This window comes from Mesorhizobium sp. B283B1A (assembly GCF_020165735.1).
Lineage (GTDB): Bacteria > Pseudomonadota > Alphaproteobacteria > Rhizobiales > Rhizobiaceae > Mesorhizobium > Mesorhizobium opportunistum.
Map to the genome: position 1 here is coordinate 1 of NZ_JAIUIQ010000009.1, position 56,581 is coordinate 56,581.

The 56,581-nt window shown below is 63.9% G+C and carries 53 protein-coding genes and 1 tRNA gene (1 of these 54 cut by a window edge); 34 read left to right on the forward strand and 20 right to left on the reverse strand.

Annotation, left to right across the window (positions count from 1 at the left end):
- Window positions 1-161 precede the first annotated feature (161 nt).
- Window positions 162-1,322 (reverse strand): patatin-like phospholipase family protein, encoded by a 1,161-nt coding sequence (locus LB577_RS09425; protein ID WP_013892714.1) that lies wholly within the window; start codon window positions 1,320-1,322, stop codon window positions 162-164.
- Window positions 1,315-2,097 (reverse strand): acetoacetate decarboxylase, encoded by a 783-nt coding sequence (locus tag LB577_RS09430; protein ID WP_224686501.1) that lies wholly within the window; start codon window positions 2,095-2,097, stop codon window positions 1,315-1,317. The genes LB577_RS09425 and LB577_RS09430 overlap by 8 nt, the downstream gene beginning before the upstream one ends.
- A gap of 262 nt (window positions 2,098-2,359) precedes the next feature.
- On the opposite strand from LB577_RS09430, the gene LB577_RS09435 reads away from it, so the two are divergent.
- The 7 genes from LB577_RS09435 (at window position 2,360) to LB577_RS09465 (ending at window position 9,526) form a co-directional block, all read left to right on the forward strand.
- Window positions 2,360-3,148, forward strand: coding sequence for a 3-hydroxybutyrate dehydrogenase (locus LB577_RS09435; protein ID WP_224686502.1), 789 nt, complete (start codon window positions 2,360-2,362; stop codon window positions 3,146-3,148).
- A gap of 70 nt (window positions 3,149-3,218) precedes the next feature.
- Window positions 3,219-3,983, forward strand: a complete 765-nt coding sequence (locus LB577_RS09440) for a phosphodiesterase (RefSeq protein WP_224686503.1) — start codon at window positions 3,219-3,221, stop codon at window positions 3,981-3,983.
- Between the two features lie 281 nt (window positions 3,984-4,264).
- Window positions 4,265-5,593 (forward strand): NAD(P)H-dependent oxidoreductase, encoded by a 1,329-nt coding sequence (locus LB577_RS09445; protein WP_224686504.1) that lies wholly within the window; start codon window positions 4,265-4,267, stop codon window positions 5,591-5,593.
- A 2-nt stretch (window positions 5,594-5,595) separates the two neighbouring features.
- The gene (locus LB577_RS09450) at window positions 5,596-6,624 is read left to right on the forward strand and encodes a thiamine pyrophosphate-dependent dehydrogenase E1 component subunit alpha (RefSeq protein ID WP_224686505.1); all 1,029 of its coding nucleotides are present in this window, start codon (window positions 5,596-5,598) and stop codon (window positions 6,622-6,624) included.
- Window positions 6,624-7,622, forward strand: coding sequence for an alpha-ketoacid dehydrogenase subunit beta (locus LB577_RS09455; RefSeq protein WP_224686506.1), 999 nt, complete (start codon window positions 6,624-6,626; stop codon window positions 7,620-7,622). Before LB577_RS09450 ends, LB577_RS09455 begins: the two co-directional genes overlap by 1 nt.
- 3 nt (window positions 7,623-7,625) lie before the next feature.
- Window positions 7,626-9,044 carry a pyruvate dehydrogenase complex dihydrolipoamide acetyltransferase gene (locus LB577_RS09460; RefSeq protein ID WP_224686507.1) on the forward strand — a complete coding sequence of 473 codons (1,419 nt, stop codon included), beginning with the start codon at window positions 7,626-7,628 and terminating at the stop codon, window positions 9,042-9,044.
- Window positions 9,045-9,157: 113 nt separating this feature from the next.
- On the forward strand, window positions 9,158-9,526 hold the full coding sequence (locus LB577_RS09465) for a hypothetical protein (protein ID WP_013892722.1): 369 nt from the start codon (window positions 9,158-9,160) through the stop codon (window positions 9,524-9,526).
- A 23-nt stretch (window positions 9,527-9,549) separates the two neighbouring features.
- Here LB577_RS09465 and LB577_RS09470 read toward each other — a convergent pair whose 3' ends face one another.
- Window positions 9,550-10,521: a sugar-binding transcriptional regulator gene (locus LB577_RS09470; protein WP_224686508.1), complete on the reverse strand. Its 972-nt coding sequence runs from the start codon at window positions 10,519-10,521 to the stop codon at window positions 9,550-9,552.
- Window positions 10,522-10,783: 262 nt separating this feature from the next.
- On the opposite strand from LB577_RS09470, the gene LB577_RS09475 reads away from it, so the two are divergent.
- From LB577_RS09475 to LB577_RS09500, 6 genes are all read left to right on the forward strand, one after another.
- Entirely contained in the window at window positions 10,784-11,770 is a 987-nt protein-coding gene (locus LB577_RS09475) for an ABC transporter substrate-binding protein (protein WP_224686509.1), read from the forward strand.
- Window positions 11,771-11,859: 89 nt separating this feature from the next.
- Complete coding sequence (locus LB577_RS09480) at window positions 11,860-13,563, forward strand: ABC transporter permease (protein WP_224686510.1); 1,704 nt, start codon at window positions 11,860-11,862, stop codon at window positions 13,561-13,563.
- The gene (locus tag LB577_RS09485; protein WP_224686511.1) at window positions 13,551-14,624 is read left to right on the forward strand and encodes an ABC transporter ATP-binding protein; all 1,074 of its coding nucleotides are present in this window, start codon (window positions 13,551-13,553) and stop codon (window positions 14,622-14,624) included. The genes LB577_RS09480 and LB577_RS09485 overlap by 13 nt, the downstream gene beginning before the upstream one ends.
- Window positions 14,624-15,784, forward strand: a complete 1,161-nt coding sequence (locus LB577_RS09490) for an MBL fold metallo-hydrolase (RefSeq protein WP_224686634.1) — start codon at window positions 14,624-14,626, stop codon at window positions 15,782-15,784. Before LB577_RS09485 ends, LB577_RS09490 begins: the two co-directional genes overlap by 1 nt.
- 70 nt (window positions 15,785-15,854) lie before the next feature.
- The gene (locus LB577_RS09495; RefSeq protein ID WP_224686512.1) at window positions 15,855-16,598 is read left to right on the forward strand and encodes a 5'/3'-nucleotidase SurE; all 744 of its coding nucleotides are present in this window, start codon (window positions 15,855-15,857) and stop codon (window positions 16,596-16,598) included.
- Window positions 16,599-16,703: 105 nt separating this feature from the next.
- Complete coding sequence (locus LB577_RS09500; protein ID WP_224686635.1) at window positions 16,704-17,840, forward strand: DUF930 domain-containing protein; 1,137 nt, start codon at window positions 16,704-16,706, stop codon at window positions 17,838-17,840.
- A 19-nt stretch (window positions 17,841-17,859) separates the two neighbouring features.
- Here LB577_RS09500 and LB577_RS09505 read toward each other — a convergent pair whose 3' ends face one another.
- Window positions 17,860-18,534, reverse strand: coding sequence for an HAD family hydrolase (locus LB577_RS09505; protein ID WP_224686513.1), 675 nt, complete (start codon window positions 18,532-18,534; stop codon window positions 17,860-17,862).
- Between the two features lie 80 nt (window positions 18,535-18,614).
- A complete protein-coding gene (locus tag LB577_RS09510) occupies window positions 18,615-19,256 on the reverse strand; it encodes a hypothetical protein (RefSeq protein WP_023763811.1) in 642 nt (213 codons plus the stop codon).
- A gap of 192 nt (window positions 19,257-19,448) precedes the next feature.
- Between LB577_RS09510 and LB577_RS09515 the strand changes: the two genes are divergently transcribed.
- The 5 genes from LB577_RS09515 (at window position 19,449) to ptsP (ending at window position 24,274) form a co-directional block, all read left to right on the forward strand.
- Complete coding sequence (locus tag LB577_RS09515) at window positions 19,449-19,886, forward strand: transcriptional regulator GutM (protein ID WP_013892732.1); 438 nt, start codon at window positions 19,449-19,451, stop codon at window positions 19,884-19,886.
- 52 nt (window positions 19,887-19,938) lie between these two features.
- Window positions 19,939-20,700 carry a PTS glucitol/sorbitol transporter subunit IIC gene (locus tag LB577_RS09520; protein WP_013892733.1) on the forward strand — a complete coding sequence of 254 codons (762 nt, stop codon included), beginning with the start codon at window positions 19,939-19,941 and terminating at the stop codon, window positions 20,698-20,700.
- A gap of 16 nt (window positions 20,701-20,716) precedes the next feature.
- Window positions 20,717-21,721, forward strand: coding sequence for a PTS glucitol/sorbitol transporter subunit IIB (locus tag LB577_RS09525; protein ID WP_023776824.1), 1,005 nt, complete (start codon window positions 20,717-20,719; stop codon window positions 21,719-21,721).
- 136 nt (window positions 21,722-21,857) lie between these two features.
- On the forward strand, window positions 21,858-22,238 hold the full coding sequence (locus LB577_RS09530; protein WP_224686514.1) for a PTS glucitol/sorbitol transporter subunit IIA: 381 nt from the start codon (window positions 21,858-21,860) through the stop codon (window positions 22,236-22,238).
- Between the two features lie 56 nt (window positions 22,239-22,294).
- Window positions 22,295-24,274: a phosphoenolpyruvate--protein phosphotransferase gene (gene ptsP / locus LB577_RS09535; protein WP_224686515.1), complete on the forward strand. Its 1,980-nt coding sequence runs from the start codon at window positions 22,295-22,297 to the stop codon at window positions 24,272-24,274.
- Window positions 24,275-24,283: 9 nt separating this feature from the next.
- On the opposite strand, the gene LB577_RS09540 is transcribed toward ptsP, so the two are convergent.
- Complete coding sequence (locus LB577_RS09540) at window positions 24,284-25,084, reverse strand: hypothetical protein (RefSeq protein ID WP_224686516.1); 801 nt, start codon at window positions 25,082-25,084, stop codon at window positions 24,284-24,286.
- Window positions 25,085-25,240: 156 nt separating this feature from the next.
- On the opposite strand from LB577_RS09540, the gene LB577_RS09545 reads away from it, so the two are divergent.
- On the forward strand, window positions 25,241-26,266 hold the full coding sequence (locus LB577_RS09545; protein WP_224686517.1) for a sugar-binding transcriptional regulator: 1,026 nt from the start codon (window positions 25,241-25,243) through the stop codon (window positions 26,264-26,266).
- Here the strand turns inward: LB577_RS09545 and LB577_RS09550 are convergent.
- The 3 genes from LB577_RS09550 to LB577_RS09560 are packed head-to-tail and all read right to left on the reverse strand — an operon-like array spanning window position 26,253 to window position 29,431.
- On the reverse strand, window positions 26,253-27,104 hold the full coding sequence (locus LB577_RS09550; RefSeq protein ID WP_224686518.1) for a TIGR01459 family HAD-type hydrolase: 852 nt from the start codon (window positions 27,102-27,104) through the stop codon (window positions 26,253-26,255). The genes LB577_RS09545 and LB577_RS09550 overlap by 14 nt on opposite strands.
- Window positions 27,101-28,375, reverse strand: coding sequence for an FGGY-family carbohydrate kinase (locus LB577_RS09555; RefSeq protein ID WP_224686519.1), 1,275 nt, complete (start codon window positions 28,373-28,375; stop codon window positions 27,101-27,103). Before LB577_RS09555 ends, LB577_RS09550 begins: the two co-directional genes overlap by 4 nt.
- 12 nt (window positions 28,376-28,387) lie before the next feature.
- Entirely contained in the window at window positions 28,388-29,431 is a 1,044-nt protein-coding gene (locus tag LB577_RS09560; RefSeq protein WP_224686520.1) for a class II aldolase/adducin family protein, read from the reverse strand.
- A gap of 180 nt (window positions 29,432-29,611) precedes the next feature.
- On the opposite strand from LB577_RS09560, the gene LB577_RS09565 reads away from it, so the two are divergent.
- From LB577_RS09565 to LB577_RS09605, 9 genes are all read left to right on the forward strand, one after another.
- On the forward strand, window positions 29,612-30,394 hold the full coding sequence (locus LB577_RS09565) for a DeoR/GlpR family DNA-binding transcription regulator (protein WP_013892742.1): 783 nt from the start codon (window positions 29,612-29,614) through the stop codon (window positions 30,392-30,394).
- On the forward strand, window positions 30,391-31,770 hold the full coding sequence (locus tag LB577_RS09570; protein WP_224686521.1) for an FGGY-family carbohydrate kinase: 1,380 nt from the start codon (window positions 30,391-30,393) through the stop codon (window positions 31,768-31,770). The genes LB577_RS09565 and LB577_RS09570 overlap by 4 nt, the downstream gene beginning before the upstream one ends.
- The gene (locus LB577_RS09575) at window positions 31,767-33,311 is read left to right on the forward strand and encodes a sugar ABC transporter ATP-binding protein (RefSeq protein WP_224686522.1); all 1,545 of its coding nucleotides are present in this window, start codon (window positions 31,767-31,769) and stop codon (window positions 33,309-33,311) included. Before LB577_RS09570 ends, LB577_RS09575 begins: the two co-directional genes overlap by 4 nt.
- Complete coding sequence (locus LB577_RS09580) at window positions 33,308-34,318, forward strand: ABC transporter permease subunit (protein ID WP_140573246.1); 1,011 nt, start codon at window positions 33,308-33,310, stop codon at window positions 34,316-34,318. Before LB577_RS09575 ends, LB577_RS09580 begins: the two co-directional genes overlap by 4 nt.
- 78 nt (window positions 34,319-34,396) lie before the next feature.
- Complete coding sequence (locus tag LB577_RS09585) at window positions 34,397-35,335, forward strand: ABC transporter substrate-binding protein (protein ID WP_224686523.1); 939 nt, start codon at window positions 34,397-34,399, stop codon at window positions 35,333-35,335.
- A 68-nt stretch (window positions 35,336-35,403) separates the two neighbouring features.
- A complete protein-coding gene (locus tag LB577_RS09590) occupies window positions 35,404-36,297 on the forward strand; it encodes a sugar phosphate isomerase/epimerase family protein (RefSeq protein ID WP_224686524.1) in 894 nt (297 codons plus the stop codon).
- A 127-nt stretch (window positions 36,298-36,424) separates the two neighbouring features.
- Window positions 36,425-36,778, forward strand: coding sequence for a cupin domain-containing protein (locus LB577_RS09595; RefSeq protein ID WP_023763827.1), 354 nt, complete (start codon window positions 36,425-36,427; stop codon window positions 36,776-36,778).
- A 206-nt stretch (window positions 36,779-36,984) separates the two neighbouring features.
- The gene (locus LB577_RS09600) at window positions 36,985-37,449 is read left to right on the forward strand and encodes a DUF2231 domain-containing protein (RefSeq protein ID WP_224686525.1); all 465 of its coding nucleotides are present in this window, start codon (window positions 36,985-36,987) and stop codon (window positions 37,447-37,449) included.
- A gap of 279 nt (window positions 37,450-37,728) precedes the next feature.
- Window positions 37,729-38,352, forward strand: coding sequence for a hypothetical protein (locus tag LB577_RS09605; RefSeq protein ID WP_224686526.1), 624 nt, complete (start codon window positions 37,729-37,731; stop codon window positions 38,350-38,352).
- 107 nt (window positions 38,353-38,459) lie between these two features.
- On the opposite strand, the gene LB577_RS09610 is transcribed toward LB577_RS09605, so the two are convergent.
- From LB577_RS09610 to LB577_RS09620, 3 genes are all read right to left on the reverse strand, one after another.
- The gene (locus LB577_RS09610) at window positions 38,460-40,376 is read right to left on the reverse strand and encodes a hypothetical protein (protein ID WP_224686527.1); all 1,917 of its coding nucleotides are present in this window, start codon (window positions 40,374-40,376) and stop codon (window positions 38,460-38,462) included.
- Window positions 40,377-40,691: 315 nt separating this feature from the next.
- Window positions 40,692-40,768 (reverse strand) — tRNA-Arg (locus LB577_RS09615).
- Between the two features lie 118 nt (window positions 40,769-40,886).
- Entirely contained in the window at window positions 40,887-42,050 is a 1,164-nt protein-coding gene (locus tag LB577_RS09620; RefSeq protein ID WP_224686528.1) for a M20 aminoacylase family protein, read from the reverse strand.
- A gap of 215 nt (window positions 42,051-42,265) precedes the next feature.
- On the opposite strand from LB577_RS09620, the gene LB577_RS09625 reads away from it, so the two are divergent.
- Both LB577_RS09625 and LB577_RS09630 read left to right on the forward strand, forming a co-directional pair.
- Window positions 42,266-43,429, forward strand: coding sequence for a D-alanyl-D-alanine carboxypeptidase family protein (locus LB577_RS09625; RefSeq protein WP_224686529.1), 1,164 nt, complete (start codon window positions 42,266-42,268; stop codon window positions 43,427-43,429).
- 5 nt (window positions 43,430-43,434) lie between these two features.
- On the forward strand, window positions 43,435-44,559 hold the full coding sequence (locus LB577_RS09630; protein WP_224686530.1) for a CobW family GTP-binding protein: 1,125 nt from the start codon (window positions 43,435-43,437) through the stop codon (window positions 44,557-44,559).
- 3 nt (window positions 44,560-44,562) lie between these two features.
- Here LB577_RS09630 and LB577_RS09635 read toward each other — a convergent pair whose 3' ends face one another.
- The 5 genes from LB577_RS09635 to LB577_RS09655 all read right to left on the reverse strand — a co-directional run bounded on the left by LB577_RS09635 (window position 44,563) and on the right by LB577_RS09655 (window position 48,520).
- Window positions 44,563-44,805, reverse strand: coding sequence for a sulfurtransferase TusA family protein (locus tag LB577_RS09635; protein ID WP_224686531.1), 243 nt, complete (start codon window positions 44,803-44,805; stop codon window positions 44,563-44,565).
- Window positions 44,806-44,815: 10 nt separating this feature from the next.
- Window positions 44,816-46,114 (reverse strand): murein L,D-transpeptidase family protein, encoded by a 1,299-nt coding sequence (locus LB577_RS09640; RefSeq protein ID WP_224686532.1) that lies wholly within the window; start codon window positions 46,112-46,114, stop codon window positions 44,816-44,818.
- A 260-nt stretch (window positions 46,115-46,374) separates the two neighbouring features.
- Window positions 46,375-47,325, reverse strand: a complete 951-nt coding sequence (locus LB577_RS09645) for an acetyl-CoA carboxylase carboxyltransferase subunit alpha (RefSeq protein WP_023763836.1) — start codon at window positions 47,323-47,325, stop codon at window positions 46,375-46,377.
- Window positions 47,326-47,423: 98 nt separating this feature from the next.
- The gene (locus LB577_RS09650; RefSeq protein WP_224686533.1) at window positions 47,424-48,341 is read right to left on the reverse strand and encodes a site-specific tyrosine recombinase XerD; all 918 of its coding nucleotides are present in this window, start codon (window positions 48,339-48,341) and stop codon (window positions 47,424-47,426) included.
- Window positions 48,342-48,367: 26 nt separating this feature from the next.
- A complete protein-coding gene (locus LB577_RS09655) occupies window positions 48,368-48,520 on the reverse strand; it encodes a hypothetical protein (RefSeq protein ID WP_013892767.1) in 153 nt (50 codons plus the stop codon).
- A 217-nt stretch (window positions 48,521-48,737) separates the two neighbouring features.
- Here LB577_RS09655 and LB577_RS09660 point away from each other — a divergent pair, with 217 nt between their 5' ends.
- From LB577_RS09660 to LB577_RS09670, 3 genes are read left to right on the forward strand one after another with little or no spacing between them, the layout of a single operon-like run.
- Window positions 48,738-49,349 (forward strand): shikimate kinase, encoded by a 612-nt coding sequence (locus tag LB577_RS09660; protein ID WP_224686534.1) that lies wholly within the window; start codon window positions 48,738-48,740, stop codon window positions 49,347-49,349.
- A complete protein-coding gene (aroB, locus tag LB577_RS09665) occupies window positions 49,346-50,482 on the forward strand; it encodes a 3-dehydroquinate synthase (protein ID WP_224686535.1) in 1,137 nt (378 codons plus the stop codon). The genes LB577_RS09660 and aroB overlap by 4 nt, the downstream gene beginning before the upstream one ends.
- Window position 50,483: 1 nt before the next feature.
- Window positions 50,484-51,380, forward strand: coding sequence for an HlyC/CorC family transporter (locus tag LB577_RS09670; protein WP_224686536.1), 897 nt, complete (start codon window positions 50,484-50,486; stop codon window positions 51,378-51,380).
- Window positions 51,381-51,413: 33 nt separating this feature from the next.
- Here LB577_RS09670 and LB577_RS09675 read toward each other — a convergent pair whose 3' ends face one another.
- The 3 genes from LB577_RS09675 to LB577_RS09685 are packed head-to-tail and all read right to left on the reverse strand — an operon-like array spanning window position 51,414 to window position 56,248.
- Window positions 51,414-52,958, reverse strand: coding sequence for a SpoVR family protein (locus tag LB577_RS09675; RefSeq protein ID WP_224686537.1), 1,545 nt, complete (start codon window positions 52,956-52,958; stop codon window positions 51,414-51,416).
- 10 nt (window positions 52,959-52,968) lie between these two features.
- The gene (locus LB577_RS09680; protein ID WP_224686538.1) at window positions 52,969-54,279 is read right to left on the reverse strand and encodes a YeaH/YhbH family protein; all 1,311 of its coding nucleotides are present in this window, start codon (window positions 54,277-54,279) and stop codon (window positions 52,969-52,971) included.
- A gap of 19 nt (window positions 54,280-54,298) precedes the next feature.
- Complete coding sequence (locus LB577_RS09685) at window positions 54,299-56,248, reverse strand: PrkA family serine protein kinase (RefSeq protein WP_023763843.1); 1,950 nt, start codon at window positions 56,246-56,248, stop codon at window positions 54,299-54,301.
- Window positions 56,249-56,423: 175 nt separating this feature from the next.
- Here LB577_RS09685 and LB577_RS09690 point away from each other — a divergent pair, with 175 nt between their 5' ends.
- A protein-coding gene (locus LB577_RS09690; RefSeq protein ID WP_224686539.1) for an alpha/beta hydrolase crosses the window boundary here: on the forward strand, window positions 56,424-56,581 show its beginning. The gene runs 649 nt beyond the window's last position; 158 of the gene's 807 nt are visible here — the first part of the coding sequence; its start codon is at window positions 56,424-56,426; its stop codon lies beyond the right edge, outside the window.

Consider the following 56,581-nt stretch of genomic DNA (forward strand, 5'->3'; position numbering starts at 1 on the left):
AACCCGAGCCGAAAACCCCTCCGTATTGCCCTTGCCTTCTCCTCTCACGCCCGGAGATCAATAACGCAACGGGCCCCATGCGGGGGAGATGTCCGGCAGGACAGAGGGGGGTGTGAAGGAACTCGACGGCGGATTGTTGCGGGTACCGCCCCTGCCCGACTCTAAGTCGGGTCCTCGCGGTGCAGGTCGTGGATGGCAACGCCATCGACATTGGTCGGCAGGGTCAGCCATTTGCGATGGCGCAAGGTGCGCTGGGTGTCCTCAAGGCCTGTCTCCCAATGCTCGCGCATCGAGGTGCCGGAGAACTCATAGTCCTTGGCGTGACCTTCATAGCCCTTGTGCTGGTAGATCAGGTGCACGATGTTGACGATGCCGGCGTCGGAATAGTCCGCGATCAGCACTTCCTCATCCGGCGTCAGCTGCTCCTTGGGCACCCGCTTCAGTGCGTCGAGCAGGCGCATCTTCAGGCCGTGGATCCGCTTGAAATTGTCGGTGTTCTGGCGCGTGCGGCTGGAATACATGATGTCCTTGTGACGCGACAGCACGTCGGGCATGCTGCGCGGCAGGACACCGCGGGCGCTGAACAGGTCGACCTGGAAGACGAGCGAAGAACGGTCCTCTTCCTGGTCGAGCAGATATTGCAGCGGCGTGTTGGAGACGATGCCGCCGTCCCAGTAATACTCGCCCTCGATGCGGATCGCTGGGAAAGCAGGCGGCAGCGCGCCGCTGGCCATGATGTGCTCCGGTCCGATGCGGACCTTGTCGGTGTCGAAATAGACGAAGTTGCCGGTGCGGACATTGACCGCGCCGACGCTCAGCCGCTTCTTGCCGTCGTTCAGCACGTCGAAGTCGATCAGGCTCTCCAGCGTGTCCTTCAACTCGGCGGTGTCGTAGAAGCTGGTGGCGCCCTCGGCGCCCTGCTGCTCGAACCAGGGATTGGGGCTGCGCGGCTTGAAGAAGCCGGGCTGTCCCATGGTCATCGTCATCCACGAGGAGGTGCGGTTGCGGATATCGCGATAGATGTCGCCTTCGGGCGTATAGGACCAGATCTTGCGGCCCGAGATCGTTTGCCAGAACTGCTCCAGACGCTGGAGGCGGCGGCTTGACTCATTGCCGGCGATGATCGCCGCATTGATGGCGCCGATCGACACGCCGGACAGCCATGTCGGCTCGCAACCGGCGTCGGCCAGCGCCTGGTAGACCCCGGCCTGGTAGGCGCCGAGCGCGCCGCCACCCTGAAACACCAGCGCGATACGGTCGTACTGCGCCGAGATTTCCTCGATGGTGGCGGTGGCCTCCTTCTTGCGGTTGCGTTCAAGCACGGGCTTTCTCCAGCTGGTTGGCGGCGGACAGGCCGTGACCGCCGAGATAGTCGTGAACCACCTCGCCCAGCCCCAGCGTCAGATCGGCTTTGAAGTGAACGGCGGATACGATGTCGAGCACCGGCAGCTTCGCCACGTCGGCCATGACGTGGGGCCGCAGGTCGAGCGCCGCCGGCGCCGTCCAGGCCTCCTTCAGCGTGATATCGGTGAGATAGTAGCGCACCAGCTCGCAGATACGCGGGCTTCCGTCGACATGCGGAATGATCTTGATCAGGAAATTGGGCGCGGCGAGCGCTGCGAGCACGGAATCGTGGTCGGCCTCGCGGTGCTTGTAGCCCATGGTGCCGGTGGCGCACAGAACGCTGCCATAGTGCAGCGTGCCGACGATCACCTCGCCCTCATGGACGATCTTGGGGTTGGCCAGCTTCTTCGGGAAACCCCACAGCTCGCGGCCGCCGGCGATCGGCGCGTCGTCGTCGAGATACATCGAATGGACGTAGCCGCCATGCTGGCCCTTGTAGCGCACGGGGATAACCTGGCCGGTCTCGGTATAGTCGCCGAAGCCGGTCGAGTCGGGCATGCGGATGAATTCGTACTTGACCAACGGCTCGTCGATCTCCAGCGGCGCCGGCACGACCGCCTCGAGCGCTTCGCGTGTCGTGCGGTAGGTGATGATGATGTATTCGCGGTCGAAGAAACGGTAGGGGCCGGGCGGGAAGGACGGGTTGGTCAGCGGCATCGCATAGGCGCGCCTCACGACATTGGCGATTTCCAAGCTGCACCCCCAAGGTTTGTCAGACGAAGTTCTTTTCGGGCAATATTTTCGTCAGGAATGACCGCGCGAATGCGCAAGCGATTATGTTGCACGGCACCATGACAGGGCCGTGTCAGGCTCACGACCATGGTTTCGAACGGGGCGAGGGGCCATGCCGCTGGCGTCGTCTGGCTGTAATCGCATCGACACATGGCTCTGCCATTGTCATGTTGCGACGCACAATTATATCGTCATGTTCCCTCCCACTTCGCGCGAGATCACCATGGGTTCCCTGTCTTCGAAGAATGCCCTCGTCACCGGCTCGACCAGCGGTATCGGCCTGGCCATCGCCCGCGCCTTCGCCGCCGAAGGCGCCAACGTCACCATCAACGGCCTTGGCGATGCCGCCTCGATCGAGCAGGAACGCGCCGGCATCGAGAAGGATTTCGGCGTCAAGTGCCGTTACTCCGACGCCAACATGATGGACGGGGCGGCGGTGAGCGCCATGGTGCACGACGCCGAGGCCGCGTTCGGCAGCCTCGACATCCTGGTCAACAATGCCGGCATCCAGCACGTCGCACCGATCGAGGAATTCCCCGACGACAAGTGGGAGGCGATCATCCGCATCAATCTTCTGGCCGCCTTCTACGCCATCAAGGCGGTGGTGCCCGGCATGAAGGCGCGCAAATGGGGCCGCATCATCAACACGGCGTCGGCGCATGCGCTGGTCGCCTCGCCGTTCAAGTCGGCTTATGTCTCGGCCAAGCACGGCATTGCAGGCCTGACCAAGACGGTGGCGCTGGAAACCGCGCAGGACGGCATCACCGTCAACGCGATCGCGCCGGGCTATGTCTGGACGCCGCTGGTCGAAAAGCAGATCCCCGACACGATGAAGGCGCGCGGCATGACCGAGGAGCAGGTCAAGCACGACGTGCTGCTCGCCGCACAGCCGACGAAGGAATTCGTCACCGTCGAGGAGCTTGCGGCGCTGACGCTGTTCCTGTGCTCGGACGCGGCCAAGCAGATCACCGGCACGACCTTGCCGATGGACGGCGGTTGGACGGCGCAGTAGAGGGTAGCCAGCGCATTCCGTTTGCCGGCTGATGCCCACGGCGTCGGCAGGCAAGCCTTCGGGCAGGACCATGAAAATCATCCAGCTCTCCGATCCGCATCTGATAGCACCTGGCGGTCGCCTGTACGGCAGCGATCCGCTGGCGCGGCTGGACGCTTGCCTTGCCGACATCGGCAAGAACCACGCCGACGCGGAACTCGTTGTGATTTCGGGCGATCTCACCAATGACGGCGAGCGCGCCGCCTATGCGGCGTTGAAGGAAAGACTGGCGGCATTAGTTCCGCCTTGCCGGCTGATGCTCGGCAATCATGACGACCGGGCGCTGTTTTTCGAGATGTTTCCGCAGGCGGCCGCCGAAGGGGGCTTCGTCCATAGCGTTTTCGATGGCAGCCAAGGCCGCCTGATCCTGCTCGACACGCTGGACAGCGGACATGTCGAGGGCAGGCTATGTCAAGCGCGTCTCGACTGGCTGGACCAACGGCTGCAAGAGGCGCGAGACCGGTCGGTCCTCCTGTTCATGCACCACCCGCCGTTCCGGATACACATTCCGGTGCTCGACGAGGCCAGGCTCGCCGGCGCCGATATCTTCCATGACGTCCTGTCGCGCCACGGCAATGTCCGCCACATCTTCGCCGGCCACGTTCACCGGCTGATCGCCGGCAGCTGGCGCGGCATCCCGGTCAGCACGCTGCGCAGCACCAACCACCAGACGGCGCTCGATTTTTCGGAAAGCTGGAGCCTGGGTCACGAACCGCCCGCCTATGCCGTGGTCTTCATCGACGCCGATGGGGTGGTCGTGCATTTCCACGATTTGCCCCTTGCCGGCGGCATCTGATCGAGCTCCGTAGGGCTCTCCACACTGGAGACAGTCCGCTTTCATAGCGGTCGTTAGGGCCATGGACCGGCCTGCTTGTTCCCGGCGTCGGGAAGCCCCGCCGCCGCGCCCGCCTGTCGATATGGGTTCGGCGTGCGGCCGCCATTGCCTGGGGTCGACGTGGCCTCCGCGAAGGCGCGTCAAAAAGCACCGGATTTGGACATTAGTCTTGACAGGAATACAGATGTTCAATACCCGTCAAGCACTTGAACATGGCCTGCACTACGGGAGGAATGAGCGGTATGGCTTCCAATGTTTCATTGACGGGCCTTGCCCGCGATCTCGAGGAACGCGGCAAGTCGGGCAAGCCCATTCGCATCGGCCTGATCGGCTCCGGCGAGATGGGAACCGATATCGTCACCCGCGTCGCGCATATGTCCGGCATCGAGATCGGCGCGATTTCCGAACTGAACCTGCCCGCCGCCAGCAAGGCGGTGGACATTGCTTTCCAGGAAACCGGTCACGCGCGCGAGGTGTCGAACGCGTCGGCGATGACGGCCGCCATGGAGGCCGGCAAGGTGGCGGTCACCAACGACGCCAGCCTGGTCATCGACAATGATCTCATCGACGTCGTCATCGACGCCACCGGCGTTCCCGCCGTCGGCGCCGAGATTGGGCTGCGCGCCATGGAGCACGGCAAGCACCTGGTGATGATGAATGTCGAGGCCGACGTCACCATCGGCGCCTATCTGAAGAGCGAGGCCGACAGGCTCGGCGTCACATATTCGCTTGGCGCCGGGGACGAGCCGTCCTCCTGCATGGAACTGGTCGAATTCGTCTCGGCCATGGGTCATCCGATCGTCGCCGCCGGCAAGGGCAAGAACAACCCGCTCAATATCGACGCCACGCCGCCCGCCTATGAAGAAGAGGCCATGCGCCGGCACATGAATGTGCGTATGCTGGTCGAATTCGTCGACGGCTCCAAGACCATGGTCGAGATGGCGGCGATCGCCAATGCCACCGGGCTGGTGCCCGACAAGGCCGGCATGCATGGCCCGGCCGCGACCCTCGGCGAATTGTCGAAAGTGCTGGTGCCGCAGAAGGATGGCGGCGTGCTGTCCAAGATCGGCGTCGTCGACTATTCGATCGGCAAGGGCGTCGCACCCGGCGTCTTCGTCGTCGCCGACATGTCGCATCCGCGCATTTCGGAGCGCATGGAAGATTTGAAGATGGGCAAAGGCCCGTACTTCACCTTCCATCGCCCCTATCACCTCACCTCGCTCGAAGTGCCGCTGACCTGCGCCCGCGTCGTGCTCTACGGCAAGGCCGATATGGTGCCGCTGGCCAAGCCCGTGGCGGAAGTCGCCGCCGTGGCCAAGAAGGACATGCAGCCGGGCGAAAAACTCGATGCGATCGGCGAATATTGCTACCGCGCCTGGATCATGACGGCGCCGGAAGCGCATGCCGCCAAGGCCATTCCCTGCGGCCTGCTGCAGGGTGGCTCGGTGACGGCGCCGATCAAGAAGGGCGAACTCATCACCTATGCCAATGCGACCCCGGCTCCGGGCTCCAAGATCGCCGAACTGCGCGCCCGCCAGGACAAGCTCGTCTATGGAACCGTTGGAGCCTGACCATGGCTGGATTGAGCAAAGCCGTGGCGGACAGCCGCGCCAACCTGCCCTTCGTCTATCGCCAGTACAGCGCCGAGCAGCTCAAGCAGGTGCTCTACAAGATGTACCTCATCCGCCGCTTCGAAGAGGGCGCGGAGGAGTGCTACACGCGCGGCCTCATCCACGGCACGATGCATTTGTCGATCGGCCAGGAGGCCAGCGCCATGGGCATCTGCATGCCGCTTGGCGAGGATGACCAGATCACCTCGACCCATCGCGGCCACGGCCACTGCATCGCCAAGGGCGCCGAGGTCAAGCGTATGTTCGCCGAGTTCTTCGGCAAGACCACGGGCTACTGCAAGGGCCGCGGCGGCTCGATGCACATTGCCGATGTCGGCAAGGGCAATCTCGGCGCCAACGGCATCGTCGGCGGCGGCATTCCGATCGCGGTGGGGGCAGCGCTCTCCTCCAAGAGGATGAAGACCGGCAAGGTCGTGGTCTCCTTCTTCGGCGACGGCGCCAACAATGAAGGCGCCTTCCACGAGGCGCTCAACATGGCCGCGATCTGGAAGCTGCCTGTCATTTTCGTCTGCGAGAACAACGGTTACGGCATGTCGACGTCGACGGCCCGCTCCACTGCGGTGAAGAACATCGCGGAGCGCGCCGCCGCCTATTCGATGCCGGGCGTCGTCGTCAACGGCAACATCTTCTCCGAGGTTGCCGAGGCGTCCTACAGGGCCGTCGAGCGTGCCCGTGCAGGCGAGGGGCCGACGCTGATCGAATCCAAGACGTACCGTCATCGCGGCCACTCCAAGAGCGACCGCAACCGCTATCGCACCAAGGAGGAGATCGAGGACTGGATGTCGAACCGCGACCCGATCACGCTGTTCGAAAACGAGCTGCGCGAATTCGGCTTCATCGACGACAAGGGCATCGAGGCCATCCGCGATGCGGTGGCGCGGGAAATCGCCGACGGTATCGAATTCGCCAAGGCAAGTCCGTCGCCGGACATCAGCGAGACCGGAAATTATGTCTATACGGAGCAGGCGTGATGGACGCGATGGTGCGTGAACTGAGTTACGCCCAGGCGATCCAGGAGGCCATGGCGATCGCCATGGACATGGACGAACGCGTCTTCCTGATGGGCGAGGATATCGGCGTCTATGGCGGCGCCTTCCAGGTGACCGGCGACTTGGTCGAGCGCTATGGCGCGGACCGCGTGATGGACACGCCGATTTCGGAACTGGGCGGCGCCGGCGTCGCGGTCGGCGCGGCCCTCACCGGCATGCGGCCGATATTCGAATTCCAGTTTTCCGATTTCGCGACGCTCGCCATGGAGCAGATCGTCAACCAGGCGGCCAAGATGCGCTTCATGCTGGGCGGCGAGGTTTCGGTTCCCGTGGTGATGCGCTTTCCCGCCGGCTCCGGCACCGGCGCCGCCGCGCAGCACAGCCAGAGCCTCGAAGCCTGGCTCGGTCATGTGCCCGGTCTCAAGGTCATCCAGCCGGCGACGCCCTACGATGCCAAGGGCATGCTTTTGGCGGCGGTCGCCGATCCCGATCCGGTGATGATCTTCGAGCACAAGCTGCTCTACAAGATGAAGGGCCCGGTGCCCGAAGGTTATTACACGGTGCCGATCGGCAAGGCGGATATTCGCCGCGAGGGCCGCGACCTCACCATCGTCGCCACCTCGATCATGGTGCAGAAGGCGCTCGACGCCGCGGCCGCGCTGGAAGCCGAAGGCATCGATGTCGAGATCGTCGACCTCAGGACCATCCGACCGATGGACAAGCAGACCGTCATCGACAGCGTCAAGAAGACGTCGCGGCTGATGTGCGTCTACGAAGCGGTCAAGACGCTGGGCATCGGCGCCGAGGTCAGCGCCATGATCGCCGAGAGCGAGGCGTTCGACTATCTCGACGCGCCGATCGTGCGGCTGGGCGGCGCCGAGACGCCGATCCCCTACAATCCGGAGCTGGAAAAGGCCACAGTGCCGCAGGTTCCCGACATCATCAGCGCCGCGCGCGACCTCGCGAAAGGGGTTCGCTGAGAGATGCCGACCGAAGTCATTCTTCCCAAGGTCGACATGGACATGGCGACCGGACAGATTTCGCGCTGGTTCGCCGAGGAAGGTGCCCACGTCAAGAAGGGCGATGTCCTGTTCGAGATCGAGACCGACAAGGCCGCGATGGAGATCGACGCACCGGCCAGCGGCGTGCTGCGCGACGTCACCGGCAAGGAAGGTGTCGATATCGCGGTGGGCGCGGCTGTTGCCTGGATCTATGCTGATGGGGAGGCGTATGGGGACAAGGCGCCAATCTCCCCCCTCGAGGGGGAGATGTCGGCGAAGCCGACAGAGGGGATCGTCTCAGGAGGCACCGCTCCTGCGTTGAGCCTGGTCGAACCGACCCCACCCGACCGGCCTGCGGCCGGCCACCCTCCCCTCGAGGGGGAGGGGAAAACCCGCGCGACGCCTTTGGCTCGGCGCTTGGCTCGGGAAGCAGGCATTGCACTTTCCAATATCGCAGGCACGGGCCCATATGGCCGTGTTGTAAAAGCCGACATAGACGCCGCGCTTTCCTCCCCCCTCGAGGGGGAGGTGTCCGCGAAACGGACGGAGGGGGTCGCCTCAGAAGGCACCTCCTTCGCGCCGAGTCCAGTCGGGCCGACCCCAGTCGAGCCGACCCCACCCGACCGGCCTGCGGCCGGCTACCCTCCCCTCAAGGGGGATGGGGACGTGCTGCGGCTGTTCGAGCAAGGCTCCTACGAACTCGTCCCGCACGACAATATGCGCAAGACCATCGCGCGGCGCCTGGTCGAGGCCAAGACCACCATCCCGCATTTCTATTTGACGCTCGATTGTGAACTCGATGCACTCTTGGCATTGCGCACGCAGATCAATGCGGCGGCGCCGATGAAGAAGACCGAGAAGGGCGAGGCTCCCGCCTATAAGCTGTCGGTCAACGACATGGTCATCAAGGCGATGGCGCTGGCGCTGAAGGCGGTGCCGGATGCCAATGCCTCGTGGACCGAAAGCGCCATGGTCAAGCACAAGCATGCCGATGTCGGCGTTGCCGTGTCGATCCCCGGCGGCCTGATCACGCCGATCATCCGCAAAGCGGACGAAAAGACGCTGTCCACCATCTCCAACGAGATGAAGGATCTGGCGAGCCGCGCCCGCAGCCGCAAACTGAAGCCGGAAGAGTATCAGGGCGGCACGACCGCCGTCTCCAACCTCGGCATGTTCGGCATCAAGGATTTTGCCGCCGTCATCAACCCGCCGCATGCGACGATCCTGGCGGTTGGTGCCGGCGAGGAGCGGGCGGTGGTCAAGAACGGCGAGATCAAAATCGCCACCGTGATGTCGGTGACGCTGTCGACCGACCATCGTGCCGTCGACGGAGCGCTTGGTGCCGAACTGCTGGTCGCCTTCAAGCGGCTGATCGAGAACCCGATGGGCATGCTGGTCTAGGCCCTCTGTTGCAAGCCGGTGCCGATTGGTGTGCCGGCTTACGACGGAAATGACTTGTCAGGCGCCGACCCTTGCCCCATCTTTTCTGTGGACCGCGATCCAGGGAGGCCAGCATGCCCGCATTCGACCCATCTGATGTCAAAACCCTGTTTGGCAAGGTCATGGGCGCCTCGCCATCCGACATCAAGCTGGTGGCGCAGCGCCTGCACGACCATGCCTTCGAACCGCGCATGTCGGCGGAAGAGACGAAGCAGCTTGTCGCAAGCCTCGGCTACGACAGCTTGGATGCATTCTGTGCCGATATCGGCCTGCCCATGCATATCGCCGAGCGGTGGAGCCGTTTTGGCGTTTCCGGCGAGATGAAGCAGGTGTTCACGCTGCTGGCCGCCCAGCGCAAGCGGGTGGCCGAGGCGATCGCCGAGTTCGAATCCATGACCCATGTCGGCGTCGAGGATTTCTTGCGCGAACGCGGACTTATCTAGCTCGAACAGGAATCGAAGCTCTCCTAACCGCTTTTGGCCAGCAGCGCGGTCGCCGTGTCGCTGTCGGTGATCAGCACATTGGTGCTGACGGCCTTCAGCGCGGCGAGGATCGCGGCCACCTTGCGTTTTCCGCCGGCGGCCAGCACGACATTCGGCACCTGGCCGACCATTTCGAGATCGATGGCCATGACGCGCCCATTGACCTCGTGGTCGACCAGCCTGCCCGCGGCATCGACGAAGTAGCACAGCATGTTGGCGACCGCGCCTTTCGCCTTCAGCGACGCGATCAGCGACGATGGCACGATGCCGTGCCGGAAGATGGTGGCGTCCGGCGACATGTCGCCGACCGTGAGCAACGCGATGTCGGCGGCGGCCGCACGCCGGCGCACATCCTGCAGGGTTGGCTGCGCCCACAGGAGATCGCGAAGCGAGGGATCGTCGACCGTCACCGGCGCGGTGATCTGATAGCTGTCGACCTCGAAGACATCGGCGACCTTGGCGGCGACGATCGACGGGTTGATCCATTGCGAATGCGGCAGGCTGCCGACCAGCGCCACCACCGAGGCGCGCTTCAACTGCCGGCGGGCGAGAAAGCCCAGGCTGGCATGCAGCGTCGCGCCGCCGCCGATGGCGAGCGTCATGCCGTCCTGCATCTGCTCGCCGAGAAAGGCGGCGACGGCGTGGCCGATCGCCTTTTCCAGACGGTCCTGAGCCGAGGGTGTCGGAATGACGACCGCGGCGTTGAGGCCCCAGCGCTTCTCAAGTGCCCGTTCGAGCGCCACCTGCTCGGCGGTCGGCGCGTTGATCATGGTGACGACGATGCCTTCGGCGGTGCAGGCGGCCAGCGTGCGCATGACCTTCACCCGGGAGACATCGAGCTTTTCGGCGATCTGCTCCTGCGTGAAGCCCTCGACGTAGTAGAGCCAGGCCGTCTTGACGTTGAGATCGGACGACACCATCGGCAAACGGGCCGGTGCGGGTTTTTGCGTGGGCATGTCTTCTCGTCCCTCATCAGCCATGGCCGGGCCGCGTTGCCCTCATCGGAGAAACGCCGGCCGGATGTCAACCGGATGCCGGGTTGCGGCCTGCCGATAGTTGCACATCTCTGTTCATTTGTAATTGACATTGTACATATGAACATATTTTGTGCGTTTCACGCGCTATGTCATCCACCAGTCATATGCGCCGTGCAGGGAGGAAGAGACGGGGAGCCGGCCTGGGCCGGACCGGTCATGCACAGACAAGACAGGAGGTCTCATGAAGACGCACTTCATCAAGCTGCTGGCCAGCCAACTGGCGCTCGCGGCAACTTTGTTTGCCGGCGTGGCAAACGCCGAAACACTGACGCTCTACACATCGCAGCCCGAGGCCGACGCGGCCAAGACCGTGGACGCCTTCAAGAAGGCGCAGCCCGGCATCGACGTGACCATCTATCGCTCCGGAACCAGCGACATCCTGACCAAGATGGCGGCCGAGTTCGCCGCCGGCAGCCCGCAGCCCGACGTGCTTCTGATCGCCGACGCGGTCTCGATGGAGCTGTTGAAGAAGGACGGCCGGCTGATGCCTTATCCCGAGGCAAAGCTCGACGGCATCGAGGCCGATGCCTATGACGCCGACAAGACCTATTTCGGCAGCAAGCTGATCACCACCGGCATCGTCTACAACACCGCGGCCGCCGAAAAGCCGGAGCATTGGGCCGATCTCGCCAAGCCCGCCTATGCCGATGGCCTGGTCATGCCGAGTCCGCTCTATTCGGGAGCAGCCGCCTACCTGCTCTCGGGCTTCGTCGGCGACGCCAATTATGGCTGGGATTTCTTCCAGAAGCTGAAGACCAACAACACCGTCAGCGTGCGTGGCAATGGCGCGGTGCTGAAGTCGGTGGCATCGGGCGAGAAGCCCTACGGCATCCTGGTCGACTTCATGGCGATGAATGCCAAGAAGAAGGGCTCGCCGGTCGAGTTCGTGTTCCCCAGCGAGGGCGTGCCCGCCGTGACCGAACCGGTCGCCATCATGAAGACCGCCAAGAATGTGGAAGGCGCCAAGAAGTTCGTCGACTTCATTCTTTCCGATGACGGCCAGAAGCTGGCGCTGTCCATGGGCTACCTGCCGGCGCGCGCCTCGATTGGCCGTCCCGACTGGATGCCGGAAGGCGTCAAGGTCAAGGTGATGTCGTTCGACACCAAGGCGATCGTCGCCAAGACAGACGCCGACAAGGCGCAGTTCTCCGAGCTGTTCGGCGGCTGAGCCGGCAATCGCTTCGGGGTGCCGCCTCGACGGCATCCCGAAGCGCTACGAACAAAGCCGATCGCGGATCGATCTCAGGAAAATCAATCATGTCCACACGGATAAGGGAAAGTCGGGGCCAGGAAACGGCCCTGACGGCGGCGGTGGCCGTCGTCATTGTGCTGCTTTCCCTGCTGCCGATGCTGCGGCTCCTCAAGGAGATCGTGGCGCCTGGCGGCACGATGTCGACCGTGGCCATCGAGGCCGGGCTGAGAAGCCCGGCGACCTGGATCGCCACCGGACACACGCTGGTCATCGGCATAGGCGGCACCCTCCTTGCGGTGCTGTCGGGAACGCTGGTGGCAGTTCTCGTCTCGCTGACAGACATTCGCGGCCGGAGCGCGCTGGTGCTTTGCTATGTCATGCCGCTGATGATCGCGCCGCAGGTGACGGCGCTGGCCTGGCTGCAACTGTTCGGCCCGGCCAGTCCGTTTCTCAAGCTGTTCGGCGCGGCCCCGCCGCTCGGCACGAAAAATCCGCTCTATTCGACATCGGGCATCATCCTGCTGCTCGGCGTACAATATGGTCCGCTGGTCTTCCTGCTCGTGCGTGCCGGCCTGCGCAAGCTGCCGCGCGAACTGGTCGAGGCGGCACGCGCCGGCGGCGCCGGCTGGTTCACCGTGCTGGTCACTATCGTGCTGCCCTTGATGACGCCGTCGATCATGGCCGCGGCGGCATTGGCCTTCGTCTCCTGCGTCGGCAATTTCGGCATCCCGGCCTTTCTCGGCATTCCCGCCAACTATCTCGTGCTGCCGACGCTCATCTACCAGAAGCTGGCCGGCGGCGGCCCCGCCGTGCTTGGCGAAACGGCTTTCCTGTCGGTGCTGATCGGTGTCATCGCCATGGCGGGCATTCTCGCCCAGGAGCTCATGAGCCGCCGCCGCGACTACCGCATCAGCTCCACCTCGCTGCCGGCCGAACCCTACGAGCTTGGCCGCTGGGGCCCCGCCGTCCAGGCCGGCATGTGGCTGCTGATCGTGCTGGTGCTGTTCCTGCCCTTGTTCGGGCTGGTGCTGACCTCGCTGGTGCCCGGCTACGGCATTGCGCTCACCGCCAAGACGGCGACGCTCGACAATTATCGCTTCGTGCTGTTCGAGCACGATGCGGCGAGCCGCGCCTTCTTCAACAGTTTCTGGCTGTCGATCGCGGCGGCCTTCTTCGCGGTGCTCGTCGCCGTGCCGATCGGCTATCTGATCGCCTGGGGCAAGCAGCGCTGGGTGCGGCTGCTCAATCTGTCGGTGGAGCTGCCCTATGCCTTGCCCGGCGTGGTGCTGGCGATCGCCTCGCTGCTGCTCTTCCTGCGGCCGATCCCGCTGACCGGCATCCAGCTCTACAATACGGTCTGGATCATCCTCTACGCTTACCTCGCCCGTTTCCTGGTGCTGGCGCTGCGACCGACCATCAGCGGCTATCACCAGATCGACCGGGCGCTGGAAGAGGCGGCGCAGGTGGCGGGCGCCGGGCTGTTCACGCGCATGCGCACCATCATCTTTCCACTGGTGGCGCCGGCGGCGATCGCGGGCGGACTGCTGATCTTCATGACGGCGCTCAGCGAACTCACCGTCTCGGCGCTGCTGTGGTCGTCCGGGTCGGAGACGATCGGCGTCGTAATGTTTTCCTTCGAGCAGGGCGGCGATTCCAACTACGCGGCGGCGATGTCCGTCATCACGGTCGCGGTCACCTTCGTGCTGATGCTGGTGACCAATCTGCTTGCCCCTCATCTTCCGAGTGGAGTTCTGCCATGGCGCGACTGACCCTGGACCATGTGACCAAGAGCTTCGCCGATTTCGACGCCCTGAAGGACGTATCGATCGACGTCGCCGACGGCGAGTTCCTGGCGGTGCTCGGGCCGTCCGGCTGCGGCAAGACCACGCTGCTGCGGCTCGTCGCCGGATTCGAGAAGGTCACGTCAGGCGAGATCCGCATCGGCAGCGAAATCGTGTCGGCCAAGGGCGGCAGCGTCGCGCCGGAAAAGCGGCGCGTCGGCATCGTCTTCCAGAACTACGCGCTGTGGCCGCATATGACGGTCGCCGAAAACATCGGCTATTCGCTGAAAGTGGCGAAGCTCGACAAAGCGGTGGCGCGCCGGAAGGTCGAAGATGCACTCACCCTGGTCAACCTGCAGGGCTTGGGCGATCGAAGGCCCGCCAATCTCTCCGGCGGCCAGCGTCAGCGCGTTGCCTTGGCGCGCTGTCTGGTCGCCGCGCCGTCGCTGGTGCTGTTCGACGAGCCGCTCGCCAATCTCGACGTGCATTTGAGAGCCTCGATGGAAAACGAGTTCGCCGCCTTCCACAAGCGCACGGGCACGACCATCGTCTACATCACCCACGACCAGGCCGAGGCGATGGCGCTGGCCGACCGCATCGCGGTGATGGATCACGGGCGCCTTGCGCAGCTGGCGACGCCACGCGAACTCTATCATGAGCCGGCAAATGAGATGGTGGCTTCCTTCATCTCGCAAGGAATTTTGCTCCCTGCCGATGTGCTGAGTGCCGAAAATGCCGGTCATTGCAAGGTCAGGGTTCTCGGAACCGAGTTGGTTGTGCGCTGCCGGGCCGGCGAGCAGCCACGCGCCGGCGCAAAGATATGCTGCCGCTCCGCCGATCTCGACGTTTCGCCTGACGGACCCGGCTTTGACGGCCTCGTCAAGCGGGTGATCTACCAGGGAGGTGCCGCGCGCATCGAATTCACGCCTTCCGCCGGTCCCGATCTCACCTTGCATTTCGAACAGCCCGATCCGGTGGTCCTGGAGAGCGGAGCCCAGGCACGGCTGCGTATAAAGTCCGGCTGGCTGATCCCGGGGGCCGCACCGTGATGATGCTGGATTTGCTTGGCGGCTTTGGCGAAAAGGGCCGCACCAGCCTCGCAGTCAGCAGCGGCAGTGATCGCATCCTGCTCGATGTCGGCATCAAGGTTGGCGCGACGGGGGCGGAATACTATCCGGCGCTCGACGGTTCGGTTGCCGGCATCGACGCGGTCTTTGTCTCGCATGCGCATGAGGATCATGTCGGTGCGCTGAGCTGGCTGTTGTCGCGCGGCTATGCCGGCCCGATCTTCATGACGGCCGAGACCCGCGACGAGGCGCCGGCGACACTTGCCGCCTATGCCGATCCCGCGGACTTCAAGCGTTTTCCAATTCCAGACGATCGTATCGAAATCTTCGAACCCGGCGACACGCTGAAAAGCGGCAATCTGGCGATCAGGACGGGACGGTCGGGGCATGTCGTGGGCGGCGTCTGGTTCGCCATCGATGACGGGAAAAGCCGTGTCGCCTATTCGGCCGATGTCGTACCGGACAGCAATGTCTTCGCCATGGACACGATCCCGCACTGCGATCTTCTGGTCTTCGATGCCTCCTACGGCGCCGATCCTGTGCCGGGCGCGGTCCGGGCACGCGAAATCTCGCAATGGGTGGCAAGGCATTCAAATGGGTGCCTGCTGCCGACGCCGCTGTCGGGACGATCGCTGGAACTGATCGCGGCCTTGCCGGGGCCGTTTGCCGTCCATGCCGGCATGCGCACGTCGCTGGAAGCGCAGATCGGCGCCACGGCGGCTTTGCTGCCCGGCGTTTGCGAACTGCTGCGTGCCCGATTGGCAAGTGCCGCCGACTGGACCGATGCGGATCCGTTGCCGCTTCTGCCGCTGCTCGCGGATGACGGCATGGGCGCCGCCGGTCCGTCGTCGCACCTTCTGCCGCGCGCCGACCAGGCCGGACTGCCGGTGCTTCTTACCGGACATCTGCCCGCCGGTTCACCGGGCGATCTCCTGCACAAGGCCGGCCGTGCGGACTGGGTGCGCATGCCCACCCATCCGACGCTTTCCGGCAATGTCGGTATCTGGGAGAAAGCGGGACGGCCCGACGCGCTCGGTCATTCCTGCACCACCGATCTCCTGGATGACCTGAAAAGCCACATCCCGTCGCTGCGCACCCAATGCCGTACCGGCCAACGCATCGCGGTGCCGGCTCTAAATTAAGGAGATCGAGCATGATGTCGTCCGAAAAACCGCTTCACACTTTTCGGCATCATGCTCTGGGGAGCGAACAATGAGAATCCTGATCTGCAACGATGACGGCATCGAAGCGTCGGGACTTGCCCGTCTCGTCAACGCGGTGATTGGTCTGAGCGACGATGTCTGGGTGGTCGCGCCCGATGGCAAGCGCACCGCCGCCGGGTCGTCGCTGACGATCGCGAGGCCGCTGACAATGCGGCGCATCAAGCCGAACTGGTACTCCTGCTCCGGCACGCCGGCCGATTGCGTGGTGAGCGCGATGACATGGCTGTTTGCCGATGAGAAGAAGCCGGACCTCGTGCTGTCGGGCGTCAATGACGGCCGCAACGTCGCCGAGGATCTCGCCTATTCCGGCACGCTCGGCATTGCGCGGGAAGCGACCTTCTGGGGCGTCCCGGCGATCGGCTTTTCGCGTGTGAAGAATCCTGATTTCACCGATGGCGACGACCACTGGCTCGGCACGTTGATTGCTTCATTGTGGCAATCGCGCGGGGATTGGACGAGCGAGGGACATTGGCTCAGCGTCAACCTGCCGACTTCGCTGCCAGCCGAGATTCGTCAGCCGCGCATAGGCCGCGACAAGATCGGCCGGACGGCCGAAATCCTGGAGAGCGACGGCGATCTCACCGTCATCACCGTGCCGCGCGGTCGTGCCCATGCAAGCAAGCCGGGCGACGATAACGCGGCGATCGATGCCGGCTTCGTCAGCATCAACCGGCTGAACTGGTTTGGCGAAACGCGGCTGGACGAACGGTTTCTGGACGGGATTCTGGGCTGATCTTCTGCGCGTGATCATCCAGATCACCAAGCTGTCAGCGGCCAAATTGCGCCAATCCTGTGCTTATGCTTGAAGCCGCCGCTATTTCATTCCACATCGGTCAGGATGAAGGACGAGGCACGAGAACGGCGTCGGAATCTGCTGTGGGGCATTCCCGCATCGCTGATCCTGCACGCGCTTATCGCGGCGCTGCTGGTTTATGGCCTGCGCGTGCCTCCCCCACAGCCGCTGGAGGAGCAGCCGGTCAATGTCGCGATCGTGCCGCCGCCCGAGACGCCTAAGCCGAAACCTGCGCCAAAGCCACCGGAGCCGAAACCTGAGAAGAAGGCTGAAAAGCCGCCTGAACAAAAGCCGCCTCCGGAACCGCCGAAACCACCAAACGACCAGGTTCTGAAGCGCGTTTTCCAGTACGGCCAGAAAGATACCGGGCCGGAGAAATCGCTCGACGGTGGCAGCGCCAAGCCCAACACGCCGTCGCCGGCCAAGGATGAGGCGGCGAAGCCGCCTGTAGCACCGACACCCACGCCGACCGAGCTTGCCACGGCTGCAACGCCACAACAGAAGGCAGAGCCCAGCAAGCTGGACGAAAAGCCAGCCACCGTTGCGCCGGACGAAAAGCCCGCGCAAAGCGAGGAGAAGCAGGCGGCCGAGGGCACTGACAAACAGCCGCCGGAGGTCGCACCGCGACCCGCCGAAAAGCAAGCGGCCGTGACGCCAGAGCCATTGCCGCCTGAGACGGGTGGTAAGCCGGCGCCTCCAGCCTCGGCCGAAAAGGCAAAGCCCAAACCTTCAAAGCCTATGAAGTTCAAATCCGCAAGAGCCTTGAAGGCCCCAGGCGGGGATGCAGGGAAGCCAGGTTCGACGAACAACGAGGTTGCGGGATCGCCGATCTATTCCGGCCTTCCGGGCGTCAGAAAGCTTTACTCGCAAGGGGCAACCGGCAATGCGTTCGCCACAAGCTCCATGGAGAACGTGCCGCGCGATCAGCGCATTGCCAACCTTTGCGCCAACGTACTGAACCAGGAATTGCAGCAGGCCGACTATTCTCCCAAATGGCTGCCAACCATTCCGCTCAAGGCAGGCAACGTTCTCAGCCGACCGGAGGCCGCCTTCAGCACGATGACCACTTGGTACCAGCTGAGCTTCCGGTGCGAGGTCGACACCGAGGCGACGAGGGTCTTGTCGTTCAACTTCCGTGTCGGCGCCGTCATCCCACGGAGCCAATGGCCGCGGCCTCTTTAGAATTGCTCTAACCGCTAAATTAGGCGGGCACGCCGAGTCCAGACAATTGCCGGCTAACTTCATGCCAGTCGGCGCAGACGAAATCGGCGCCGGCCGCCGTCAGCCGCGCGCCATGCTCGGCATAGGTATGGCCGCCGCCGGTGTAGCCGATCGCCGTCATGCCGGCGGCGACCGCGCCCTGGATGCCGAAGGGGGAATCCTCGATGACGATGCAATCCGCCGGATTGGCGCCCATCCTGGCGGCGGCGAACAGGAAGATGTCGGGTGCGGGCTTGCCGTTCTTGACCATCGAGGAGCTGTAGATCGCGTCGCCGAAAAACCCTGCCAGACCAGTGACGGCAAGGCTGTGGTTGATGCGCTCAACCGACGATGACGAGGCAACGCAGCGGTCGCCCTCGAGCGTTTCCAAGAACGCGGCAATTCCTGGTGTCGGCTTCAATTCCTCGGAGAACAGGATCTTGGTCTCGGCCCAGATGTCGCTGGCCGCCGAAGCGGGAAACTGGTGGCCGGTTAACTCTTCGATTCGGGTGATGATGTCGGACTGCTTCATGCCGACGCACTGGGCGATGATGCCGCCATGGACGCCCGGCATGCCGTGCTTTTCATAGACGCGCTCGTAGGCCTTGGCGGCCAGCGGCTCGCTGTCGACGAGAACGCCGTCGCAATCGAAAATGATAGGCCTTGGTCGCGCCACGCGCTTCTCTCCGGACTCGATTTCGCACATCGCTATCGGCAAAAAGTCAAATGTTCAATAGCGCGCTGTTTTTGGCGGGGTCAAAGCTGGCGCAGCGCGTCGCTGGCGCGGGCGGATCCGAGCGCCCGTTGCATGGCTTGCCGGGACTGCGCGCGGTCCGGCGTGATCCAGTTCGGTTCGGCGCCGAGGAAGCGGTCGAGGAAAGCCACCGCGTAGGCCGGCATCTCGGTGACATTCTCGCGATAGGACCACCAGGTGCGCAGATCGTCGGCACATTTGTCGATGCTGGGTGCCGTGCCGAATTCCTGCTCGTAGATCGCCGAAATGACCGAGACGCAGTAGTTGGTGTAGAGGAACCCTTCTGGCCAGAAGCGGATGATTTCGAGCGTGCCGGCATTCTGGTCCGTCTCGATTAGCTGCGCGAGGCCCGAGATTTCCCTGGCCGGCGCCTGCTTGATCAATTCGCGCAGCACGAGGCCGGCGGCAAAGACGATGAAGTCGGCGCGGTCGACAGCGGCGAAGCGCTTCTGCTCTTCCATGATCTCGACCCAGTCGAGAAAAGCCCGGGTCAGCTTCGCCTCGTCGATCTCGAAACGCACGCCGAACGTGTCCGAGACCACCTTGGCGCTGCCGCGGAAGGTGGCGCGGAACCAGCGCAGCTGCCGCAACCGGTGGCGCAGGTCGGGCATGAGGGCCAGTTCGTCCCTGAAGGGCAGTTCCATTTCACGCATCCCGTTTCGTCACAGGCTAGCACAGCCGTGCCGCCGCCGAAATCGGCCGACGGCCCTGTGGATGACCGTGACCAGGGTCAATATCATACATATTGACATTCGCGGAAACAAATGTTCTCACTTTGCTGTTGTCGCGCGCCGGTCCAAGGTGAGCTTCAACTGAGGCTTCGGGAGGAGAACCGAATGGCGATTTGGCAGTGGGGACTGCTTCTGCTGGTTATTGTGTGGGCGCTGCAGTCGCTCGGCGTCTGGCTGCAGATGCGGCACTATTCGGATGTCTTCCGCGGTGTCACCGACCAGTACAAGGATGGCTTTGTCGGAGCCGGCAATTTTCGCGGCCGGCTGGCCAAGGGCACCATCGCGCTGGTTGTGGTGACGCCTGACCTGGTCGTGCGCCGCGTGATGGTGATGAGCGGCCGTTCCGTCTTCACCAAATTCAAGAGATTTCAAGAATTCGAGGGCGTTGCCCTCGATCGACTCCGGTCCAACCCTGCAATCATGGGGGAGGGGGAACCCGGTGTGGCCGAGGCCGTGAAGCGCGCGATCGAGCAGATCGACAAAGCACGGTCGGAGCCGGGGAAGAAGCCGGGCCTATCCGGTTTGAACGTAGCAAGGGCCTAAAGCACGCCGCGCACCGACTGGGATAAACCGGCGGGCGGCATAAGGAGGAGAAATGTCTGTATTTTCGTTGTTGGCGCAGCATGCCGACATGGCCGTGCACAATCTGCATGTCGCAGGTGCCATGGTCTCGGATGCTGCTTTGCATGGCAAGCTCGCCGTCGAGCATGCGTCCGACCATCTCGTTGTCCTCGCACAGGCGGACAGCGGACCGATCACAGTCGATCAGTTCAAGGAAAAGCTGAAAGAAGTCCAGCAGGAAGAGCAGCTCGGCTGGCTGACCGCCATCGGCAAATACTTCATCGGCATTTTCCAGAAGGGCGGCGAAGTGTTCGCCGGCTTCGTCACCGGCATCATCCCGACGCTGGTGGTGCTGATGACCGCCTTCTATGCCGTCACCGAGCTGGTCGGCGAAGAACGCGTGCACGGCCTGGCGCGCGGCGCGGGCCGTATCGCATTGACGCGCTACACGCTGCTGCCGCTGCTGGCGGTGTTCTTCCTCACCAATCCGATGGCCTATACGTTCGGATCGTTCCTGGAAGAAAAGCACAAGCCGGCCTTCTATGACGCGGCCGTGTCCTACGTGCACCCGCCGCTTGGCCTGTTCCCGCACATCAATCCCGGCGAATATTTCGTCTGGGGCGGCATTCTCGTCGCGTTGCTGGAGCTGGAAAAGAAGGGTGCGGTCGTTGCCGGTTACCACGTCAAGGTGGCGATCTGGTACGCCATCGTCGGCCTCGTCGTCATCCTGCTCAAGGGCATGCTGACCGAGCGCATCACCGCCATCATGGCACGCCGCCAAGGCGTAGAGCTGTAAGGGCGGGGAGGACAACATGGCCAAGACATACAAAGCCGTACGCATTTCCAGGGGCAACACAGGCTGGGGCGGCCCGCTCGTCATCGAGCCAACCGCGCAGCGCGACAAGATCGTCTCCGTTACGGGAGGCGGCATCCATCCCGTGGCACAGCTCATCGCCGACATGACCGGCGCCACGGCTGTCGACGGCTTCAAGGCGCCGCCTGTCGAAGGCGAGATGGCGGTCGTCGTCGTCGATTGCGGCGGTACCGCCCGCTGCGGCGTCTACCCGCGCAAGCGCATCCCGACCGTCAACCTGACGCCGGTCGGCCAGGCTGGGCCGCTCGCCCAGTTCATCACGGAAGACATCTACGTTTCGGGCGTGAAGCCGGCCAACGTCACAATGGCGGACGGATCCGAAACGGTCACCACTGCGGGGGGAGCAGCATCGATGGGTTCAAGCAATAGCAATGCAGCCGCGGCACCACAGCCGCTGCCGAGCGAAGGCGGGCTTATCGGCCTGATCAGCTCGATCGGCCGCGTCATGGGTCGTGTGGTCGGCATCTTCTTCAATTCCGGCCGCCGCACCATCGACCAGGTCGTGCGCAACGTGCTGCCGTTCATGGCCTTCGTGACCATGCTCATCGGCCTGATCCTGTACACCGGCATCGGCGACGTGCTGGCCCAGCCGATGGGACCGCTGGCCAACAACATCGTCGGCCTGCTGATCATCTCGGCGATCTGCGGCCTGCCGTTCCTGTCGCCCATCCTCGGGCCAGGCGCGGTCATCGCGCAGGTCATCGGCGTCGCCATCATCGGTCCGCAGATCGCCAACGGCACGATTTCGCCGGCGATGGCCCTGCCGGCGCTGTTTGCCTACAACACCCAGGTCGGCTGCGACTTCGTTCCGGTCGGCCTGGCGCTGGGCGAAGCCAAGCCGAAGACGATCGAAATCGGTGTGCCGGCGGTGCTCATCAGCCGCCAGATCATGGGTCCGGTCTCGGTGCTGATCGCCTGGGTCGTCAGCCTGATCGTGTTCTAAGAAGCAATTCCAGGAAAAGTGTTCCACGGTTTTCCGTCCGGAATTGCTTCAAAACAAAAGAGATAGAGTGGCTCGCCGTTTCCATAAAGCGATAAGCCACTCTATCTCAGGAGAGTTGGAAAATGAGGTTCGCCATATGACGGTTCTGTTGAGAACACGGGTCACAGCCATCGGACCCGAAGTGGCGGATCTTGCCGAAGGGGGCGTGGTCATCCTGTTCGCGGATGGCTCGCCGCCGGAGCTCGCCGAGGTTTCCGTGCTCCACAAGATGGAGCACGGACCCAGCGACGGCGCGCCCCAGAAGGGCGCGTCGATCTCCCTTGGCGATGTTTCCGCGACCATAACCGCGGTCGGCTCCAGCGCATGGAGCAAGGTCCTCGAGATGGGCCACGTCGTCATCTCCTTCAACGGCGCCAGCGAGGCCGAGAGGCCGGGCGAGATCTGCGCATCGCAGGTCGATACACAGGCCCTTGTGGCCGCCCTGAAGACAGACGCGATCATCACCATCGCCGCCTGAAAGCATCGCGCCGCGACCCATCTGGTTTTGGCGCTCAAAAAAGCAGAGTATTTGCTATGGAACGCTCGACCATCGTCAGAGTGCATGAAGGTCTGCACGCCCGTCCCGCCACGCGGTTCGTCAAGCTCGCCAAGGGTTTCGAATCCGATGTCGAGCTGGTCAAGGACGGCAAGGCGGTCAGCGCCAAGAGCTCCGTCAAGCTGATGCTGCTGGCGGTCAAGGAAAACCAGGAAGTCACGGTGCGGGCGAACGGCGCCGACGCCATCGAGGCCATCGAGGCGCTGATCGGCTATCTGGAAAACCCCAAGGCCGGTCTCGACGATGAAGAACCGCAGACCCCCGCGAACGATGCCGGGCACGAAGGCGCGCCTGCATCGGCGGCTCATTCCGCGCCGGCGATATCAAGCGAAGCCAGGGGTCTGCGCGGCGTCGCCGCGAGCGAAGGTGTCGCCATCGGGCCGGCCTTCGCGCATTTCCCGCCTGACATTGCCGGGCAAGGCCGCCTGTTGCAGGCCGATGAGATCGCCGGCGAGATCGACAGGTTCCGCGCCGCCATTGCCGCGGTCCAGGCGCGCATGGACCGGGCGTTGGCGCAGGACAGCCTGTCGGCCGGAGATCGCGGCATCGTCGCCGCGCTCAGGGATATCGCCGCCGACGACAGCCTGACCGGCGAGGCCGAAAAAGCCATCAGGGGCGGCAATGACGCGGTTTCGGCCGTCATCACCGCCGCCTCCACCATCGCCGCCGACTTCAGCGCCGTTGACGATCATTATCTCAATGCCCGGGCCGACGATGTCCATGCCGTCGGGCGGCAGATTTGCCTGGTGCTGCTGGGCCAAGACGACGTCAGCCTCGAAAACATTCCCGAAGGCGCCATTCTCATCGCCGACGACATCGGCGCCTGGGATCTGGCGCGCGCGCCGCTGAAACGCATTGGCGGGGTGGTTTGCGGCCATGGCGGCGCCACCTCGCACATCGCCATCATCGCCCGCTCGCATGGCATTCCAGCGGTGCTGGGCCTCGGTAACCAGGTCAATGCCCTGCGTGCTGCCCAAGAGGTGGCGCTCGACGGCAACAGCGGCCAGGTGATCGTCGATCCCGATGCGGCGGTGCGCGCCGATTTCGCCGGCCGCGTCGAGGCGGCGGCAAGGGAGCGTGCCGGGCTTAGCGTCTTCAAGACCGTGACGCCGAAGCGCGCCGACGGCAGGGTTATCGAGGTCGCCGCCAATATCGGCTCGCTGGAAGAGATCGAGGCGGCGCAGGAAGCCGGCGCGATGGGCGTCGGCCTGTTCCGCACCGAGCTTCTGTTCATGCGCCACATGCATCTCCCCTCGGAGGACATGCAGGCCGAGACCTATGCGGCGCTGGCCAATGCCTTCGCGCCCTACCCCGTCATCGTGCGCACGCTCGACATCGGCGGCGACAAGCCGATTGCCGGCATCGAGTTTCCCGACGAGGAGAACCCCTTCCTCGGCTGGCGCGGCATCCGCATGTGCCTCGACCGGCCCGACATCTTCAAGCGCCAGCTCAGGGCGCTGCTCCGGGCAGCCGTGCACGGCAACATCAAGGTGATGCTGCCGATGGTGTCCGATATTTCCGAAGTCACGCGCACCCGCGCACTGGTCGATGAATGCGCCGCCGAACTGAAGGCCGAAGGCGTGCCTTACGCAACGTTCGACCTCGGCGTGATGATCGAGACCCCGGCCGCCGTGCTGATCGCGCCGGCGCTGGCAAAAGAAGTGGCCTTCTTCTCGATCGGCACCAACGACCTCACCCAGTACATCATGGCTGCCGACAGGCTGAACCCTACGGTGGCCAAGCTCAACGACGTCACCAATCCGGCCGTCATGTCGGCGATCGAGCTCACGGCCAAGGCTGGCGTCGCGGCCGGCATCATGGTCGGCATGTGCGGTGAAGCGGCCGGGCGGCCGGATCTCATTCCCACCTTCGTCGAGATGGGGCTGACCGAACTTTCGATGAGCCCGGCCTCGATCCAGCGCGCCAAGAAAACCATCACGGCCATGGCCGGGGACTAAATCCCTGAGCTATGGCAAATGCGCAAGCAAGGTGGCAAAGACGGGGGTCAGTTCAGCGACCGGGCTCGCCCTGCCGCAGGCCTGAACGATGCGGTCGTGACGTATATCGGCCGCCAGGATCGCGATCTCCAGCATGTCGGGCTCCGGGGCGCCGTCGCGGCCGGTCGTCGCCAGGCCGCAAGCCAGAACGACCGGTGCCAGACAGCTTATGTCGAGTGCCCGGTCACCCGCAGCCGTCGTTTCCGGGGCGGTTTCGCCAAAACGGACCGGGCGCTGGGCGAGGCACTCGACCAGCAGCGCCGAGCAGGTGGCCGCGATCGCCTGCAGGCCGGCACCGGGCGCGGTCAGCGCGGCCAGCAGATCGCCATGCCGCTTGCGCATCGTGGCATGGACGGCGGCGAAATCGGCTTCATGGATACGGGCATTGTCGATCTTCAGCCCGGCAAGCACCGCCTTGGTCAGATAGTACATGTCGCGCCGGAACAGGCGCTCCGCGCTCAACTGCCGGTCCTCGTTTCCGGCCGGGAAATAGGTGCCGAGGCCCTTTACGGTCGTTCCGTCGACCTTGATCGGTCGCTCGTGCGGGACAAAGGATTCGGCGATCGACAGGGCTTCGTCGACGGCACTCGCGGCGTGGCTGAGCAGGCCTTCGATGCCTTTGCCCGGAAATGGCGGCAGGTGGCTGGTGGCTTCGCGCAGGAGGCTGGCGTCGCCGGTGCCGTCATGGCGGCTCTGGCGGATGATGTCGCGGACTTCCCGCAACCGGTCCTTCAGGTTGACGCGAACGTCTTCGGAGATTTGTCGGAGCATTGCGGGTCACCTCGAAAGTGCCATGGAGGGCCGTCAGCAACGGTCGGCCAACAACACTACATTGTTCCTATCGATTGGCAGATCAATAGGCGATACTAAAACAGCATGCAGAATCGGCGATGGCGTGCTGGTCCATCGCTGCGGGGGAGGGATGATTTGGGCAGGCGACGACAAACCGGAGAGGGGCGGGCCGACGAGGGGCGGATAGGAGCCGAAGCGACCGAGCAGGTCGCCAGCGAGAGCCGGACGGATCGCCTCAGGATCCGCGCCGCCTGGATGTATTTCGTCGAGCAGATGACGCAGAACGAGATCGCCGACGTGCTCGGCGTCGGCCGCGTCACCATCGTGCGCATGCTTGCGGAGGCCCGCGCGCGCAACGAGGTGAAGATCACCATCGAGAGCGAACTCCTGGAGATCGTGCGGCTGGAGCGTGCGCTCGAAAGAACCTTCGGCCTGCAGCAGGCGCTGGTGGCGCCGCTGACGGCGACCAATGCCGATCCGATCCCGGCAATCGCCGCCAAGACCGGCATGTTCCTGTCCGATGCGATGAAATCGGGCATGCGGGTCGGTGTCGGCTGGGGAGTGACGCTGTTCCACACTTTGCCGTTCATCAGCGCCAAATCGCTGACCGATTTCAGCGTGATATCGCTGCTTGGCGGTGTTGGCGTCGCGCGCCGGGTCAACCCGGCCGAGTTCGCGTGGCGCTTCGCCCAGATCTTCCAGGGTGACGGTTATCTGATGCCGACACCGGCCGTGGTCGACAGCGTCGAGACCAAGATCGCGCTGGTCGAGCGCTGCGGCCTGCAGGAGATTTTCGAAATGGCCGACGCGCTCGATGCCGTCCTGCTGAGCGTTGGCGGCATCGCTTCTGCCACCACCTTCTCGCGCGGCGGCTTTCTGAAGGAAGCGGACCGGGAGGCGCTGCTTGCGCGTGGCGCCGTCGGCGACCTTCTGTTCCATTTCTACGACCGCAACGGCGATCTGGTCGACCATCCCGTCAACAGTCATGTGATGTCGGTGGATGTCGATCGCCTGCGCAAGGCGCCGATCCGCATCCTCACTTCCGGCGGTGAGGAGAAGACAGCGGCCCTGCTCGGCGCCATGAACCTGATCGCACCGACGATCCTGATCACCGACGAGGAAAGCGCAAGGCGCATGCTCGATGCGGTCAGCGGAAGCTGAAGGAAGCCGTGATGTAGTCCGGCCAGGCCTGCTGTTCGTCGAAAACGGCGGCAAGATCCGATGTGTCGGCCAGGATTCCGCTCAGCACCAGCGCCGTGGCGACGCCGGCGCCATTTCCGCCCGCTATGTCGTGCTCGACGCTGTCGCCGACGCAGACCACGCTGCCACGGTCCGGCTCGCCGGCCAGTGCAAGCGCGGCGTCGAAGATCGCTGGATAGGGCTTGCCGATGCGGGTGACGCTGCCGCCAAGGCTTTCGTAGAGATCGGCGAGTTCGCCGGCGCCGAAGCGGGGGCCGACCGCCGTCAGCATGACCCTGTCGGGATTGGTGCAGAAGCATGGCACCTGCCGTGCCGCCGCCGGAGCAAACAGCCTGCGGTAGTGGTCGAGCTCGTAGCGGTCGCCCTCGCTGGCCGAGATCAGCACCAGTTCGGCGTCTTCGCCGGCCTCGGTCAGTACAAAGGGCAGGCCGTCGATCGCCGTGCGGTCGCCGTCGCGGCTGATCAGCAGGCATTTTGTCCCCGGCCGCAGCTTTCCCGATGCCGCCATGTCATTGAAGGAGCGCCATGCCACCTCGCCGGACGACACAAAATGGTTCCAGCTTCCGGCGACGAAGCCGAGCTTGAGCAGGCGCTCCTCGTTGGGCCTGGCGCGCTTGCCGGAATTGGAAATCAGCACCACCGTCTTGCCGGCGTGCTTCAGCGCCGACAATGCCGCCACCGCGCCGGGATAAGGAGCCTGGCCGTCATGCAGCACGCCGAACTGGTCGAGCAGGAAGACCTGGTAACGCTCAGCCAGCGGCGCGATGCCGTCGAGACGTTCGATTGTTTTCGCGCTCATAGGAGTCCCTGCTTGTTTGCACCCTTTAGCGCCAGCCGCGCGGTGCCGGCTGCGGCTTCGTCTGACAGCGTGGGCAGGAAATCGACGCCGAGCTTGCGCTGCCGGATCGCCGTCCATGCCGGATTTGCCGCACCGCCGCCGACGCTCCTGACCGATGTCAGCGCCGGTGCGCCAAGCTCTGCCAGCCGGCCGTAGCCGAGCGCTTCGATCGCGGCCATGCCCTCCAACATTGCCTTGAGATAGTCGGCGTCGTCGGCCGGCCTAGGGGTGAGGCGCGGCGGCAGGGCCGGATCGGCGATCGGGAACCGTTCGCCTGCCGTGCCGAGCGGATAATAATCGAGGCCGGTTTCGGTCGTCGGGTCGATCGCCGCGCTGAGTTCGATGATCCGCGCGAGCGGAAAATGCTGGGTCAGCACCTTGCCGCCGGAATTCGATGCGCCGCCCGCCAGCCAGGTGTCGCCGAGGCGATGGCTGTAGATGCCGAAGCGCGGCGCCGAGATAGGCCGGTCGGACAGGATCTTGATGGTCAGCGAGGATCCCAGCGCGGTGACGCCGTCGCCGACGGCCGTAGCGCCGGTCGCCAGGAACGAGGCGCAGCCGTCGGTGGTGCCGGCAACCACGGCCACGTCGCGCGGCAGGCCGAACAGATCCGCCATGGCTGGGGTGAGGGTGCCGGTGACATCGCCGGGCTCTGCCACGCGCGGCAGCAAGCCCATGCGCATGCCGGCGGCCGCGATCCAGTCCGGCCAGCGCCGGGCCTCGACATCATAGCCCGACTTCAGCGCGTTGTTCTCGTCGCTGATGTCGAAACGTCCGGACAGGTTTCCCGCGATCCAGTCGGCCTGGTGCAGCACTGCCGCGATGCCGGGCAGATGCTGGAACAGCAAAGCCTTGGCGAGGCCCGACGTCGCCCCGTGTGCGGCGCTTGCCTCCGGCGCCTCGCGCGCGATCGCGGCCAGGATGCCGTCGTCGGCGACCTTGTCGTTGTACATCAGCGGTTCCGCCAGCGGCCGCCCGGCGGCGTCGACCGGCAGCAGCGTGCCCGACGTGCCGTCGACGGCGATGGCGCGAACCGCGGCGCCGTCGATGCCCGAAAGCAGCTCCGTCAGCGCCGCCTGGACCGCCTGCCACCATGCCGAGGGCGCGCGTGGATCCTGGCTGAACGTGTCGAGGCGGACAGAGGACTGGCCGGCGATAGAAAAATCCGGACGCATGGCGACGGCGCGCGCGCCCGATGTGCCGATGTCGATGCCGATCACAAGGGGCGTCATCTCAGTCCTCTGCTAGCCGCCGGCCGCGTTGAGCTTCTGGCGATACTGCTCGGCGTCCCAGTTGACCAGTTCGTTGTTTTCGGCGGCAGTGAGATAGTTCAGACGCGCCGCCACGTCGACGCGTGCCGTCACGTCGGCGAGGCAACGCTGCATGGCATCGGCGCCGGCACTGGCGTCACCGCGCATCAGGACCCCGGCGCCGGGAAACAGGATCGCCACCGGAGCAGCGCCGAGCCGCGCGATGACACCGGCCGCGTCCTCGCCTGGCTCGGCCACGACCGAGCCCTGGCCGAGGAAGATGACATGGTCGGGGTAGAGGCTGCCGGCCTCGGCCATGCGGCGGCTTTCCGGATCGAGCGCGACCGCATGCGCCTCGATATCCGCCGGCAATCGGTAGACGCTGTCGCCGGCAAGCGTTGTCAGGGCCGCGATGTCTGGCGCGGCGGTAACGCGTGCCGGTCGCGCCAGCAGCGACCGGACACGGCGCAGCAGGAGGTCAGCCTCGGCCACGGTTTCGGCGGCGACGACCAGTCCGTGATTGCCAAGGATCAGCACATCGACACCGGGCCGCAGCTTCTCGGCAATGCCGCGGGCGAGCGGCAGACCTGGACGGAAATAGGGGACATAGGCCCATTCGATGCCGTCCAGCCGCCTGGCGACCTCGGTCTCGCCATTGGCCTGCACGGCAAGCGAAATCGTATCGACGCAGTGGACATGCAGAACCACGCGCTGCGGCATCAATGCATGCACCGTGGTCTCGATCGATGGGCGCAGGCCGCGCGGATTGAGTTCATCGATGGCAAAGGCCTGCGGCTTGTCGGCTGCCGGATTGCGCTCTTCGACTGCCTTGAGCAACGGCGCCATCGCCACCGGCACCATGATGTCGTCGCTGAGCGCATCCTTCAGCCATGTGCCCGAAGCCTTGATCCACAGCGTGTCGCCGGCCTTCAGCGAAGTGTTGCCGCCGGCGGCCTGGGTCATGTGCGGGTTCAGCCCGATGCCGGCCGAAAGCGCCCGCAAGGCAGCCAGTTCCTGTGCATCAGCCTGGTTTGCCATGGCGCCTTCCTCTCCCTGCACGAAATCCCGTCGCCGGGACCGACATCTGGCGGAGATATCGCAGATATGAGTGATCTACGTCAACAGTGATCTACTATCCTCAAAACATCTTGCAATCCGACTAATGTTGAGTAAGTTGCACCAAATGCCGCGGGAAAATGGCTTTTCGGGAGGAAAGTGTTGAGCGACTTCGGCCGCCAGCGTCAGATCGTCGAACTGCTGCGGGACCGCCCGTTCGCCTCGGTGCGCGAGCTGCAGGAGCGGCTCGGTGTTTCGGCGGCAACGGTCAGGCGCGATATCGACAGGATCGACGAAGCCGGGGAAGCGCGGAAGGTCTATGGCGGCATCTCGGCGCTCGACGGCGCTTCCCATGCGGGCGTTGCCTATGCCCGGCCCTATGACGAGAACCGTGACCTCGCCGTCGAGGCCAAGCGGCAGATCGCGGCCGTTGCCGCGACCATGGTGCGCGACGGCGATGCGGTCATCGTCCATGGCGGCTCGACCTGTTTCCATCTCGGCGTCAAGCTCGCCGAGCGCAACATCCGGCTCTACACCAACTCGATGCCGCTCGCGGCCTATCTCAGCGATCACGGCCATTGCAGCCTGACGGTTGCCGGCGGCGAGCTGCATCGCGAACCCGGCATCATCCATTCGCCGACCCAGGCCACCCCCTTCTACGCCTCGAAATTCTTTCTGGGCGCGCAAGGTCTCAATCAGGAAGGGCTATTGGAGTCGCACCCGCTGCTGGTGCGCTCGATCGTCGATCTCAGCCTGTGCGCCGACCAGATCGTGGTGCTGGCCGACAGCCGCAAGCTTTCCATCCACGCGCGCAATGTCTCGCTGCCGCTGTCGCGCATCGGCACGCTGATCACCGATGATGGCCTCTCCGATACCGATGCACGCATGCTGGAAGATGCCGGCGTCATGGTGCGGATTGCTTCCACCTTGGGAGCCGTCCCATGAAACTGGCGGTGCTCGACTTCGGCAAGACCAATTCGAAGCTGTTCGTCTTCAGCCAGGACGGACGCATTCTCGACGAGCGCCGGACCCAGCCGAAATGGACGCGCCAGAACGGCTTCAGCGTGCTTGACGAGGCCGACCTCCACGATTGGGCGCTCAGTGCCGTCACTGACGCGGTCGACAACCATGGTGTCGAAGGGGTGATGGTATCCGGCCATGGCTGCACCTTTGCCCTGGTGGACGATGAGGCGCTGACGCATCCGATTCTCGACTACGAGCAGGAGCCGCCGGCCGAGATCGCCGCTCGGATCGATCCCCGCATTCCGGATTTTGCCGAGACGTTCTCGCCGCGCCTGCCGCTCGGTTTCAACTATGGCCGCCATATGCTGTGGCTGCAGGAGGTCGATCCCGACGCATTCGCGGCGGCGACAGCGATCCTCGGCTATCCGCAATACTGGAGCTGGCGTCTCGGCGGCAGGCCGGTTTCGGAAGTATCCTATCTCGGCTGCCATTCGCATTTGTGGGCGCCGCGCAAGCGTGACTTTTCCTCGCTGGTCGATACCGAAGGCTGGCGCGGCCGGATGCCGGCCTTCGCGCGTGCCGGCGCCGTCATCGGCGAGCGGCATCTTGGCGGCGCTGCGCGGCCGGTCGCCATCCATAACGGCGTCCACGATTCGAATGCGGCTCTCCATGCCTATCGCCGGCAGGAGCTTGGCCCGCTGACCGTGGTGTCGACCGGCACCTGGGTCGTCGTGCTCAATCCGGACTGCCCGCTCGAGGTGCTCGACCGGGACCGCGACATGCTTGTCAATGTCGATGTCGACGGCGGCCCGGTGCCGACCATCCGCTTCATGGGTGGGCGCGAATTCTCCGTCATCAGCGATGGTTGGCAAGGCGCGATCCCGAATGGCTCGATCCAGCAGGCAATCGACGCCGGCATCATGGCGCTGCCGAGCTTCGCGCCGGGCGGGCCGATGCCGGATCGTCCCGGCCGACTGCTTGGGCGCATGCCCGATGCCGGGGAGCGCGCGGCCGTGGCACTGCTCTATGTCGCACTGATGGTCGATCTCTGCCTCGACCTGATCCATTCGCAAAACACTGTCATCGTCGATGGCGGGCTGAACGCTGGCGGACTGCTGGCCGGGCTGCTGGCGCAGCTGCGTCCCGGCCAGGGCTTTATGCAGGGCGCCTCGCTGGAAGGCAGCGCCACGGGTGCGGCAGCGCTCGCCTTCGAGAGTGTCGGGCGCGAATTCGCCGCCGAGGTACCGGGACCGGTGACAGCGGCGCGCTTCACCGGCCTTGCCGGCTACCGCGACGACTGGCGCGATCTTGTCGCCGGCCGCGGCACGGCGGGCAAAGCGGCGGGAGGCGCGCGATGACCGCGACAGCCAAGCCCGAAACGACACGCCAGCCAGTGCTGGAGATGCGCCACATCTCCAAGACCTTCGGTGCGATCCGCGCCTTGCACGATGTGTCGCTCAGCGTCCATGCCGGCGAACTGCACGCGCTGATGGGCGAGAACGGCGCCGGTAAGTCGACGCTGATGAAGGTGCTGTCGGGCGCCTATCGGCCAGATCCCGGTGGCGAGATCCTGATCGACGGCGTGCCCGCCGCGACAGGCGATCCGATCAAGGCGCGCGCTGCCGGCATCGCGGTGATCTATCAGGAGCTGTCGCTGGCCCCCAATCTGACGGTGGCGCAAAACATCTTTCTCGGCAATGAGCCGCGCCGCTTCGGCGTCGTCGATCGTGACCAATGCAACCGGCGCGCCAGCGAGATCGTCGGCCGGCTCGGCGTCTCCTTCTCGGCGCGCGTCCTGGTCTCCAGCCTGTCGCTCGGCGAGCGCCAGCTGGTCGAGATCGCCCGCGCTTTGTCGACCAATGCGCGCATCATCGTCATGGACGAGCCGACGACGTCGCTGACCTCGCGCGAGACCGACCGCCTGTTCGAGGTGATCGCGACGCTGAAGGCGCAAGGCATCGCCATCATCTATATCAGCCACCGCATGGAAGAGGTCTACCAGCTCGCCGACCGAGTCAGTGTGCTGCGAGACAGCGGCTATGTCGGCACGCTGGAGCGCGCCGATCTCAACGCCTCGCGCCTGGTGTCGATGATGGTCGGCCGCGACCTCTCGGCTTTCTACAAGAAGGATCATCGCCCGCCGGACGAGAAGCGCGCGGTCGCGCTCTCGGTGCGCGGAATGTCCGACGGGCGGCTGCTGAAGAACTGTTCGTTCGATCTCCACAAGGGCGAGGTGCTGGCCTTGGCCGGTCTCGTCGGCTCCGGCCGCACCGAACTCGCCCGGCTGATCTTCGGCGCCGACAAGCGAAGCGCCGGCACGATGGAACTCGACGGCAAACCGATCTCCATCGGCTCGCCGCGCGAGGCGCTCGACGCCGGCATCGCCTACCTCACCGAGGACCGCAAGGAACTCGGCTTGTTCCTCGACATGTCGATCTCCGACAACATCAGCATGGGCGTGCTGGCCAGGGACGCGCGGGCGGTCGGATTCCGCGACTTCACCGCCGCCGAGAGACGTGCGGCAAAGGCCATTGCGGACCTCTCAATCCGCACCCGCTCGGCGCAGGCCAATGCCGGCTCGCTGTCGGGCGGCAACCAGCAGAAGGTGCTGCTCGCCCGGCTGCTGGAGACCGAGCCGAAGGTCGTCATCCTCGACGAGCCGACCCGCGGCGTCGATGTCGGCGCCAAGTCGGAGATCTACCGGCTGATCGACAATCTCGCCAACCAGGGCATCGCCATCCTGATGATCTCCAGCGAATTGCCCGAGGTGATCGGCGTCGCCGACCGCGTGCTGGTGATGCGCGACGGCGCCATATCGGGCGAGGTGACGGCATCCGGGGGCGAGCCGCTTCGTCAGGAAGCGATCATGGAACTTGCGACGGGAGCGGCCCAGGAATGATCGACAGAACGACCGACAAGACGACCGGGACGGCGGCAGTGGACCAGGCGGCGGTCAGGAGCCGGCGGCTGCGCACCGTTTTCGCCGCGCTTGGCATGCTGCCGGTGCTGGTGCTGCTGGCCGGCGGCTTCCAGTTCATCAATCCCCGCTTCCTCACCCAGACCAACTTGTTGATCGTCACGCAGCAATCGTCGATCAACATCGTGCTCGCCGCCGGCATGACCTTCGTCATCCTGACCGGCGGCATCGACCTGTCGGTCGGCTCCATCCTTGCCGCCTCGGCGATGGTGGCGGTGCTGGTGTCGCTGGTGCCGGACTGGGGCCTGCTCGGCGTGCCGGCAGCCATTCTCGTCGGCCTCGGCTTCGGCCTCATCAACGGGCTGCTCGTCGCCTACATCAAGCTGCCGCCCTTCATCGTCACGCTCGGCTCGCTGACGGCGGTGCGCGGCGTTGCCCGCCTGCTCGGGCAGGACACGACCGTGTTCAACTCCGACCTGCCGTTCGACTTCATCGGCAATGGCTCGCTGTTCGGCATTCCCTGGCTGGTCGTCATCGCGCTGGCGGTGGTGGTGCTGTCCTGGCTGGTGCTCAAGCGCACGGTGCTCGGCACCTGGATCTACGCCGTCGGCGGCAATGCCGAGGCGGCGCGGCTGACCGGCATCAAGGTGCCGCTGGTGCTGCTCTTCGTCTATGGCGTTTCGGGCCTGCTCGCCGGCCTCGGCGGCGCCATGTCGGCGGCACGGCTCTACGCCGCCAACGGCTTGCAGCTCGGGCAGTCCTACGAGCTCGACGCCATCGCCGCCGTGATTTTGGGCGGCACCAGTTTTGTCGGCGGCGTCGGCTCGATCTGGGGCACGCTGATCGGCGGCCTGATCATCGCGGTGCTCTCCAACGGGCTCATCTTGGCCGGTGTCTCGGACATCTGGCAGTACATCATCAAGGGATTGGTCATCATCGTGGCGGTCGCCCTCGACCGCTACAGGCTTCAGGCAGGGGCAAGAACGTGAGTGACCTGGTCGCCGGCGTAAATGCCGGCTTGTGTAACGCACCGTGAGAGGCGCGGGCAATCGGAGGAAGTAAGCGTAATGAAGACCATCGCCAAACTGCTCTGCGGCGCCGCATTCGCGGCCGTCGCCATCGCGCCGGCATCGGCCAAGGATCTCAACAAGGTCGGCATCTCTGTCGGCCTGCTCGGCAACCCCTTCTTCGTCGCCACCATCAAGGGCATCGAGGACGCGGCCAAGAAGATCAACCCGAAGGTCGAGGTGACGTCGGTATCGGCCGACTACGACCTCAACAAGCAAGTTTCGCAGGTCGATTCCTTCATCGCTGCCGGCGTCGACGTGATCATGCTCAACGCGGTCGACGCCAAGGCGATCGCACCGGCGGTGAAGAAGGCGCAGGCCGCCGGCGTCATCGTTGCCGCGTTCGACGTTTCGGCGCCGGGCGCCGACGTCACCGTGATGACCAACAACGTCAAGGCCGGCGAGGAGGCCTGCCAGTATCTGGTCGACAACACTGGCGGCAAGGGCGACTACGTCATCCTCAACGGCCCGGCGTCGTCGTCGATCCTGGAGCGGGTGAAGGGCTGCAAGAACGTGCTCGCGCAGCATCCCGACATCAAGATCCTTTCCGACGACCAGAATGCCGAAGGCTCGCGCGACGGCGGCCTGAAGGTGTTCCAGTCGCTGCTCACCCGCTTCGACAAGATCGACGCGGTGTTCGCCATCAACGATCCGACGGCGATCGGCGCGCAGCTTGCCGCCAAGCAGCTCAACCGTTCGGAATTCATCATCACCGCGGTCGACGGCGCGCCCGATATCGAAAAGGAGCTCGCTTCCGGCAAGTCGATGATCAAGGCCTCTGCCTCGCAGGATCCCTATGTGATGGCCGGCCAGTCGCTGACCATGGCGGCCGAGCTGCTGGCCGGCAAGAAGCCGGCGGAAGCCACCGTGCTGCTCGATCCCAAGCTGATCACCGCCGAGAACCTCAAGGACTACAAGGGCTGGACCGCGGCCCGCTGATCGTTTCAACAAGCGCGGCCGGTTGATCCCGGCCGCGCCATCCTTTTCGCCGCAATCCGGAGACGATCATGTCGCGCATCGGAATCCATTCTTTCGTCTGGTCGGCAAGCTCGGCGCAAGGCGAGCTCGAACGCACGCTGGCCAACACAAGGGAGGCCGGCTTCGACCTGATCGAATTCTCCTATCTCGATCCGGCGGATGTCGACATTGGCGGGCTTGCCAAGCGCATCGCCGATCTCGGGCTTGGGGTGGCGATCAGCATCGGACTGCCCACCAATGGCGATATATCGAGCGCCGACAAGGCGGTCGCGGCGCGCGGCGTCGAAATCCTCAACCAAACCATCGCGTTGACGCGCGACCTTGGCGGCCGCAAGGTCGCCGGCATCCTGTCGACCAGCCACGGCTTGCAGGTCGAGGCGCCGACACGCGATCAATGGAACCGCAGCGCGGCGGCACTGGCCAAGGTCGCCGAGACGGCCAAGGCCGCCGGCGTCACGCTCAATCTCGAAATCGTCAACCGCTTCGAAAGCAACCTCCTCAACACCGCCGCGCAGGGGCTCGCCTTCATCGAGGACACCGGCTCGGACAACATCTTCCTGCATCTCGACACCTTTCACATGAACATCGAGGAGGCCGATGTCGGGCTCGCCATCCGCCACGCGGCGGCCAAGATCGGCTATGTCCATATCGGCGAAAGCCATCGCGGCTTCCTCGGCACCGGCAACATCGACTTCGCGGCGATCTTCGATGCGCTGACGGCTATCGGCTATGCCGACGATCTCAGCTTCGAATCGTTCTCCTCGGAGATCGTCGACGAGAACCTGTCGAAGAAGACCGCCATCTGGCGCAATCTGTGGACGGACAACATGGCGCTCGCCAAGCACGCGCGCGCCTTCATCGGCCTTGGACTGGAGACGGCGCGGCGCAAGGCGGAACTCGTCTCGGCCAGGCACAAGCCATAGGTCCGTTCGTCGAGGCGACTGTCCGGGATGTCAGCCGCTTGCGGCGGCATTGCCGGTTGCGGGTGCATCGGATATCCCACCGTCCAGGCACATGATGCCAGCACAATTGACCAGACGGAGCCCTGACATGACAGACCAGACGATCTTCAAATTCGGCCCGGTCGAACACGCGGAGGCCGGCGATCTCGCCGGCTGGATCGTGGTCGAGGGCAGGCCGACCATGCAGACCGCCGTCCAGCACACGACCGAGGATGGCAAGGTGATGTCGGGCACGTGGCGGGCGACGCCGGGCACCTATCACGCGACTTATACCGACTATGAGTTCGTGCACATGATCGCCGGCCGCATCATCATCACCCCCGACGGCGGCACGCCGGTCGAAGTGGGCCCCGGCGACGCCTTCGTGGTGGAAGCCGATTTCAAAGGCACCTGGAAGATCATCGAGCCGGTGACCAAGCATTTTGTGGTCAGGGTTGCCTGAGGCGGGGTGATCCGTCCGGCCGCATGAAAATCCCGCCATGGTTCGCCAGGGCGGGCGAGTGTTCAAGCGACGCCTTTCGTGCCTCTGCGGGGCTCTGCCGTCTGGCTCGTGGAACATTCACCTGGTGCCAGCGTTTGCTTGTACGCTGTCTTTCAGGAATGAACTGCAGGCCGCGAAGGGGTGCGCCGCCTATTGGAGGCACTGCCATGAGCCGCAACCCACAAAGCACGGCACGTGTTGCCGGCCATCCCATCCACCCGATGCTTATTCCGTTCCCGATCGCCTTTTTTGTCGCCACCTTCGTTTGCGACCTGATCTTCTGGCGAACAGGCAATCCGGGATGGGTCACCGCCAGCCTTTGGCTGCTTGGGGCGGGCCTGATAATGGCCGCCTTGGCCGCGCTTGCCGGCCTGACGGATGTCTTGGGCGATGTTCAGATCCGCAATCTGAGTGATGCATGGCTCCACGCTGGCGGCAATGTGATCGTCGTCCTGATCGAACTCTACAACTGGTACTCGCGATACGCCCACAGCGAGGCGGCGGTGGTGCCCACCGGCCTGATCTTGTCGTTGATCGTGGTTCTCATCCTTCTGTTTACCGGCTGGAAGGGTTGGGAAATGGTCTACCGACATCGCGTGGGTGTAGCCGACGGCTCGGAGGAGGTGCGCTGACCTGTGCTTTTCCTTCGCGGCGCCCTCGGCCAGGCTACCACTACCATTGGCTCGTGAAGGCGTCCGCGGCATCATCCAGACGGTCGGCCTCGACATCAGCGATGTAGCACTCGCCAGCCAAGCGATCTCATCGGTCCCTACCAGCTAAGTGTCCTTGATACACGGGATTCATCCCCTAGTTCCTTCACGGGCGCGGCAGTCGCGAGGTTGCCTCGGGGCAGCGGCGGTTCGCGCCCTTCTGGCTGCATGCCGCGGAAGGACGGTTGGACCGACGCATCCATGGAGGTCGTCGTGCATCAATCGCGTGGATTCACCTGTGCGTATTTCGTCCTAGCTTGCTCGATCGCGGTGCTTTGCGCAGGAGCTGCAACCGGCGGCCAGCACGGCGGCGGCCATGGTTCTGGCGGCAGTGGTGGCGGAGGGCATGGCGCTGGCGGCCAAAACGGCGGCTCGCACAAAGGGACTAGTAACAATCCCGGCGGCACCGGTTCGCCAGCGGACGATGAGACCAGCACAACCGGCACGACGACGGCCCCGGGAGCGGCCACTGCCACCGCCGTCGCGTCCGCAAGAGGCGGACAGTCGCTCAACCTCCCGGCTGCTCTCCAGCCTCCCAGCGACAGCAATACTCAATCAACGGTCAGCCGAACCGAGGCGGTGCCGGGCGTCCCGGATGAAGTCGTTCGGACCTGCCATGATGCCATCGAGTCGGCAGCCGCGCCGTTGGGCGCGACCAGCGTGCGCGTCAGCAGCGCGGGTCCCGTACGTCAGTTGAGTCAGGATACGATCTCGGCTCCCGTTGAGGTCAGCATCGACTATCTGCGGCAGGGCCGCGTGGAAACGCGGCAGGCCCCGGTCAAATGCGAATTGAACGCGACAGGCAGCGTGATCCGGCTGACATAGCGTGTCGCGCAGAATTCCTCGCCGACGAGGGCGCGGCATCGCGCGTGCTGCCAAGAGGTGCGGGCATTCAAAGATCATGGCCACGGAAGCGACCGCTCAGCCGGAAATCACTGCGATGTCGCGTATGTTGGCAAGAGCGAATAGGGAAGAGTGATTGAACGCACCCGGGTCACCCGCGAAGGGTTGCGAACCTTGCCAGTCTTCTGGCTGACGGCCTTCACCTGGCGGGCGGCTGCCGGGCGGGCAGAACGTGGTTTCGCAGGCGGCTCGATCTGCGCGCTGCGACGCTCAGTCCTGAGCCTGTCATTGTCCGCGCGCGCGGCGGTCAGGTCGCGGGCAAGAGAAACAGTGGCTTCGCGTTGCTTGTCCAGGGCCTCCTGCAGCTTGGCGACACGCAGCAAAAGAGCTTGGGTGGCCGCGCGCTCGATGCGAGCCTTGTCGAGATCCTCACGATTCAAGGCCGCTGTAGCACGTTCCCGCGCCAGAGCCTGCGCCGTCTCAGTTGCGGTCTGCTCAGCACGCTCTTTCGCTGAGACTGCTTTGGCGCGCTCCTGTTCGGCCGCCTCGCGCTCGATACGAGCCTGTTTCAGCTCCTCAGCGGTCGATGCTGCCGCAGCGCGTTCTCGTGCGAGCGCCCGCTCCGTGTCAGCTGCGGTCCGTTCCACTTGTTGTCTCGCCTTGACCGCGCCGGTCAGCTCCTGCTCAGCCGCATCCGCACGCTTCAGGAGTGCGGCATTGGACAGGTTCGCCTCGGCGAGATCGTCATGAAGATGCTCCGACTTCCGGCGCTCGTCGTCGAGCATGCCACTCGCCCGCGCCAGTGAAGCCCTGGCCGCGGCGCGATCCTTGGCGGCCCCGGTCTCAAGCTGTTCAATTTGCGCCCGCGCTTGCGATAGATCGCGCGCCTGCCTCTGCGCTTGCTGCTGCTCGAGATGAGCAGCGGGCATCTCCTTGAAGACATAGCTGGTGGCCTCGCCCACCAGCGTGCGGGCATCTCCCGCAATGCGCTGCAACGCATCAAGGGTGCGGGCTGCCGCGAGTCCGTTGCGCAATCGCTCCTCGCGTGCATTGGCGGCTGCCATGCTTGCCCTCAGCGTGTCGATCTGCTTGCTCGACGCGAGGAGCGCTCCCTGCAGGGCGGCGCTCTTGGCACGCTCGCCTTCCGCCGCCCGGTGCTCCTGGTCGGCCAATTGTCTGGCAGCGGCCGCCTGAGCACGATCTGTCCCGGCCTCCACCTGGTCAGCCGTGAGATCCGAGCCTAGCAATTCGACACTCGCCGAAAGCTCCAAGGGGTGGGAAAGGTCTCGATCAGTTTCGCTTTGGGCTTGCGAAATGGCGGGGGCGCTTTCGACCCAGATTTGTCTCGTCGCCGCATAACCAATCGGCGCGGCCAGACAAATGGCGGCGAACCCTAGGCGGAGCACAAGACCGACCGGCCTGCGAACGCCAGGGGGTGAAGCAGGCGCTGGGTCGGCTTCTCCCGTTTGAGCTGTGAAATTCAAACCGCGATCCGCGGCAGAGGCTAACGGAACAATTTGTGGCGAAGCCTTATGGAGCAGTTGGTCCCATGCCGATCCGCAAATCCGCTTCCCATGTTCCGCGACCGCCTTGATGGGCGCTGCAAGTCTTCCAGGTTCCAGCCTGTTCGGGGCAGGAGCATTGGTCTGGACCGCCGACGAACCTCCCGAGGCTTCGGGCGTCACGTTGATATGCTCGACTCGCACTCCGAACCGAGAGTAGTTGGCGTTTTGAGCTTGAACATCCAGGTCGGCGGTACCCAAGGGATTGGCAGCCCTGGAAGAAGCAGGCTCGGCGACAAGCCTGGCCGGGCTTTCCCATTCCCAAGAAGCCTCGTCGGCGAGATCGGATCTGCCTTCGTCAAGCGATGCAAGGCGGCGTCGTCGCACCGCGGCAAGGATACGCCGGAGCACAAGAAAGACGCCAACCGATACAAGCGTCACCACTGCGCCAAGAATGGCCAGATTTACGTCGTTCGCGTGAATTTCGGCAAGATAATTTGGCATTGCCGTGCCCGTGCGGTCTGGGGTGTATTGTCAAGTCCATAAAGCGATGTCTGTCGCTGTGGACAATTCGCCATCTCCCGGCTCTGGACTGTTCATCATGAACTTTAAGCTAGGTCACAGCGCACCACGGTCAACCATCACCTCGTAATGATCCTGCCGACAGCCTTCGGCCGGATAAAAAGGCCATTGTAGCGGTCGTTCTTCGTGGCAAGGCTGGATCGTTCGTCCTGTGGAGATGCATTCCCGCAGACAATACAATTCGTCGTACCGTTTCGCGAAAAGTACGACGTCAATTCGCTAAGCCATTGAAAAGCATGGTGATCCCGACAGGAATCGAACCTGTGACCTACAGATTAGGAATCTGCCGCTCTATCCTACTGAGCTACGGGACCACGCGGCCCGACACATAGCCGCTTCGGATCGTTTCGCCAAGAGGCTGGCCGAAGGCAATTCAAGAGGCCGGCCGAAAGCAATTCGGCGGCCTCTTGTCATCGTCCGTTAACACGCGCCTCAGGCGGCCAGCGCGGTTTCGGCCAGTTTCACCCAATAGCTCATGCCGTGCGGGATGGCCTCGTCGTTGAAATCATAGGCCGGGTTGTGGAGGCCGGCGGTGTCGCCATTGCCGATGAAGATGAAGGCGCCGGGGCGGGCTTCCAGCATGTAGGAGAAGTCCTCGCCGCCCATCACCGGCTGGATGCCGCGGTGGACATGGGCGTCGCCGGCGACGTTGGCCGCGACATCGCTGGCGAACACCGTTTCTTCCGCATGGTTGAAGGTGACGGGGTAATTGGCCTGGTAGTCGACCTCGATCTTGGCGCCGAAGGCGATCGCCAGCCCGTCGCAGATGGTGCGGATGCGCTCTTCGGACTTCTTGGCGATTTCCTTGCGCAAGGTGCGCACCGTGCCGGCGATCTCGGCCGATTCCGGAATGATGTTGTAGGCATCGCCGGCATGGAACTTGGTCACCGACACCACCACCGCCTCGACCGGGTCGGTGCTGCGCGAAGCGATGGTCTGCAGCGCGCCGACCAGCTGGCTGGTGATGACGATCGGGTCGATCGTGCCGTGCGGCATGGCCGCATGGCCGCCACGGCCGTTCACGGTGATGGTGAACTCGGCCGTCGCCGCCATGATCGGGCCCGGCCGGATCGCGAACTGGCCGACAGGGAGGCCCGGCATATTGTGCATGCCGAACACCTTGGAGATGTCGAAGCGTTCCATCATGCCGTCCTTGACCATCTCGTTGCCGCCGCCGCCGCCTTCCTCGGCCGGCTGGAAGATCACCGCCACGGAGCCCGCGAAATTGCGTGTTTCGGCGAGGTATTTCGCCGCGCCCAGAAGCATCGCCGTGTGGCCGTCATGACCGCAGGCGTGCATCTTGCCGGGAACGGTCGAAGCGTAGGACTTGCCGGTGATCTCGTTGAGCGGCAGCGCGTCCATGTCGGCGCGCAGGCCGATGGTGGCGCCGTCACCCTTGCGGCCACGGATGATGCCAACGACGCCGGTCTTGCCGAGGCCGGTCACCACGTCGTCGCAGCCGAATTCTTTCAGCTTCCCGGTCACGAAGGCGGCGGTCTTGAAGACGTCGAAGTTAAGTTCTGGCGTCTGGTGCAGGTGTTGGCGCCAGCCGGCGACTTCGTCCTGCATTTCGGCGGCTCGGTTCAGGATTGGCATGGTGGGTTCCATCTCGCTGTTGGAGCAGGCGGGCTGGCCCGCTGCCTTTCAATTGTGATCGTCAGGCACTTTGCCATGTTGGCGTCACATAGGGTAAATAGCACCGCAACGATGCGGTCCGTTTTTGAGGGGCGGACTCGTTATGCTGGCGGTCACGTAACGAAATCTTACGGAGCCAGGGGCGACTACGGCAAGAGGCGATTTCGGATTTGATCATGCGGCACAGGCATTTCCTCAAACTATTCTCGGCTGGCGCGATCGTGCTGTCGGTACTGGCTGGGCCGGTGCTGGCCAATCCGGTGGTCGTCTTCGACCTGAAGAGCGGCCAGATCCTGCAGCATCAGGATGCCTTCAAGCGCTGGTATCCGGCGTCGCTGAGCAAGCTGATGACCGCTTACGTGACCTTCCGGGCGATCGCGGCCGGCGAAATCCAGCTCGATTCGCCGATCATGGTGACGAAACACTCCGCCGCCGAGCCGCCAAGCAAGATGGGCTTCAAGCCGGGCTCGGTGATGCGGCTCGACAATGCGCTGAAGATGATGCTGGTCAAATCGGCCAACGACATTGCGATGGCCGTCGGTGAGAATGTCGGTGGCTCGCAGGCAGCCTTTGCCGAGCGGATGAACGCCGAGGCGGTCCGGCTCGGCATGAACGGAACCCATTTCGTCAATCCGAACGGCCTTTATTCGCCGGACCAGTACACCACGGCGCGCGACCTTGCCGTGCTCGTGATGGCGATCCGCCGTGAGTTTCCGCAATATGCGCCATGGTTTTCGATCGAGGGGCTCGCGGTCGGCAAAAAGGCGATCCCGAACTACAATCTGCTGATCGGCCGCTATCCCGGCGCCGACGGCATGAAGACGGGTTTTGTCTGCCCTTCGGGCTTCAACATGATCGGCTCGGCGACGCGCAACGGCCGCACGCTGGTGGCGGTCGTGCTTGGCGAGAAATCGGCCGTCAGCCGTGCCGAGACCGCGGCCAAGCTGCTCGACCAGGGTTTTGATGCGCCTGTCGCCGGCTCGACCACGGTCGCCACCCTGGCGCCTTACGGCGACACCACCTCGTCCAACGACATGAGTGACGAGATCTGCAAGAAGAAGAAGCCGCATGAGCAATCGGAGGCGCCGCCGGCTGTCGCCAAGGACGCGCCGAAATCACCCTATCAGGAAAAGCTCGACCATGTGCCGACGCTGGTTGCCGTCGGTCTTGGCGGCGCCACCGGCCCGGCGCCGAAGGCGATACTCGACCAGGGCGGCCAGGAATATGCCGACGTGCCGATCCCGACCTGGCGGCCGGACAAACCCCAGCCCGCGGGTACCGGTCCCAAGGTAGCAGGCGCCGACGCGCAAGGTGACCAGCCCGTCAAGACCGCGAACTGACCGCAATGGCGAGCTTCCCGATACCCGTCTCGGTACTGACCGGCTTCCTCGGCGCCGGCAAGACGACGCTGCTCAACCGGCTGCTGAAGGATCCGGCGCTGGCCGACACGGCGGTCATCATCAACGAGTTCGGCGAGGTGGCGATCGACCATCTGCTGGTCGAGCAGGCCTCCGACGGCATCATCCAGCTTTCCGACGGCTGCCTGTGCTGCACGGTGCGCGGCGAACTGGTCGATACGCTGGCCGACCTGGTCGACCGGCTGCAGACCGGGCGCATCGCACGCCTTGCCCGCGTCATCGTCGAGACCACGGGGCTCGCCGATCCGGCGCCCGTGCTGCAATCGATCATGGCGCATCCGGCGCTGGTCCAGGCCTTCCGGCTCGACGGCGTCATCACGCTGGTCGATGCGGTCAATGGCGACCCCACGCTCGATGGCCATGTCGAGGCCGTCAAGCAAGTCGCGGTCGCCGACCGCATCGTGCTGAGCAAGGCCGACCTGGTTACCGCTCCCGCAGAGCTCGAAAGGCTGCGGGCGCGCCTGCGGCAGATCAATCCGGGTGCCGAACTGCTCGATGCCGGCGATACGGGGACGAGCGTCGCGGCGCTGTTCGACTGCGGCCTCTACAATCCAGCCACCAAATCCGCGGACGTGCGGCGCTGGCTCGGCGAGGAAGCGGCGCACGACCACCACCATCATGACCATCACCATAACGGGCACGATCACCATGACGGGCACGATCATGATCACGGTCACCGGCACGACCAGCGCGTGCGGTCCTATTCACTGGTCCATGATGGTCCGGTGCCGTTTTCGGCCATCGAGATGTTCCTCGACCTGTTGCGTTCGACGCATGGCGAACACCTCTTGCGCATGAAGGGCGTCATCGAATTGCAGGAAGATCCGTCACGGCCGCTGGTCGTGCATGGGGTGCAGAAAATCCTGCATCCGCCGGTGCAGTTGCCCTCCTGGCCGGACAGACAACGTGGCACGCGGCTGGTGTTGATCACGCTCGACATGCCGGAAGATTATGTGCGCCGGCTGTTCGCCGCCTTCACCAACCGGCCCTCGATCGACACGCCCGACCGCGCGGCGCTGGAAAACAATCCGCTGGCGATTGCCGGACGGTAAACGCTACGATCCCTGCGCGCCGCGTTCGACCAGAAAGCGGTGGCCGCCCACGACAGCCGCCGTTTCGATCAACTGATGGCCGGCATCCAAGCAAAAGGCAGGGATGTCGATGACAGCCATAGGATCGGTGGTCTCGAGCCATAGCCTGCTGCCGGGCAGCATGCCCGCAAGACGTTTTTTCGCTTTAAGCACGGGCAGGGGACAGTTCAGCCCCTTGAGATCATAGATCGCAGCGCGTCCGGCCAAGGATAGAACCTCAGCCGCCGAACATGCCGAGCAGCTTGTTCTTAAGTTTGGTCACCCGGCTCTCATCGGCATTGGCGGCCTGCGTTTCGGCTTCCGGCGCGGCCTCGGTCGGGGCGGCTATGGTGGCGGTGGCGGCAGGCGCCTCCTTGGCGGCCTTGGCCGCTTCCTTCTCCGCGAGCGCCTGTGCCTTGGCGGCTTCCTTGGCCTGCTTGGCAGCCTCTATGGCGGCCAGCTTCTGCTCCTCAGCCTTTTGCTTGGCGGCTTTCTCGGCGTCGAGGGCAGCCATCTTGCGGCCGGCCGGCGAATCGATGCGGCCCATGCGCGCCGTCTCGGTCACCGTGCCGTTGGAATTAAGCGACGGCGGCTCGATCGGCACGCGCTCGCCACGCGCCCGGCGCTTCGACCAGTCGGAGACGATGCTGGCTTCCTTGATGCCGGCGATGGTCGGCCTGGGCGGCGGCACGCTGGCCTTGAGCGCGCCGGTGAACGCCGCGTCATAGGTGCTTTGATAGGCGTTGTAGGCGCTCTTCAGGGAATCCGGCTGCGTGGTCGCTGGGCACGGTCCGGTCGGATCGAATGTCTGGCCGTCGGGGGCGACCTGATTGAAGACGTAGCGCTTTTCGCAGACGTCGACCTTCGGCGGCACCTTGGTGATCTCGAAATTGTCGTAGCCGACCTTCAGCATCTTCCAGAACTCGTAGTTCGGGTCGCTGCGATAGCGCGCCATGTTGGCGGCGGTCATGCGGAACGGAAAGGCCTCGACCTGAAACTCGGTCTGCCCGCCCTGGAAGGCGTCGCGGCCGAAGGCATAGATCTGCTCGATCTGCGCGTCGGTCATCGAATAGCAGCCCGAGGACGAGCAGGCGCCGTGCACCATCAGGTTCTGGCCGGTGCGGCCGTTGGCACGGTCATAGGCGTTGGGAAAGCCGATGTTGAAGGACAGATGGTAGTTCGAGCGCGGGTTCATCTGCGACGGGCGAACCGTGTAGAAGCCTTCCGGCGCCTGGCGATCGCCCTCGGTGTATTTCGGACCGAGCTTGCCCGACCATTTGCAGATGTCGTAGCTGGCGACCATGTCGTAACGGCCGTTGGTCTTGGCCTTCCAGATTTCGAGCTTGCCTTCTTCCTTGAAGATGCGCGCCATCACCGAGGAGGTGCGCACCATGCCCTTGGCCTTCATGTCGGCCAGGATCTTGTCCGGCAGCGGCTTGTTGGCCTCCGGGGCAAAGTCCTTCATCGACGAATCATTGCAGCCGGCGATAGCGATCGAGGCGACGAGGACTCCGGTACGGGCGAGCTTGGCAAACATGGATACGGCTATGTCTTTTCCCTCGGGCCAATGGCTTCGAAACGGCCGAGCCCACATGCTGAACACCGACGGACCGTAAGCCCGTTAACCTTGAAAATTCCTTACCGCAAGCGTCGACTAGCCCCTCACGGCAACTTCCCAACCCTTCGTTGCAAATTTATTGACCCGAATGCGGCGGCATTTTTGTGGCGAAATTGCTCATTGACGCCACATTGCGGTGGGCAAGCCGCTTCCGATAACCACGTTCCGGCGTCAGCCGGTCAGAGGCTGCGCCCCATCGCCAGGTATTTCTCGCGGCGCTGCTCGCGGAAATCGGTGTTGGCGCCGGCAAAGTCCTTCATCGTCTTGGCAATGAGGTCGCCGGTCGCGGCAATCACCGTCTCGGGCGCGCGCTGGGCGCCGCCCATCGGCTCGGGAATGATGGCGTCGATGATCTTCAATTCCAGAAGATCCTGCGCGGTGATCTTCATGTTGGTCGCCGCGTCCTTGGAGCGGGTGGTGTCGCGCCACAGGATCGAGGCCGCGCCTTCCGGCGAAATCACCGAATAGATGGCGTGTTCGAGCATGTAGACGCGGTTGGCGGTGGCGATCGCGATGGCGCCGCCGGAGCCGCCTTCGCCGATGACCACCGAAATCGACGGCACCTTGAGCGCAAGGCAGGCCGAGGTCGAGCGGGCGATGGCTTCCGCCTGGCCGCGCTCCTCGGCGCCGACGCCGGGATAGGCACCCGCCGTGTCGACCAGCGTCAGGAGCGGGATCTTGAAGCGGTCGGCAAGCTCCATCAGCCGCACCGCCTTGCGATAGCCTTCGGGGCGCACCGAGCCGAAATTGTGCTTCAGCCGGCTGGTCGTGTCCGAACCCTTTTCCTGGCCGATGATCGCGATGGGCTCGCCGCGGAAGCGGGCGAAACCGCCGACGATCGCCTGGTCCTCACCGAAATTGCGGTCGCCGGCGAGCGGCGTGAAATCGCTGAACAGGCTCTTGATGTAGTCGACGCAGTGCGGCCTGTCGGAGTGGCGCGCCACCTGCACTTTCTGCCAGGGCGTCAGCGCCTTGTAGAGATCGCGCAGCGCGTCGCGCGACCGCTTCTCCAGCCTGGTGATCTCGTCGGCGACGTCGACCGCCTCGCCATTCTCGGCAAGCTTCTTCAGCTCGAGGATCTTGAGCTCAAGATCCTGCACCGGCTTTTCGAAATCGAGGTAATTGTACATGCGTGAGCGGACCGATACGTCGGAAGGCAATGACTGCGGAACCGTTTAATCCAAGGCCCCGGGCGGTGAAATGTCGTCTTCACATAGCGATATGAGGCCTAGTCGGCAAGCGGATGATGATCGTTGACCAGCCGCACCAGCCGCTCCTCCAGCACATGGGTGTAAATCTGTGTCGTCGATATGTCGGCATGGCCAAGCAACTGCTGCACGGCCCTGAGATCGGCGCCGTTCTGCAGGAGATGGCTGGCGAAGGCATGGCGCAGCACGTGCGGTGAAATCTTGGCCGAGGCGATGCCGGCCCGCGCCGCCAACCCTTTCAGGTCGCGGGCAAAGACCTGGCGCGAGAGATAGCCGCTGTCGGAGGCGGCCGGAAACAGGAACGGGCTTTCGGCGAAGGCGGGCACTCCGGCCCGGGCGGCAAGCCAGGTTCGCATCGCCACGCGCGCCTTGGACGACAGCGGCACCATGCGTTCCTTGTCGCCCTTGCCGCGCACCATGAAGAAGCGGTCGTCGCGCTGCGCCACCGTCACCGGCAGGCCGACCAGTTCGGAAACGCGCAGGCCCGTGGCGTAGAGCACCTCGACAAGCGCATGCAGGCGCAGGGCCGCCAGCCTGTCGGCATGGCCGAGCCCGGCGTCGCCGGCTTCGGCCGCGGCGCGGTCGATCAGCCTGCCGGTGTCGGCCTCGGACATCGTCTTGGGCAGCGGCCTTCCCTTTTTCGGGCTGTCCAGCGTGCCGGTCGGGTCGTCGCCACGCAGGCCCTCGGCGTAGAGAAACTTGAAGAACTGGCGGATCGCAGACAATTTGCGCGCCTGTGATGTCGGCGCGAAGCCACGGGCGGCGATGTCGTCGAGATAGCCGCGGATGTCGGCGGCGGCCGCACCGGCAAGCCCGCCATCGATCCCGTTCGAAGCGTCTTCAAGATCGCGGCGATAGGAGGAAAGCGTGTTCTCGGCGGCACCGCGCTCGGCGCTCATCATTTCCAGGAAAGCCTCGATGCGGGCGGCGCTGTTCATCCTTGAGGATCAGTTCTTCTTGGGACTCAGTTCTTCTTGGGATTCAGCTTTTCCAACGGGATGCGCACGCTCATCTCCGCTTTTTTCGGCTCTACGAACATCACCAGCGCGAACATCGTACCATAGGCAATGCCGGCCAGAATCGCGAGGGTCACGACAAAGCGAAACAGTGTCGGCATCAATTTTCGCCCGTCTTCTTGTTCTGCGTTTCCAAACCCTGTGCCCTTATGGGACGCCAATCCGGCCAATTCAAGGACGAAGCGGAGGCTTGTTAGCAACTTCTGACGCAGGCATTGCTCGGCCGATATAGGCTTGCCTTTACTCGGCATGCTTGACGCAAACGGGCTTTTCATGTCGATACGCCGGCAAAGAGGGTCCCGGAACCGTCATGGTGTCATGAACGCGCTACACGCAAATCCGCCAGGCGAGACCAGCGCCGCGCTGCTTGGCCGGCTGGGCAGCCGGTCCATCGTCTTTGTCGGGCTGATGGGCGCCGGCAAGACGGCGATCGGCCGCAAGGTGGCGACGATGCTTTCGCTGCCCTTCATCGACAGCGACCAGGAGATCGAAAGCGTCTCGCGCATGACCGTGCCGGAGCTGTTCGAGCGCTATGGCGAGACCGAGTTCAGGGCGCTGGAACAGCGTGTCATCCTGCGCGTGCTGGAAAATGGCCCCCAGGTGCTCTCCACGGGCGGCGGCGCCTTCATGAACGCACAGACGCGCGAGGCCGTCGCCACGCATGGCGTGTCGGTGTGGCTGAAGGCCGAGCTCGACCTCTTGATGGAACGCGTCTCCAAGAAGCAGAACCGGCCGCTGTTGAAGACCGCCGATCCCCGTGCCGTGCTGGAGCGGCTGATGGGCGAGCGCTATCCAGTCTACGCAACCGCTGATGTCACCGTGCCGACCCGCGACGACCGCAAGGAAATCATCGCCGCCGAGGTGCTGGAGGCGCTCTGCCGGCATTTCGGCATCGAGGAAAATGCCGCGACAGGCGAGGTCGAATCGTGAGCGTGGATCAGCCTGTCACCGTCGAAGTCGGGCTTGGCGACCGGGCCTACGACATACTCATCGGCTCAGGGTTGCTGTCTCGCGCGGGTGAGGAGATCTCGCGCCGGCTGCCGGGCACGCGCGCGGCCGTCATCACCGACGCCAATGTCGCGGCGGTGCATCTCGAGGCGCTGAAGGCCGGGCTCGAAAAGGGCGGCATCCAGCCCGCCATCATCACGCTGCCGCCCGGTGAGAAGACCAAGAGCTTCGCCCATCTCGAAGAGGTGGTCGACGGCGTGTTGGCCGCCAGGCTGGAGCGTGGCGACATCGTCATCGCCCTTGGCGGCGGCGTCATCGGCGACCTCGCCGGTTTTGCCGCCGGCATCGTGCGGCGCGGCATGAATTTCGTGCAGATCCCGACCTCGCTGCTGGCCCAGGTCGATTCCTCCGTCGGCGGCAAGACCGGCATCAACAGTCCACGCGGCAAGAACCTCGTCGGCGTTTTCCATCAGCCGAAGCTGGTGCTGGCCGACACTGAAGTGCTCGACACGCTGCCGATCCGCGAATTCCGCGCCGGCTATGCCGAGCTCGCCAAATACGGGCTGATCGACCGGCCCCAATTCTTCGCCTGGCTGGAAGAAAACTGGGGGCAGGTGTTCGCCGGCGGGCCGGAGAGGGCGCAGGCGATTGCCGAGGCCTGCCGCGCCAAGGCCGACGTCGTCACCCGCGACGAGTTCGAGACCGGCGACCGGGCGCTGCTCAATCTCGGCCATACGTTCGGCCACGCGCTGGAAGCCGCGACGCGGTATGACGGCGCCCGCCTCGTCCATGGCGAGGGGGTCGCCATCGGCATGGCACTGGCGCATCGGTTCTCCTCGCGCCTCAATCTGGCCAGCCCCGACGACGCGGCCCGCGTCGAGACGCATCTGCGCGCCGTCGGGCTGCCGTGGCGCATGGCCGATATTCCCGGCGATCTGCCCGACGCCGAGGCACTGCTGGCCTTCATCACCCAGGACAAGAAGGTGTCGCGCGGCGCGCTGACCTTCATCCTGACGCGCGGTGTCGGCCAAGCCTTCATCGCCAAGGACGTGCCGGCCTCGGAAGTGCTGTCGTTCCTCCGGGAGAACCACCCGGCCAACGGGAAAGCCGGCTGAGATGAGCAACCAGACGGGCTGGGTCGTCGTCGCCGTCCTTGCAATCCTCCTCCTGCTGATCGTTGCCGTGCGCACGCGCCTGCTTGCCATGTTCGGCTACGAGCTGTCGCGCATCGAGCCGCAGCGCTCGAGCCAGGACGAGTTGCGCGGTGCGGTCGACGATTTCCGCCGCGACGGCCAGGTGGTGCGCGAGGATCGTGATCGCATTGGCGGCCTGTTCGATCTCGAGGAGCTCGAAGTCTCCGACGTCATGGTGCACCGCACCAACATGCGCTCGGTCAACGCCGACAATGCGCCGGAAGCCGTGGTGCGCGAGATCCTGCAGAGCCCGCACACGCGCATGCCGTTGTGGAAGGGCTCGCTCGACAACATTGTCGGGGTGCTGCACGCCAAGGACCTGCTGCGCGCGTTGAACGAAGTCGGCAACGACTTTTCCAAGATCGACGTGATGAAGATCGCCTCGAAACCCTGGTTCGTGCCGGACACCACGACCTTGCAGGAACAGCTCAACGCCTTTCTGCGCCGCAAGGCGCATTTTGCCGTCGTCGTCGACGAATATGGCGAGGTCGAAGGGCTGGTGACGCTGGAGGATATCATCGAGGAGATCGTCGGCGAGATCGCCGACGAGCACGATGTCGACATCCATGGCGTCAAGCAGGAGGCCGACGGTTCCGTCGTCGTCGAGGGCACGGTGCCGATCCGCGACCTGAACCGGGCGCTCGACTGGAACCTGCCCGACGAGGAGGCGACCACCATTGCCGGCCTCGTCATTCACGAGACGCAATCGATCCCCGAGGAAAAACAGGCTTTCACCTTCCACGGCAAGCGCTTCACCGTGATGAAACGCGACAAGAACCGGATTGCCCGGTTGAGGATCAGGCCGGCAGCCGACGCTTAAGCGCGTCGCGCTCAAACGGATCCCGTCCGGCGCTCAGCAATCCTTGGTCCAGCGTTCGCTGAGCGTTGCGTCTGTTTCCGCATCGACCGACGCCAGGCTGACCTCATAACCCCAAAGGCTTCGGATGTGGCGAAGTGTTGCGTCGCGGCTCTCATTGTCGAGCAGGACGCCGTCCTTCACCTTGTGCTGCAGTCGCAAATGCCGGTCGCCGAGCAAGTCCACGTCCACGATCTGGATGTCGGGCCGGTTTGCGCCCCAATCATAGTTTTGGGCCAGCGCGGCCCGTATCTTGGTGTAGCCCCGCTCGTCGTGGATCGATGCGACTTCGTAGTGCGGTCGGTCGGATCCGTCGGCCAGCACGAAGAGTCGCCATTTCCGGATCAGGGTCGGACTGAGATATTGGCGAATGAAGGATTCGTCACGGTGATTGGCCCAGGCGTCGAGCAAGGTTTCGAGCCAGTCGCCGCGGCCGGCAATGTCGGGGAACCAGTCGCGGTCTTCCGCCGTCGGCTCGGTCGAGATGCGCTGGATGTCCTGCATCATGTCAAGGCCGAGGGCATAGGGGTTGATGCCGGAAAACCGTGGGTCGTCGAAGGACGGCTGGAAGATCACGTTCGAGTGATTGCGCAGGATTTCGAGCATGGTGCCTTCATTGATCCGGCCACGGTCGAACAACATGTTCATCAAGGTATAGTGGACGAAAGTGGCGCAACCCTCATTCATGACCTGGCTTTGCCGCTGCGGGTAAAAATACTGTGCGATGACCCGGACGATGCGGAGGATCTCGCGTTGCCAAGGTTCCAGGACGAGGCTGTTCTTTTCCAGGAAATAGAGCAGGTTCTCCTGGGGCAGGCTCAGCGATTTTTTCCGTTCGGCCAAGACTTCTTCCCCGGCTTCGGCCCTGTCGGCGCCCTGCACCGGAGGCAGCGTCCGCCACAGATCATTGTAGGAGCGCTCCTCGTATTCGAGACGTTCGCGTAGGCCTTCGCGTTGCTGCTCCGACGAGAGTTTCGGCGGCCGGTGGTATCGGAACACGCCTTGCTCCATCAGCGCGTGAGCCGAATCGAGAACCGCTTCCACGGCGGCGAGGCCGTAACGCTCCTCGCACCGGGCAATGTAGCCTTTCGCGAAATCCAGATAGCTCAGGATGCCGCCTGCGTCGGTCCACTGGCGGAAAAGGTGATTGTTCTTGAAGAAATGGTTGTGTCCGAGTGCCGCATGGGCCGTCACCAAGGCTTGCAGGGCCATGGTGTTTTCTTCCATCAGGTAGACGATGCAGGGATCGGAATTGATGACCAGTTCATAAGCCAGACCGCGTCCGCCTTTGCGGTAGAGAAGCTCATTGTAGAGGAAATGCTTACCGAACGACCAATGCCGGTACATCAGCGGCATGCCGACCGAGGAGTAGGCGTCGAGCATCTGCTGCGAGGAAATGACCTCCATCTGCACCGGGTAGGTGTCGAGGTGAAGCTGATCGATCGCGATTGCCTCGATCTCGTCATAGGCTCGCGACAGTGTCTTGAAGTCCCAGTCGGACCCTGAGAAAAGCAACTTGGATTTGCCGGCTTGGCTAGCCATCCGACAGACCTCACGCGCTCGCATGCATCGCCGGCTGCCTGGCGAAGAGCTGGCGAAAGACGGGGTAGATATCCGCTGGGGATGCGATGCGCCGCATCTGAAAATTCGGCCATCTCTGATCGATGGCGCTATAGGCACGCCAGAGCGACGTGCCATTTTCGGTCGACCCAAAAATATGGCTTTCGCGCTCGTCGATGATCTCCACATAGGCGAAATACTGGCACAACCGCATCAGCTTGCCGCCGAGCAGCTCGATGCAGCGTTCGGAATCGGTGGCGAAATTGTCGCCGTCGGAGGCCTGGGCGGCATAGATGTTCCATTCCGTCGGGGGATAGCGCTGTTCGATGATGCGGTGCATTTCCTCGAGCGCCGTGGAAACGACCGTGCCGCCGCTCTGGGTATGGTAGAAGAACGTCTGCTCGTCGACCTCCTGGGCCTCGTGGGTGTGACGAATGAAAACGATGTCCGTCCGCTCATAACGCCGCGTCAGGAACAGGTGCAGCAGCACGAAGAAGCGTTTGGCCAGATCCTTTTCGCGCTCCCCCATCGATCCCGACACATCCATCAGGCAAAACATGACGGCGCTGGCATTGGGCTGCGGTTGGGGGTCGAAGCGGTTGAAGCGGATGTCGACCGGGTCGACATAGGAAATTCGCCGGCGACGACGCTCCATCAAATCGAGTTCTTCGCGCAGGGCAGCGATGCGTTCGCGCCTCGCCGCGTTCGGGGGTTGCGCTTCGAGCAGTGCGAGCTGGCGGGCGATCTCATCCAATTGCGCCTGTTTGGGACGCCGGAGCGCAATGCGGCGACCATGGCTGTTGCGCATCGTGCGGCCGACATTGATGTTGGTCGGCGAGCCGCTGGCGCTGAAGCCCGCCCGCTTCGGCTTGAACGTCAATATCTGCTTGAGATTGAGCTTGACCAGATCGGGCAGTTCAAGATCCTCGAAGAAAAGATCGAGAACCTCCTCGCGTGACAACATGAAACGAAAATCGTCTTCGGATTCGCTGTTTCCCGGAGACGAAGAGCCCACGCCTCCCAGACCTGGCTTTGGGATCAGATCTCCGGAAATGTAAGTTCTGTTGCCAGGCAAGATGTGCTGGCGCCGGCCGCTGTCCCTGGCATCGCTGAAGACCGGCTCGCTGGTGCCTTTGCGGGGCATGGGCACGGCATGCTCCCGGTCAACCTCGGCGATGCGGCCGGCGCGGACCTGGTCGCGGATATTTCGCTTGAGTTCCTCCCGCGCGCGCTTCAGAAACCGCTGGCGGTTGCCCAGGCTTTTGTCCTTCGGATTCAGGCGTCTGTCGATAAAGATCGGCATGGAAGCATCCGGGCCTGCCTCAACCCGCCTTGTTCACACGCATGTACCAGTCGACAAGCCGGCGCACCTGCCGCTCGGTGTAGCCGCGTTGCACCATGCGCTGCACGAATTCATTGTGGCGTTTTTCCGTGACGCTGTCCTGTTTGGAGCCGAAACTGATCACCGGCAGGAGGTCTTCAACCTGTCCGAACATCCGCTTCTCGATCACTTCACGCAGCTTCTCATAGCTGGTCCATGACGGATTGCGGCCATGGTTGCGCGCCCGGGCGCGCAAGGTGAATTTGACCACTTCGTTGCGAAAATCCTTGGGATTGGCGATGCCGGCCGGCTTTTCGACCTGCGACAGTTCCTTGTCCAGGATCTCGCGGTCGAGGATCTGGCCGGTATCGGGGTCCTTGTAGTCCTGATCCTCGATCCAGGCATCGGCATAGGCGATGTAGCGGTCGAAAAGGTTCTGGCCATATTCGCTGTACGACTCCAGATAGGCCTTCTGGATTTCGTGGCCGATGAACTCGGCATAGCGGGTCGCGAGTTCCGACTTGATGAATTCGAGATAGGCGGCTTCCGTTTCCTTCGGGAACTGCTCGCGCTTGATCGCCTCTTCCAGGATGTACATCAGATGCACGGGGTCCGCCGCGACCTCGTTGGTGTCGTAGTTGAACGTCTGGGACAGTATTTTGAAGGCGAAGCGCGTGCTTACGCCGGTCATGCCCTCGTCGACGCCAGCTGCGTCGCGATACTCCTGAACGGACTTGGCCCTGGGATCGACCTCCTTGAGGTTTTCACCGTCATAGGCGCGCATCTTGGTATAGAGCGGCGAATTGTCGTGCTCGGCAAGGCGAGTCGAGACGGTGAACCGGCTGAGAATGTCCAGCACTTCAGGTGCGCAGGGGCTGCCGGCCAGTTCGCTCTCGCGCAGCAATTTCTCGTAAATATGTCTCTCTTCGGTGATCCGCAGGCAATATGGCACCTTGACCACGAGGATGCGGTCCAGAAAGGCCTCGTTGTTTTTGTTGTTCTTGAACTGCTGCCACTCCGATTCGTTGGAATGGGCAATGATGATGCCTTGATAAGGGAAGGCGCCGAAATTCTCGGTGCCATTGTAGCTGCCTTCCTGGGTCGCCGTGAGCAGCGGGTGCAGGACCTTGATGGGCGCCTTGAACATCTCGACGAATTCGAGCAGGCCTTGCGTGGTCCGGTTCAGGCCGCCGCTGTAGGAATAGGCGTCCGGATCGGACTGGCTGAAATTTTCCAATTGCCTGATGTCGACCTTGCCGACCAAGGCCGAGACGTCCTGGTTGTTCTCGTCGCCGGGCTCTGTCTTGGCGATGGCGATCTGGCGCAGCCGCGACGGCATCAGCTTGACGACACTGAACTTGGAAATATCGCCGGACAGCTCATCGAGCCGCTTGGCCGCCCAGGGCGAGATAAGTCCGTTGAGACGGCGCCGGGCTATCCCGTATTTGTCTTCCAGCAGGTCGCCCATGCGGTCGGGATTGAAAAGGCCGAGCGGCGATTCGAAAATCGGACTGATCTGGCTGCCGACCTTCAGCGTGTAGATCGGCCGTTCCTCCATCAGTTTCTTCAGCCGTTCGGCAAGAGAGGATTTGCCGCCGCCGACGGGGCCGAGAAGATATAGGATCTGCTTGCGCTCCTCCAATCCCTGGGAGGCATAGCGGAAATATCCGGCGATGCGCTCGATCGTATCCTCCATCCCGTAGAACTCGGAGAAGGACGGATAGACCTTGACGGTGCGGTTCGAAAAAATGCGGCCGAGCCGTTCATCCTTGCTGGTGTCGACCAGGTTCGGCTCGCCGATTGCCTCGACCATCCGCTCGGGAGCGGAGGCATACATCGACTTGTCTTCGCGGCAGGCCAGGAGATATTGCTGGAGGCTGATCTCTTCCTGAGCCGCATTGGCATAAATCTCCGAAAACAGATCGAAGATGTCGGACTGATTCTCGCGCATGATGCTTGCCCTCAGAGCCGTTTTGGCTGCCGGACGGCTCGTCACCTATTCAACTGCCGGGACGCATTGTTGTTCCCTTCACATCAAGGCGAGTATGCGTATCTGGTCATGAAACCGGGATGCCGCCCCGCGCGTTTGGACGTTTGCGGATTATGTTGATGGTGTTGGGAGCACGATGATCGATCGACGAAGCTTTGTTCTGGCTTCGATGGCGGCGCTGCTGCCACTGCGCGTGTCGGCGGGTTTGTGCGAGCCCCAACTCGTGCCAACGACCTTCGATTACGGCCCGGCCAAGCTCGACATCTACGCGCCGGATGGCGCGAAAAACCTGCC

Bases quoted from the DNA above. Each gene is read 5' to 3' on its own strand.
- LB577_RS09520 (WP_013892733.1), top strand. From the start codon at position 19,939: ATGTCTGTATTTTCGTTGTTGGCGCAGCATGCCGACATGGCCGTGCAC.
- LB577_RS09445 (WP_224686504.1), top strand. From the start codon at position 4,265: ATGGCTTCCAATGTTTCATTGACGGGCCTTGCCCGCGATCTCGAGGAA.
- LB577_RS09580 (WP_140573246.1), top strand. From the start codon at position 33,308: ATGATCGACAGAACGACCGACAAGACGACCGGGACGGCGGCAGTGGAC.
- LB577_RS09625 (WP_224686529.1), top strand. From the start codon at position 42,266: ATGCGGCACAGGCATTTCCTCAAACTATTCTCGGCTGGCGCGATCGTG.
- LB577_RS09590 (WP_224686524.1), top strand. From the start codon at position 35,404: ATGTCGCGCATCGGAATCCATTCTTTCGTCTGGTCGGCAAGCTCGGCG.
- LB577_RS09530 (WP_224686514.1), top strand. From the start codon at position 21,858: ATGACGGTTCTGTTGAGAACACGGGTCACAGCCATCGGACCCGAAGTG.
- LB577_RS09435 (WP_224686502.1), top strand. From the start codon at position 2,360: ATGGGTTCCCTGTCTTCGAAGAATGCCCTCGTCACCGGCTCGACCAGC.
- LB577_RS09455 (WP_224686506.1), top strand. From the start codon at position 6,624: ATGGACGCGATGGTGCGTGAACTGAGTTACGCCCAGGCGATCCAGGAG.
- LB577_RS09655 (WP_013892767.1), bottom strand. From the start codon at position 48,520: ATGCCGACACTGTTTCGCTTTGTCGTGACCCTCGCGATTCTGGCCGGC.
- ptsP (WP_224686515.1), top strand. From the start codon at position 22,295: ATGGAACGCTCGACCATCGTCAGAGTGCATGAAGGTCTGCACGCCCGT.
- LB577_RS09610 (WP_224686527.1), bottom strand. From the start codon at position 40,376: ATGCCAAATTATCTTGCCGAAATTCACGCGAACGACGTAAATCTGGCC.
- LB577_RS09510 (WP_023763811.1), bottom strand. From the start codon at position 19,256: ATGGAACTGCCCTTCAGGGACGAACTGGCCCTCATGCCCGACCTGCGC.
- LB577_RS09630 (WP_224686530.1), top strand. From the start codon at position 43,435: ATGGCGAGCTTCCCGATACCCGTCTCGGTACTGACCGGCTTCCTCGGC.
- LB577_RS09495 (WP_224686512.1), top strand. From the start codon at position 15,855: ATGAGAATCCTGATCTGCAACGATGACGGCATCGAAGCGTCGGGACTT.
- LB577_RS09600 (WP_224686525.1), top strand. From the start codon at position 36,985: ATGAGCCGCAACCCACAAAGCACGGCACGTGTTGCCGGCCATCCCATC.
- LB577_RS09485 (WP_224686511.1), top strand. From the start codon at position 13,551: ATGGCGCGACTGACCCTGGACCATGTGACCAAGAGCTTCGCCGATTTC.
- LB577_RS09550 (WP_224686518.1), bottom strand. From the start codon at position 27,104: ATGAGCGCGAAAACAATCGAACGTCTCGACGGCATCGCGCCGCTGGCT.
- LB577_RS09595 (WP_023763827.1), top strand. From the start codon at position 36,425: ATGACAGACCAGACGATCTTCAAATTCGGCCCGGTCGAACACGCGGAG.
- LB577_RS09475 (WP_224686509.1), top strand. From the start codon at position 10,784: ATGAAGACGCACTTCATCAAGCTGCTGGCCAGCCAACTGGCGCTCGCG.
- LB577_RS09450 (WP_224686505.1), top strand. From the start codon at position 5,596: ATGGCTGGATTGAGCAAAGCCGTGGCGGACAGCCGCGCCAACCTGCCC.
- LB577_RS09570 (WP_224686521.1), top strand. From the start codon at position 30,391: ATGAAACTGGCGGTGCTCGACTTCGGCAAGACCAATTCGAAGCTGTTC.
- LB577_RS09575 (WP_224686522.1), top strand. From the start codon at position 31,767: ATGACCGCGACAGCCAAGCCCGAAACGACACGCCAGCCAGTGCTGGAG.
- LB577_RS09500 (WP_224686635.1), top strand. From the start codon at position 16,704: ATGAAGGACGAGGCACGAGAACGGCGTCGGAATCTGCTGTGGGGCATT.
- LB577_RS09540 (WP_224686516.1), bottom strand. From the start codon at position 25,084: ATGCTCCGACAAATCTCCGAAGACGTTCGCGTCAACCTGAAGGACCGG.
- LB577_RS09645 (WP_023763836.1), bottom strand. From the start codon at position 47,325: ATGTACAATTACCTCGATTTCGAAAAGCCGGTGCAGGATCTTGAGCTC.
- LB577_RS09620 (WP_224686528.1), bottom strand. From the start codon at position 42,050: ATGCCAATCCTGAACCGAGCCGCCGAAATGCAGGACGAAGTCGCCGGC.
- LB577_RS09465 (WP_013892722.1), top strand. From the start codon at position 9,158: ATGCCCGCATTCGACCCATCTGATGTCAAAACCCTGTTTGGCAAGGTC.
- LB577_RS09515 (WP_013892732.1), top strand. From the start codon at position 19,449: ATGGCGATTTGGCAGTGGGGACTGCTTCTGCTGGTTATTGTGTGGGCG.
- LB577_RS09555 (WP_224686519.1), bottom strand. From the start codon at position 28,375: ATGACGCCCCTTGTGATCGGCATCGACATCGGCACATCGGGCGCGCGC.
- LB577_RS09585 (WP_224686523.1), top strand. From the start codon at position 34,397: ATGAAGACCATCGCCAAACTGCTCTGCGGCGCCGCATTCGCGGCCGTC.
- LB577_RS09480 (WP_224686510.1), top strand. From the start codon at position 11,860: ATGTCCACACGGATAAGGGAAAGTCGGGGCCAGGAAACGGCCCTGACG.
- LB577_RS09490 (WP_224686634.1), top strand. From the start codon at position 14,624: ATGATGCTGGATTTGCTTGGCGGCTTTGGCGAAAAGGGCCGCACCAGC.
- LB577_RS09460 (WP_224686507.1), top strand. From the start codon at position 7,626: ATGCCGACCGAAGTCATTCTTCCCAAGGTCGACATGGACATGGCGACC.
- LB577_RS09470 (WP_224686508.1), bottom strand. From the start codon at position 10,521: ATGCCCACGCAAAAACCCGCACCGGCCCGTTTGCCGATGGTGTCGTCC.
- LB577_RS09640 (WP_224686532.1), bottom strand. From the start codon at position 46,114: ATGTTTGCCAAGCTCGCCCGTACCGGAGTCCTCGTCGCCTCGATCGCT.
- LB577_RS09650 (WP_224686533.1), bottom strand. From the start codon at position 48,341: ATGAACAGCGCCGCCCGCATCGAGGCTTTCCTGGAAATGATGAGCGCC.
- LB577_RS09440 (WP_224686503.1), top strand. From the start codon at position 3,219: ATGAAAATCATCCAGCTCTCCGATCCGCATCTGATAGCACCTGGCGGT.
- LB577_RS09660 (WP_224686534.1), top strand. From the start codon at position 48,738: ATGAACGCGCTACACGCAAATCCGCCAGGCGAGACCAGCGCCGCGCTG.
- LB577_RS09605 (WP_224686526.1), top strand. From the start codon at position 37,729: ATGGAGGTCGTCGTGCATCAATCGCGTGGATTCACCTGTGCGTATTTC.
- LB577_RS09680 (WP_224686538.1), bottom strand. From the start codon at position 54,279: ATGCCGATCTTTATCGACAGACGCCTGAATCCGAAGGACAAAAGCCTG.
- LB577_RS09560 (WP_224686520.1), bottom strand. From the start codon at position 29,431: ATGGCAAACCAGGCTGATGCACAGGAACTGGCTGCCTTGCGGGCGCTT.
- LB577_RS09670 (WP_224686536.1), top strand. From the start codon at position 50,484: ATGAGCAACCAGACGGGCTGGGTCGTCGTCGCCGTCCTTGCAATCCTC.
- LB577_RS09525 (WP_023776824.1), top strand. From the start codon at position 20,717: ATGGCCAAGACATACAAAGCCGTACGCATTTCCAGGGGCAACACAGGC.
- LB577_RS09675 (WP_224686537.1), bottom strand. From the start codon at position 52,958: ATGGCTAGCCAAGCCGGCAAATCCAAGTTGCTTTTCTCAGGGTCCGAC.
- LB577_RS09685 (WP_023763843.1), bottom strand. From the start codon at position 56,248: ATGCGCGAGAATCAGTCCGACATCTTCGATCTGTTTTCGGAGATTTAT.